This is a genomic window from Variovorax paradoxus B4 (assembly GCF_000463015.1).
Lineage (GTDB): Bacteria > Pseudomonadota > Gammaproteobacteria > Burkholderiales > Burkholderiaceae_C > Variovorax > Variovorax paradoxus_E.
This window is the reverse complement of sequence record NC_022234.1, coordinates 333,728-388,760: the sequence shown is the minus strand read 5'-3', so window position 1 is coordinate 388,760 and position 55,033 is coordinate 333,728. Positions and strand designations below refer to the sequence as shown.

Annotated in this window: 57 protein-coding genes and 1 pseudogene (2 of these 58 cut by a window edge); 36 read left to right on the top strand and 22 right to left on the bottom strand. The window is 69.0% G+C overall.

The window, feature by feature from the left end:
* Together mgtA and VAPA_RS28985 are read left to right on the top strand one after the other, a co-directional pair.
* Positions 1-2,434, top strand: partial view of a magnesium-translocating P-type ATPase gene (gene mgtA / locus VAPA_RS28990; RefSeq protein ID WP_021003775.1) — the 3' portion only. The gene continues 155 nt to the left of window position 1, outside the view; the window shows 2,434 of its 2,589 coding nt (coding positions 156-2,589); the start codon falls outside the window, past its left edge; the stop codon is at positions 2,432-2,434.
* Positions 2,435-2,645: 211 nt separating this feature from the next.
* A complete protein-coding gene (locus VAPA_RS28985) occupies positions 2,646-3,002 on the top strand; it encodes a hypothetical protein (protein WP_021003774.1) in 357 nt (118 codons plus the stop codon).
* A gap of 19 nt (positions 3,003-3,021) precedes the next feature.
* Here the strand turns inward: VAPA_RS28985 and VAPA_RS28980 are convergent, their stop codons facing one another.
* Both VAPA_RS28980 and VAPA_RS28975 read right to left on the bottom strand, forming a co-directional pair.
* Positions 3,022-4,530 (bottom strand): thymidine phosphorylase family protein, encoded by a 1,509-nt coding sequence (locus VAPA_RS28980; RefSeq protein WP_021003773.1) that lies wholly within the window; start codon positions 4,528-4,530, stop codon positions 3,022-3,024.
* Positions 4,531-4,609: 79 nt separating this feature from the next.
* Positions 4,610-5,500 carry an MBL fold metallo-hydrolase gene (locus tag VAPA_RS28975; protein ID WP_021003772.1) on the bottom strand — a complete coding sequence of 297 codons (891 nt, stop codon included), beginning with the start codon at positions 5,498-5,500 and terminating at the stop codon, positions 4,610-4,612.
* A 98-nt stretch (positions 5,501-5,598) separates the two neighbouring features.
* Between VAPA_RS28975 and VAPA_RS28970 the strand changes: the two genes are divergently transcribed.
* The 4 genes from VAPA_RS28970 to VAPA_RS28955 all read left to right on the top strand — a co-directional run bounded on the left by VAPA_RS28970 (position 5,599) and on the right by VAPA_RS28955 (position 8,393).
* Positions 5,599-5,925, top strand: a complete 327-nt coding sequence (locus VAPA_RS28970) for an ArsR/SmtB family transcription factor (RefSeq protein ID WP_021003771.1) — start codon at positions 5,599-5,601, stop codon at positions 5,923-5,925.
* Positions 5,926-6,049: 124 nt separating this feature from the next.
* Entirely contained in the window at positions 6,050-6,307 is a 258-nt protein-coding gene (locus tag VAPA_RS28965; protein ID WP_021003770.1) for a hypothetical protein, read from the top strand.
* A 59-nt stretch (positions 6,308-6,366) separates the two neighbouring features.
* Positions 6,367-7,041: a response regulator gene (locus tag VAPA_RS28960; protein WP_021003769.1), complete on the top strand. Its 675-nt coding sequence runs from the start codon at positions 6,367-6,369 to the stop codon at positions 7,039-7,041.
* On the top strand, positions 7,038-8,393 hold the full coding sequence (locus VAPA_RS28955; RefSeq protein WP_021003768.1) for an ATP-binding protein: 1,356 nt from the start codon (positions 7,038-7,040) through the stop codon (positions 8,391-8,393). The genes VAPA_RS28960 and VAPA_RS28955 overlap by 4 nt, the downstream gene beginning before the upstream one ends.
* Here the strand turns inward: VAPA_RS28955 and VAPA_RS28950 are convergent.
* The 5 genes from VAPA_RS28950 to VAPA_RS28930 form a co-directional block, all read right to left on the bottom strand.
* Positions 8,390-9,631, bottom strand: coding sequence for a pyridoxal phosphate-dependent decarboxylase family protein (locus VAPA_RS28950; protein WP_021003767.1), 1,242 nt, complete (start codon positions 9,629-9,631; stop codon positions 8,390-8,392). The two genes, VAPA_RS28955 and VAPA_RS28950, sit on opposite strands and share 4 nt — an antisense overlap.
* Before the next feature lie 6 nt (positions 9,632-9,637).
* Positions 9,638-10,453 carry an ABC transporter permease gene (locus tag VAPA_RS28945; protein ID WP_021003766.1) on the bottom strand — a complete coding sequence of 272 codons (816 nt, stop codon included), beginning with the start codon at positions 10,451-10,453 and terminating at the stop codon, positions 9,638-9,640.
* Entirely contained in the window at positions 10,450-11,265 is an 816-nt protein-coding gene (locus VAPA_RS28940) for an ABC transporter ATP-binding protein (RefSeq protein WP_021003765.1), read from the bottom strand. The genes VAPA_RS28945 and VAPA_RS28940 overlap by 4 nt, the downstream gene beginning before the upstream one ends.
* A 4-nt stretch (positions 11,266-11,269) precedes the next feature.
* Positions 11,270-12,316, bottom strand: coding sequence for a taurine ABC transporter substrate-binding protein (locus VAPA_RS28935; RefSeq protein WP_021003764.1), 1,047 nt, complete (start codon positions 12,314-12,316; stop codon positions 11,270-11,272).
* A 117-nt stretch (positions 12,317-12,433) separates the two neighbouring features.
* Positions 12,434-13,198 (bottom strand): GntR family transcriptional regulator, encoded by a 765-nt coding sequence (locus tag VAPA_RS28930; protein WP_051255419.1) that lies wholly within the window; start codon positions 13,196-13,198, stop codon positions 12,434-12,436.
* A gap of 88 nt (positions 13,199-13,286) precedes the next feature.
* On the opposite strand from VAPA_RS28930, the gene VAPA_RS35640 reads away from it, so the two are divergent.
* Positions 13,287-13,553, top strand: coding sequence for a helix-turn-helix domain-containing protein (locus VAPA_RS35640; RefSeq protein WP_080666888.1), 267 nt, complete (start codon positions 13,287-13,289; stop codon positions 13,551-13,553).
* A 62-nt stretch (positions 13,554-13,615) separates the two neighbouring features.
* On the opposite strand, the gene VAPA_RS28925 is transcribed toward VAPA_RS35640, so the two are convergent.
* Positions 13,616-14,584 (bottom strand): AraC family transcriptional regulator, encoded by a 969-nt coding sequence (locus VAPA_RS28925; protein WP_041946665.1) that lies wholly within the window; start codon positions 14,582-14,584, stop codon positions 13,616-13,618.
* 148 nt (positions 14,585-14,732) lie between these two features.
* Here VAPA_RS28925 and VAPA_RS28920 point away from each other — a divergent pair, with 148 nt between their 5' ends.
* The 11 genes and pseudogenes from VAPA_RS28920 (at position 14,733) to VAPA_RS28870 (ending at position 26,723) form a co-directional block, all read left to right on the top strand.
* A complete protein-coding gene (locus VAPA_RS28920) occupies positions 14,733-15,581 on the top strand; it encodes a phytanoyl-CoA dioxygenase family protein (protein ID WP_021003760.1) in 849 nt (282 codons plus the stop codon).
* Positions 15,578-17,143 (top strand): AMP-binding protein, encoded by a 1,566-nt coding sequence (locus tag VAPA_RS28915; protein ID WP_021003759.1) that lies wholly within the window; start codon positions 15,578-15,580, stop codon positions 17,141-17,143. The genes VAPA_RS28920 and VAPA_RS28915 overlap by 4 nt, the downstream gene beginning before the upstream one ends.
* Positions 17,140-18,072: a phytanoyl-CoA dioxygenase family protein gene (locus tag VAPA_RS33650; RefSeq protein ID WP_021003758.1), complete on the top strand. Its 933-nt coding sequence runs from the start codon at positions 17,140-17,142 to the stop codon at positions 18,070-18,072. Before VAPA_RS28915 ends, VAPA_RS33650 begins: the two co-directional genes overlap by 4 nt.
* 6 nt (positions 18,073-18,078) lie before the next feature.
* On the top strand, positions 18,079-19,290 hold the full coding sequence (locus VAPA_RS28905; RefSeq protein WP_021003757.1) for a serine hydrolase domain-containing protein: 1,212 nt from the start codon (positions 18,079-18,081) through the stop codon (positions 19,288-19,290).
* Between the two features lie 53 nt (positions 19,291-19,343).
* Complete coding sequence (locus VAPA_RS28900; protein ID WP_021003756.1) at positions 19,344-20,609, top strand: ABC transporter substrate-binding protein; 1,266 nt, start codon at positions 19,344-19,346, stop codon at positions 20,607-20,609.
* 73 nt (positions 20,610-20,682) lie between these two features.
* Positions 20,683-21,564: a branched-chain amino acid ABC transporter permease gene (locus tag VAPA_RS28895; RefSeq protein WP_021003755.1), complete on the top strand. Its 882-nt coding sequence runs from the start codon at positions 20,683-20,685 to the stop codon at positions 21,562-21,564.
* The gene (locus VAPA_RS28890) at positions 21,564-22,565 is read left to right on the top strand and encodes a branched-chain amino acid ABC transporter permease (RefSeq protein ID WP_051255418.1); all 1,002 of its coding nucleotides are present in this window, start codon (positions 21,564-21,566) and stop codon (positions 22,563-22,565) included. The genes VAPA_RS28895 and VAPA_RS28890 overlap by 1 nt, the downstream gene beginning before the upstream one ends.
* Positions 22,562-23,281: an ABC transporter ATP-binding protein gene (locus VAPA_RS28885; RefSeq protein ID WP_021003753.1), complete on the top strand. Its 720-nt coding sequence runs from the start codon at positions 22,562-22,564 to the stop codon at positions 23,279-23,281. Before VAPA_RS28890 ends, VAPA_RS28885 begins: the two co-directional genes overlap by 4 nt.
* The gene (locus VAPA_RS28880; protein WP_230559090.1) at positions 23,278-23,985 is read left to right on the top strand and encodes an ABC transporter ATP-binding protein; all 708 of its coding nucleotides are present in this window, start codon (positions 23,278-23,280) and stop codon (positions 23,983-23,985) included. The genes VAPA_RS28885 and VAPA_RS28880 overlap by 4 nt, the downstream gene beginning before the upstream one ends.
* Positions 23,986-24,094: 109 nt before the next feature.
* The gene (locus VAPA_RS28875; RefSeq protein ID WP_021003751.1) at positions 24,095-25,507 is read left to right on the top strand and encodes an IS701 family transposase; all 1,413 of its coding nucleotides are present in this window, start codon (positions 24,095-24,097) and stop codon (positions 25,505-25,507) included.
* 86 nt (positions 25,508-25,593) lie between these two features.
* Positions 25,594-26,723, top strand: a pseudogene (locus VAPA_RS28870) (transposase).
* A 186-nt stretch (positions 26,724-26,909) separates the two neighbouring features.
* On the opposite strand, the gene VAPA_RS28865 reads toward VAPA_RS28870, so the two are convergent.
* From VAPA_RS28865 to VAPA_RS28845, 5 genes are read right to left on the bottom strand one after another with little or no spacing between them, the layout of a single operon-like run.
* Positions 26,910-27,572 (bottom strand): tetratricopeptide repeat protein, encoded by a 663-nt coding sequence (locus VAPA_RS28865; RefSeq protein WP_041946664.1) that lies wholly within the window; start codon positions 27,570-27,572, stop codon positions 26,910-26,912.
* 53 nt (positions 27,573-27,625) lie between these two features.
* A complete protein-coding gene (locus VAPA_RS28860; protein ID WP_021003749.1) occupies positions 27,626-28,510 on the bottom strand; it encodes an SDR family oxidoreductase in 885 nt (294 codons plus the stop codon).
* On the bottom strand, positions 28,507-29,187 hold the full coding sequence (locus VAPA_RS28855) for a TenA family transcriptional regulator (protein ID WP_021003748.1): 681 nt from the start codon (positions 29,185-29,187) through the stop codon (positions 28,507-28,509). The genes VAPA_RS28860 and VAPA_RS28855 overlap by 4 nt, the downstream gene beginning before the upstream one ends.
* A 20-nt stretch (positions 29,188-29,207) precedes the next feature.
* Entirely contained in the window at positions 29,208-30,656 is a 1,449-nt protein-coding gene (locus VAPA_RS28850) for an AMP-binding protein (protein WP_021003747.1), read from the bottom strand.
* Positions 30,653-31,303 (bottom strand): thermostable hemolysin, encoded by a 651-nt coding sequence (locus VAPA_RS28845; protein ID WP_021003746.1) that lies wholly within the window; start codon positions 31,301-31,303, stop codon positions 30,653-30,655. The genes VAPA_RS28850 and VAPA_RS28845 overlap by 4 nt, the downstream gene beginning before the upstream one ends.
* 208 nt (positions 31,304-31,511) lie before the next feature.
* Here VAPA_RS28845 and VAPA_RS28840 point away from each other — a divergent pair, with 208 nt between their 5' ends.
* Genes VAPA_RS28840 through VAPA_RS28820 form a run of 5 tightly spaced genes read left to right on the top strand, consistent with a single transcriptional unit; the run spans position 31,512 to position 36,590 of the window.
* On the top strand, positions 31,512-32,036 hold the full coding sequence (locus VAPA_RS28840; protein ID WP_021003745.1) for a CBS domain-containing protein: 525 nt from the start codon (positions 31,512-31,514) through the stop codon (positions 32,034-32,036).
* Between the two features lie 26 nt (positions 32,037-32,062).
* Positions 32,063-32,293, top strand: coding sequence for a hypothetical protein (locus tag VAPA_RS28835; RefSeq protein ID WP_041946663.1), 231 nt, complete (start codon positions 32,063-32,065; stop codon positions 32,291-32,293).
* 48 nt (positions 32,294-32,341) lie between these two features.
* Positions 32,342-33,970: a chaperonin GroEL gene (gene groL, locus VAPA_RS28830; protein WP_021003743.1), complete on the top strand. Its 1,629-nt coding sequence runs from the start codon at positions 32,342-32,344 to the stop codon at positions 33,968-33,970.
* Positions 33,971-34,009: 39 nt separating this feature from the next.
* Positions 34,010-36,397: an endopeptidase La gene (gene lon, locus VAPA_RS28825; protein ID WP_021003742.1), complete on the top strand. Its 2,388-nt coding sequence runs from the start codon at positions 34,010-34,012 to the stop codon at positions 36,395-36,397.
* Between the two features lie 7 nt (positions 36,398-36,404).
* On the top strand, positions 36,405-36,590 hold the full coding sequence (locus tag VAPA_RS28820; RefSeq protein ID WP_021003741.1) for a DUF2188 domain-containing protein: 186 nt from the start codon (positions 36,405-36,407) through the stop codon (positions 36,588-36,590).
* 34 nt (positions 36,591-36,624) lie between these two features.
* Here VAPA_RS28820 and VAPA_RS28815 read toward each other — a convergent pair whose 3' ends face one another.
* From VAPA_RS28815 to VAPA_RS28800, 4 genes are all read right to left on the bottom strand, one after another.
* Entirely contained in the window at positions 36,625-36,897 is a 273-nt protein-coding gene (locus VAPA_RS28815; protein ID WP_196232598.1) for an ElaB/YgaM/YqjD family protein, read from the bottom strand.
* 123 nt (positions 36,898-37,020) lie between these two features.
* Entirely contained in the window at positions 37,021-37,449 is a 429-nt protein-coding gene (locus tag VAPA_RS28810; RefSeq protein ID WP_021003739.1) for a BON domain-containing protein, read from the bottom strand.
* Positions 37,446-38,417, bottom strand: coding sequence for a hypothetical protein (locus VAPA_RS28805; RefSeq protein WP_021003738.1), 972 nt, complete (start codon positions 38,415-38,417; stop codon positions 37,446-37,448). The genes VAPA_RS28810 and VAPA_RS28805 overlap by 4 nt, the downstream gene beginning before the upstream one ends.
* 63 nt (positions 38,418-38,480) lie before the next feature.
* Positions 38,481-39,269, bottom strand: coding sequence for a Crp/Fnr family transcriptional regulator (locus tag VAPA_RS28800; protein ID WP_021003737.1), 789 nt, complete (start codon positions 39,267-39,269; stop codon positions 38,481-38,483).
* Positions 39,270-39,483: 214 nt separating this feature from the next.
* On the opposite strand from VAPA_RS28800, the gene VAPA_RS28795 reads away from it, so the two are divergent.
* The 4 genes from VAPA_RS28795 (at position 39,484) to VAPA_RS28780 (ending at position 42,563) form a co-directional block, all read left to right on the top strand.
* Entirely contained in the window at positions 39,484-39,993 is a 510-nt protein-coding gene (locus tag VAPA_RS28795; protein ID WP_021003736.1) for a Rossmann-fold NAD(P)-binding domain-containing protein, read from the top strand.
* Positions 39,994-40,131: 138 nt separating this feature from the next.
* Positions 40,132-40,785: a BON domain-containing protein gene (locus tag VAPA_RS28790; protein ID WP_021003735.1), complete on the top strand. Its 654-nt coding sequence runs from the start codon at positions 40,132-40,134 to the stop codon at positions 40,783-40,785.
* On the top strand, positions 40,731-41,504 hold the full coding sequence (locus VAPA_RS28785; protein ID WP_230682991.1) for a beta-ketoacyl-ACP reductase: 774 nt from the start codon (positions 40,731-40,733) through the stop codon (positions 41,502-41,504). Before VAPA_RS28790 ends, VAPA_RS28785 begins: the two co-directional genes overlap by 55 nt.
* A gap of 69 nt (positions 41,505-41,573) precedes the next feature.
* On the top strand, positions 41,574-42,563 hold the full coding sequence (locus tag VAPA_RS28780) for a zinc-dependent alcohol dehydrogenase family protein (protein ID WP_021003733.1): 990 nt from the start codon (positions 41,574-41,576) through the stop codon (positions 42,561-42,563).
* 38 nt (positions 42,564-42,601) lie between these two features.
* Here VAPA_RS28780 and VAPA_RS28775 read toward each other — a convergent pair whose 3' ends face one another.
* The 4 genes from VAPA_RS28775 to VAPA_RS28760 form a co-directional block, all read right to left on the bottom strand.
* Positions 42,602-43,438, bottom strand: a complete 837-nt coding sequence (locus tag VAPA_RS28775) for a universal stress protein (RefSeq protein WP_021003732.1) — start codon at positions 43,436-43,438, stop codon at positions 42,602-42,604.
* Positions 43,435-43,839 carry a hypothetical protein gene (locus VAPA_RS28770; RefSeq protein ID WP_021003731.1) on the bottom strand — a complete coding sequence of 135 codons (405 nt, stop codon included), beginning with the start codon at positions 43,837-43,839 and terminating at the stop codon, positions 43,435-43,437. Before VAPA_RS28770 ends, VAPA_RS28775 begins: the two co-directional genes overlap by 4 nt.
* 29 nt (positions 43,840-43,868) lie before the next feature.
* Positions 43,869-44,270 carry a hypothetical protein gene (locus VAPA_RS28765; protein WP_021003730.1) on the bottom strand — a complete coding sequence of 134 codons (402 nt, stop codon included), beginning with the start codon at positions 44,268-44,270 and terminating at the stop codon, positions 43,869-43,871.
* A 129-nt stretch (positions 44,271-44,399) separates the two neighbouring features.
* On the bottom strand, positions 44,400-44,822 hold the full coding sequence (locus VAPA_RS28760; RefSeq protein ID WP_021003729.1) for a universal stress protein: 423 nt from the start codon (positions 44,820-44,822) through the stop codon (positions 44,400-44,402).
* 137 nt (positions 44,823-44,959) lie between these two features.
* Between VAPA_RS28760 and VAPA_RS28755 the strand changes: the two genes are divergently transcribed.
* The 4 genes from VAPA_RS28755 to VAPA_RS28740 are packed head-to-tail and all read left to right on the top strand — an operon-like array spanning position 44,960 to position 50,127.
* On the top strand, positions 44,960-45,487 hold the full coding sequence (locus VAPA_RS28755) for a flavodoxin family protein (RefSeq protein WP_021003728.1): 528 nt from the start codon (positions 44,960-44,962) through the stop codon (positions 45,485-45,487).
* Between the two features lie 11 nt (positions 45,488-45,498).
* A complete protein-coding gene (locus VAPA_RS28750) occupies positions 45,499-47,001 on the top strand; it encodes a trypsin-like peptidase domain-containing protein (protein ID WP_230559089.1) in 1,503 nt (500 codons plus the stop codon).
* Positions 46,998-47,372: a TraR/DksA family transcriptional regulator gene (locus tag VAPA_RS28745; protein WP_021003726.1), complete on the top strand. Its 375-nt coding sequence runs from the start codon at positions 46,998-47,000 to the stop codon at positions 47,370-47,372. Before VAPA_RS28750 ends, VAPA_RS28745 begins: the two co-directional genes overlap by 4 nt.
* A gap of 52 nt (positions 47,373-47,424) precedes the next feature.
* A complete protein-coding gene (locus VAPA_RS28740) occupies positions 47,425-50,127 on the top strand; it encodes a bifunctional acetate--CoA ligase family protein/GNAT family N-acetyltransferase (RefSeq protein ID WP_021003725.1) in 2,703 nt (900 codons plus the stop codon).
* 39 nt (positions 50,128-50,166) lie between these two features.
* Here the strand turns inward: VAPA_RS28740 and VAPA_RS28735 are convergent, their stop codons facing one another.
* Entirely contained in the window at positions 50,167-50,658 is a 492-nt protein-coding gene (locus VAPA_RS28735) for a universal stress protein (RefSeq protein WP_021003724.1), read from the bottom strand.
* 168 nt (positions 50,659-50,826) lie between these two features.
* Between VAPA_RS28735 and VAPA_RS28730 the strand changes: the two genes are divergently transcribed.
* From VAPA_RS28730 to VAPA_RS28710, 5 genes are all read left to right on the top strand, one after another.
* Positions 50,827-51,279 carry a universal stress protein gene (locus tag VAPA_RS28730; protein WP_018905980.1) on the top strand — a complete coding sequence of 151 codons (453 nt, stop codon included), beginning with the start codon at positions 50,827-50,829 and terminating at the stop codon, positions 51,277-51,279.
* 41 nt (positions 51,280-51,320) lie between these two features.
* Positions 51,321-51,974: a BON domain-containing protein gene (locus VAPA_RS28725; RefSeq protein WP_021003723.1), complete on the top strand. Its 654-nt coding sequence runs from the start codon at positions 51,321-51,323 to the stop codon at positions 51,972-51,974.
* A 15-nt stretch (positions 51,975-51,989) separates the two neighbouring features.
* The gene (gene adhP / locus VAPA_RS28720) at positions 51,990-53,042 is read left to right on the top strand and encodes an alcohol dehydrogenase AdhP (protein ID WP_021003722.1); all 1,053 of its coding nucleotides are present in this window, start codon (positions 51,990-51,992) and stop codon (positions 53,040-53,042) included.
* A 132-nt stretch (positions 53,043-53,174) separates the two neighbouring features.
* Complete coding sequence (locus VAPA_RS28715; protein WP_021003721.1) at positions 53,175-53,921, top strand: winged helix-turn-helix domain-containing protein; 747 nt, start codon at positions 53,175-53,177, stop codon at positions 53,919-53,921.
* 4 nt (positions 53,922-53,925) lie between these two features.
* A protein-coding gene (locus tag VAPA_RS28710) for a PAS domain S-box protein (protein ID WP_021003720.1) crosses the window boundary here: on the top strand, positions 53,926-55,033 show its 5' portion. The gene runs 998 nt beyond the window's last position; the window shows 1,108 of its 2,106 coding nt (coding positions 1-1,108); the start codon lies at positions 53,926-53,928; the stop codon falls past the right edge of the window.

The following is a 55,033-nucleotide window of genomic DNA, read 5'->3' as shown; positions in this document are numbered from 1 at the left end:
CTCGCTGGCACTGCAGTTCCTCGCCCGCCTGCGCAATCCGCTCGTCCTCGTGCTGCTCGCTGCCAGCACGATCTCGGCGGCCACGGGCGACATCGCCAACGCCGGGATCATCGTGCTGATGGTGCTGCTGAGCGTGACGCTCGACTTCGTGCAGGAGCACCGCGCCAGCAATGCCGCCGAGAAGCTGCGCGCCTCGGTGGCGCTGCGTGCCCGCGTGCTGCGCGACGGCGCCACGCTGGAGATCCCGGTGACCGAGGTGATGCCGGGCGACCTGATGCTGCTGTCGGCGGGCGATCGGGTGCCGGCGGACGGCCTGGTGCTGGAGGCGCGCGACTTCTTCGTCAACCAGAGCCTGCTGACCGGTGAGTCCTACCCCGTGGAGAAGCACCCGGGCACACTGGAGGGCCATGCCACCGAGCTGCAGGACGCCCTCAATGCGGTGTTCATGGGCAGCACGGTGATCAGCGGCAGCGCGCGCGTCGGCGTCATGGCCACCGGCTCGCACACCGCGCTCGGCGAGGTGGCGAGCAGCATCCAGGCCGAGCCGCTGCCCACCGCGTTCGAGATCGGCATGCACCGCTTCGGCATGATGATCATGCGGCTGACCCTGCTGCTGGTGCTGTTCGTGCTGCTGGTCAACGTGATCCTGCATCGGCCGCTGCTCGACTCCTTTCTGTTCGCGGTGGCGCTCGCCGTCGGGCTCACGCCCGAGCTGCTGCCGATGGTGGTGTCGGTCACGCTCTCGCGCGGCGCCATGCGCCTTGCCGGGCGCCGCGTGATCGTCAAGCGCCTGGCCTCGATCCAGAACCTCGGCGCGATGGATGTGCTGTGCACCGACAAGACCGGCACCCTGACCGAAGCGCGCATCGGCCTCGCCCGCTGCGCCGACGCGGACGGCCGCGACAGTGCGCGGGTGCTGATGCTGGCCCACCTCAACAGCACCTTCGAGAGCGGCCTGAAGAGCCCGCTCGACGAGGCGGTGCTGGCGCACCTGATGGACACCGCGGCCTGGAAGAAGATCGACGAGGTGCCCTTCGACTTCGAGCGCCGGCGCGTCTCGGTGCTGCTCGACCGGGGCGATGCGCGCTGGCTGGTGGTGAAAGGCGCGCCGGACGACGTGCTGGCGCTGTGCAACCGCTTCGAGCGCGACGAGGGCCGCTCGCTCGCGCCGCTGGACGCGGACGCCCTGGTGCAGCTGCGCGAGCGCTGCCATGCGCTCGAACGCCAGGGCCTGCGCGTGCTGGGCGTAGCCTGGCGCGACGTGCCCGCGGACCATCCGCATGCCGACGTGCGCGACGAGAGCGCGCTGGTGTTCGCCGGCTTCGCCGCCTTCATCGATCCGCCCAAGGCCGGTGCAGGCGAAGCCATGGCCGCGCTGGCGAAGAGCGGCGTCCACGTGAAGATCGTGAGCGGCGACAGCGAGCTGGTGACCCAGCACCTGTGCACCCTGCTGCGCATTCCGGTGGCGGGCGTGCTGACGGGGCGGGAAATCTCGGCCATGGACGATATCGCGCTGCGCGCCCGCGTGGGCCGCACCACCCTGTTCTGCCGCGTCAACCCGGCGCAGAAGAACCGGATCATCCTGGCGCTCAGGGCGCGCGGCCACGTGGTCGGCTACCTGGGCGACGGCATCAACGACGCCCCCGCGCTGCGCTCGGCCGATGTCGGGCTGACCGTGGACAGCGCGGTCGACGTGGCGCGGGAGGTGGCGGACATCGTCATGCTCGACCACGACCTTGCCGTGCTGCATGAGGGCGTGCTCGAAGGGCGGCGCACCTTCGGCAATGTCATGAAGTACATCATGATGGGCACGAGTTCCAACTTCGGCAACATGCTGAGCATGGCGGGCGCCTCGCTGCTGCTGCCTTTCCTGCCGATGCTGCCGGCGCAGATCCTGCTCAACAACGTGCTCTACGACCTGTCCCAGGCGGCCATCCCGCTCGACCGCGTGGATGCCGCCGACCTGCACCGGCCCCGCACGCTCGACATGAAGTTCATCCAGCGCTACATGTGGCTGTTCGGCGCGATCAGCTCGGCCTTCGACGCACTGACCTTCTGGCTGCTGATCCAGGTGCTGCACGCGGACGCCTCGCTGTTTCGCACCGCCTGGTTCGTCGAGTCGCTGGCCACGCAGGTGCTGGTGATCTTCGTGATCCGCACCCGCGGGCGGCCCTGGGCCAGCCGCCCCGGCGCGGCGCTCTCGCTGGCATCGCTCTTCGTAGTGGCGGCCGCGCTGCTGCTGCCTTTCTCGCCGCTGGCCCCGTTCTTCCATTTCGAGCCGCCGCCCGCGATCTTCTTCGCCTGGCTGGCCGGCATGCTGGTGGCGTACCTGGTGCTCGCCGAGGTGGCCAAGCGCTTCTTCTATGCCCGCCTGGCGGGCAGCGCGCCTTCGAGGACGCGCCGGCATCCGCCCCGCCGCAGGGCCCGGCCCTGACCCGCCTCGGCGCGGCGTGCCGGCCGGCGCTCCCGAATTCCTTGATCTGCCGCAACACCCGCCTGGCTTGCACCGCACAAGATGCTCTCCAGCCTGCAAGGAGAAACGCATGTCCTTCCTGTCGAAAAACATCGGCCCCCTCGGCCGCGCACGGCGTGCTGTCGGCGGCGTCTTCCGGATCACGCTCGGCTGAGCCCCTGAAGCTGCGTCCATGTGCTTGAATCTGCTCAGGGAGTTGTCCCAAACGCCGCTGCCCTGCACCCAGGCCGACCCTGCGCTGATCGACAGGATGCGCCTGCTCGACGCAGCCGGCCTGATCAAGGTCATCATTCCACCGGCGCACGTCGACTGCGACGATGGCCTGCGGCAGGACCCGGCCACCGTCCTCGAGATCACGCCCCGCGGATGGGAAGCCTTGCGCACGAAAGTGATCGAGGACGAAGTGCCGCCGCTCACGCCGCGGCCGGTACGCTCGCGCTTAGACAGCGCTGCGCTGGATCTCGCGCAGCTCGCCGCCTGGTTCAGCAGTTCCAGGCAGCGTCGGGGCCGCCCTGGCACCGACGGTTGACCCTGCCGCCCCCGGTGGCTCAGGGCGCAGCCTCGATGCGAACGACCGGCAGCTGCGAGCGCACGAAGCTCAAGGCGTACTGAAGCTCGCCGAGGCTCTCGGCATGCAATGTGAAGAGCGGCTGGCCGCGATCGACGCGGTCCTGCACGCGCACGTGCATCGAGGCACCCGCCGCCGGATCGCGCGGCGCACCGGCCAGCTTGGCCATGCGCGCCACCAGGCGGGTGTCGATGCCCGACACCACCCCGGCCGCGGGCGCGGTCACGCAGTGCGTGTGGGCGGCTTTCGGCGGCACGCGCAGGCCGCCCTGTGCTTCGCAGATCGCAATGAAGCGGGCGAGCGCGCGCCCGTCCTCCAGGACCGCGCGCGCCAGCGCGTTGCCGGTGCCCGGCGCCGCCTTGCCCGCCAGTTCGAGCAGCAGCCCGGCCAGCAGGAGCGCGCGCTCGCGCAGGTCCGACGGCGCGTCGGCGGTGCGTTCGAGCACCGCCATCACATCCATCGCCTCGAGCGCGGGGCCGACGCCGCGGCCGACCGGCTGGTTGCCGTCGGTGAACACCGTCCGCACGTGCAGGCCCAGCGCCGCGCCCACCGAGACCAGGCTGCGCGAGAGCTGGCTGGCGGCCTCGTCGCTGCGCACCTTGGCCAGCGCGCCGACCGGAATGTCGATCAGCACGCGCTGCGAACCCATCGCAGCCTTCTTGGACAGGATGGACGCCACCATGAGGCCCTCGCTGTCGATGCCGAGCGGCCGCTCCACGCGGATCAGCATGTCGTCCGCGGGACTCACGCGCATGGCGCTTCCCCATGCGATGCAGCCGCCTTCGCGCTCGACCACGCGGCGCATTGCCGCCAGGTCCAGGTCGACCGGCGCGAGCGTTTCCATCACGTCGGCCGTGCCGGCCGCCGAGGTGATGGCGCGCGACGAGGTCTTGGGCATCACCAGGCCGCAGGCCGCAATGATCGGCACCACCAGCAGCGTGGTCCGGTTGCCCGGCAAGCCGCCGATGCAGTGCTTGTCCATCACGGGCGACGTGCCCCAGTCGATGCGCTCCCCGACGTCGACCATGGCGCGGGTCAGCGCCACGGTCTCGTCCAGGTCGAGGCCGCGGCCGGCGCAGACCGTCACGAAGGAGGCCAGGTGGATGTCGGGGAGGCGCCCGCGGCTCACGTCCTCCATCAGCGCGCGCAGCGCAGCGTAGTCCAGCCTGCCGCCATGCACCTTGTTGCGCAGGTGCGCCAGCGAATCGAGGATCGGCGGGTGCCGCACCACCAGCTCTTCGCCCTCGGCGGCGCCCATCAAGGTCCAGGCCGCCTCCGACAGCGCGATCTCGTCATTGCGCAGCCAGTCGCCGCTCACCTGGTGCAGGATCGCGAACAGATGGCGCCCGTTGGCGATCAGCTCGACCTGCGCCTGCGACTGGAAGCCCTCCGCCCGGCAGACATCGCAGTCGCTGCGCATGTAGACCACGGGCTGCTGGTAGGTGTCGATGCCGGCGCGGCGGGCCAGCAGGCGGTTGGGTGACGACATGGGCGCTCCTTGTCCGAATGGAGCTTGGCATGCGCCGGGCGCCCGGGGCTTGATGCCCGTCAAGCCGGCACCCCGGCGCTCACTCGGCGGCGGTGCGGCGGACCGGCAGCGCGTTGAGTGGAATGCGCAGGTAGGACACGCCGTTGCCGTCGGGCGGCGGCAGCCGGCCGGCGCGCACGTTGACCTGGATCGACGGCAGGATGAGCGTCGGGACTTCGAGCGTGGCGTCGCGCGCGCGACGCATGGCCACGAACTCGTCCTCGGTGATGCCGTCGCGCACGTGGATGTTGCGGCTGCGCTGCTCGGCCACGGTGGTCTGCCATTGCGCCGGCCGCGATGGCGGCGGGTAGTCGTGGCAGACGTACATCGGCGTCTCGGGCGGCAGGTCCAGCAGCCGGCGCATCGATGCGTACAGCTGGCGCGCATCGCCTCCGGGGAAGTCGGCCCGCGCGCTGCCGAGGTCCGGCATGAAGAGCGTGTCGCCGACGAACACCGCGCCGCCGATCAGATAGGCCATGTCGGCGGGCGTGTGGCCGGGCACCAGGATGGCGGTGGCTTCGATGGCGCCGATGCCGAAAGTCTCGCCGTCCTTGAACAGGTGGTCGAACTGGCTGCCGTCGGGCAGGAAGCCGCGCTCCAGGTTGAAGAGCTTCTTGAAGGTGCCCTGCACCGTGCGGATGTTCTCGCCGATGGCAATGCGCCCGCCGACCCGCTCCTGGAGGTAGCTGGCCGCCGAGAGGTGATCGGCATGGGCGTGGGTCTCCAGGATCCAGTCGACCTGCAGCCCGTGCTCGGCCACGCAGGCCAGCACCCGGTCCGCAGACGCGGTGCCGGTGTGGCCCGACTTGAAGTCGTAGTCCAGCACCGGATCGATCACGGCGGCGCGCAGGCTGGACGGGTCCCACACGACGTAGGAGACCGTTCCGGTGCGAGGGTCGAAGAAGGCCTGGATGGAGGCTGGGATGTTCATTCGGGTTGGCGGAGTCGATCGATGATCCCGCGCCAAACATTATATGAATTCATATATTAAAATCAAGGCCCGATCGCCGAGCACTGTCCAGGCCAGCCATGAAATCGCCCCACCCCGTCTTCGATCCCGAGATCCTGCGTGGCACCGCCGCGCGGGTGGCCGGCGTGCTGAAGATTCTGGCCAACGAGGATCGAATGCTCCTGCTGTGCCAGCTGTCGCAGGGAGAGATGTGCGTGAGCGAGCTCGAAGCGCAACTCGGCATTCGCCAGCCGACACTGTCCCAGCAGCTGGGCGTGCTGCGCAATGAAGGCGTGGTCGCCACGCGCCGCCAAGGCAAGAACATCTTCTACGCCGTGGCGGATCCGGCGCTGCTCGAGATCCTCGCCCTGCTCTACCGGATCTACTGCCCGAAGGAAAGACGATGACCCCCGTGGTCCGCGGAGCGCGTTCCGCCGGCGTCTTAAGGCAAATCGAATCTGCCGCCGCGATCATGTGAATGTGCGGCCTGCCCACTGGGCGGCTGCGACATGAGCCTACGTGGAGATGCGAATGAACATTGCAGCCGAGTCCGGTGGCGGCGCCGCCCCTGCGCCATCGTGCGCCGACGCGCCAGAGCCGCGCGGCAAGGACGCCCCCGCCGCCGCCAGCGGCAACCGCCTTGCGGATGCCGCGGTCCTGGCCATCATGGGGGTCCTCGCCATCGGAGCCGCCGCACTGGTGTGCGGGGTCTACAACGCCTTCGACGACGAGTGGTTCGGGATGAGCGGGTCTACACTGTCCCGCATCCTGGCTCTGGCCGGCTTCTGAGGCCTTGCGCCTGCACCGCCGCGGCGGTTGCCGCGCTTCCGGCTTCGAGCCGCTTTCACATGCGCTTGCTGATTGTTGAAGATGACCCCCTGCTCGGCGATGCGCTGGCCACCGGCCTGCGCCAGCTCGGCCATGCGGTCGACTGGTTCGGCAACGGCGGCCAGGCCGACGCAGCGCTGTCCGGCGCCTCGTTCGATGCATTGGTGCTGGACCTGGGGCTTCCGGGCGGCGACGGCATGACCTGGCTGCGCCGCTGGCGCGATCGGGGGCTGAAACTGCCGCTGCTCATCCTGACGGCGCGCGACGGCGTCGAGCAGCGCATCGCCGGGCTCGATGCCGGGGCCGACGACTACCTCGTCAAACCCATCACCATCGACGAACTCGCCGCTCGCCTGCGGGCGCTGGTGCGCCGCGCCGCCGGCCGCGCCCAACCGGTCTGGCAGCACGGTGCGCTCGAGTACGACCCCGCCAGGAAACTCGTGCTCTGGAAAGGCGAACCCGTCGATCTGACCGGGCGCGAGCTGGCGGTGCTCGAGGCGCTCCTGGCGCAGCCGCAGCGCGTGCTCTCGAAAGCCCATCTGCAGGAAAAGCTCTATGACTGGAGCGGCACGGAGCCCGAAGGCAATGTCCTCGAGGTCCACATCCATCACCTGCGGCGCAAGATCGACCCGGGCATCGTGCGGACCGTGCGCGGCGTGGGCTACGCGCTCGGGTCCGGCCAGCCATCGCCATGAGTCTGCAGCGTCGCCTTCTGCTTTATCTGCTGGTTTGCGCACCGCTGGTCTGGGGCGTGGCGCTGTACTTCTCCATCAGCCGGGCCCGGCATGAGGTCAACGAGCTGTACGACACCGAACTGATCAGGCTGGCGCGCCAGGTGCAGTCCACGTTGAGCCCCAGCTATCCTGGCGCCACGCCGGTGCTGCCGCCCCCGCCGAGCGAAGGCACCCGGGAGGCCGGGGCGTCGGACGTGCGCGATCTCGCCGTGGCGGCATGGGACGCGAAGGGCCGCCTCATGCTCGCAGACCACGAAGGCGCGGTGCTGTCGCGTCGGCCCGATGCGAGCGGCTTCGTCGACGAGAAGATCGGGGGCAGGATGTGGCGCATCTACTACCTGCAGTCCTTCGACGGCGCCTGGCTGGTGGCCGCCGGCCAGGACGCCTACGAGCGCGATGAACTGGTGTATGGCCTCACGGTCACGCAGGTCGTCCCCTGGGTGCTGGTGCTGCCCTTTCTGCTGGCGGTGATGGCGTGGGCCGTGCGCCGCGCGCTGGCGCCGATGCACCAGCTCACCGCCGAGCTGCGGCGCCGCAAGGCCGACGACCTGCAGGCCGTGCCGGTCGACCGCGCGCCGGCCGAGCTCAAGCCCTTGCTGGGCGCCATGAACGGACTGTTCGACCGCATCGAGCAGCTGCTGGTGCGCGAGCGCCGCTTCACGGCCGACGCCGCGCACGAACTGCGCACGCCGCTGGCCGTGCTGCGCGCCCAGTGGGACGTGGTGCGCCGCGCCGGCAGCGAGGCCGAACGCACCGCGGCCGAAGCCAAGCTCAGCGCCGGCCTTGATCGCATGGGGCGGCTGGTGACGCAGATGCTCTCGCTCTCGCGCGTGGAGTCCGGCGTTGCGCCGGCCCTGACCGCCGAGGTGCAGTGGCCGCAGATCGTCGAGCAGGCCATGAGCGATTGCCTGGCGACGGCCGAGCGCCGCCGCATCGAGCTGGCCTGCGAATGGCCACCGCGCGGATCGCACCCCCTGCCCCTCCTCGGCGACGAGCATCTGCTGACGATGATGCTGCGCAACCTGCTCGACAACGCGGTCCGCTATGCGCCGGAAGGATCGAGCGTGGTGCTGCGCATCGGGCGCGAACACCTGGAGCTCGAGAACGAAGGGGAGCCGCTGTCGGCCGAACAGCTCGCGCGGCTGGGCGAGCGCTTCTACCGGCCCGACGGGCAGCAGGAAGGCGGCAGCGGCCTGGGGGTGTCGATCGTGCGGCGCATTGCCGAACTGCACGGCCTCGAGTTGCAGTTCGGCCCCGGCGCCGGCGGCCGGGGGGTCAAGGTGACGCTGCAGTTCGACGCGGCGCACCGCTAGTACCGCGCGTCCACCTTGCCCGACCCAGCCCTTGCATGCGTCTGCGGCTCCTTGAGCACCGCGGCCATGTCGCTCAGGTACTGCCCTACCACCGGCTCGTGCGTGAGGTTCAGCATGTGGTGAATGCCCGGCGGGTCGTTCACGTAGCCCACGGTCCAGCCGCGAGCGGTCATTCCCTTGCCGATGGCCGCCATGTCGCGCAGCGGTGAACCGAAGGCGAAGATGCACAGTTCCGGGCGCCCCAGCGTCGGCAAGCCAAGCGCGTCCAGTCTCTGCTGCATGGCACGCCGCGTCGCCATCACGCGTTCGGTCACACGCAGGTAGCCGTCCTTGCCCAGGTAGTTCATGACGGCCCATGCGGCGGCGATGGCGCCACCGGCACGCGTGCCGACGAGCGTGTGCGTGAAGTACTGGCCGCGCGGCCAGTTGTCGAAGTGGTAGCCCATGAGCGCGAACGACGCGGGATCGGCAAAGAACAGCGTCGACGCGCCCTTGGCCGTGTAGCCGTACTTGTGCAGGTCTGCCGAAATCGAGGTCACGCCCTCGACCGCGAAATCGAAGTCGGGAATGTCGGCGCCCAGCTCGCGCGCGAACGGCGCGAAGTAGCCACCGACGCAGCCATCGACGTGCATCCAGATGTCGTGCTCGCGCGCCAGTTCGGCGATCTCGGGAATCGCATCGACCACGCCATGCGGAAACGCCGGCGCCGACCCGACGAGCATGGCGGTGTCGGCCGTCAGGGCCGCGCGCATCGCGGCCACGTCGGCGCAAAAGTCCTCGCCCAGCGGCGTGCGCATCGGCTCCAGCCCCAGGAAGTACGCCGCCTTGTCGAAGGCTGGATGCGCACTCTGCGGCATCACGATGCGCGGCTTGCCCATGCCGGGATGGCGCGCCAGCGCGCGGTCCCGGGCGCACTTGACGGCAAGGAAGATGCTCTCGGTTCCGCCCGTCGTCATCGCGCCGCAGGCTTCCGGCCCGCCATGCAGAAGGCCTAGCCCCATGGCCACGACCTCCGCCTCGAACTTGGCAAGGCTGCCGAAGGCGCGTGGCCCCAGGCCGTTCTCCGAGAAGTACATCAGGTAGGCCTGCTTGGCCACCTCGAGCACATCTTCGCCGGCATAGTGGACGAACATCGGCACGCGGCCGCCGCGCCAGTCCACGTCGTTGCTGCTGGCGTCTTTCAGCTGGCGCTGCAGCTCTTCCCAGGCAATGCCGTGGGCGGGGAGTCGTGTGGTCATGGGGGCCTATCCTTCTTTGCCGCCCCAGTGGACGACCTTGTTTTCGAGTGCGCGCGCCAGCAGGTCGAGCGCATAGCCCAGCACGGCCATGATCAGTGCCCCGACGATCACGACGTTGGTAAGCAGGAAATCCGAGGCCGACATCGCCATGTAGGCAATGCCCGCGTTGGTGGCGATCATTTCGGCGCCCACCAGCATCGTCACGCCGATGCCGATGCTCACGCGAATGCTGGTGAAGATGCCCGGCAGGCTGGCCGGGAAAATCACGCGCCGGAAGATCATGGTGCGCGAGGCACCGAGCGCCATCGCGGCCTGCACCCTGCGCCGGCCCACGCCGCGCACCGCCTGCATCGAACTGATCGACAGGATCGGAAACAGCGCGAGCACGATGATCACGATCTTCGCGACCTCGCCGATGCCGAACCAGATGATCAACAGCGGCAGCAGCGCGAGCTTGGGCATCGGCCGCGAGATCTCGATGGGCGGGTCGAGCACCGCCTTGACCGTTTCGTTCATGCCCATCCACAGGCCCAGCGGAACCGCGACCAGCACCGTGAGCACGAACGCCAGCCCGAAGCGGAACAGGCTGATGCCCAGGTGGTGCGCCAGCGTCTTGCCCTGGTAGCCGTTCTGCATCAGCTGCAAAAAGGTCTGCCAGACCGACACCGGCGATGGCAGGAACAGCGGCACAACCAGCGGCTTGTCGCCCATCAGCGGCGTGGTGATGAGGAACCACAGCAACAGCAGCACCGCGAACGAGCCCAGGTTGATCCAGCGCGAGCGGCCCGTGGCGCCCGACGCGTGCTGTGCAGCCGCGCTCATCGCTCGCGCTCCTGGCGCTGCGCTGTCAGCGCCTCTTCGCGCAGCAGGCCGAAGATCTCGGCCTTCAAGCGCGCGAACTCGGGGCTGGCCACGATGGCGGGGTCGGCGCTTTGCGCAAACTCGGGCCGGAACTTCGCCTTGATGCGTCCGGGCCGCGCCGACATCACGACGACCTCGGTGGCCAGGAACAGCGCCTCGTCGATGCTGTGCGTGATCCACAGCACCGTCTTGTGGGTCTCGTGCCAGATGCGCTTGATTTCTTCCTGCAGCAGTTCGCGTGTCTGCGCGTCGAGTGCGGCAAAGGGCTCGTCCATCAGCAGAATCTCGGGGTCGTTGGCCAGCGCGCGCGCGATGCCCACGCGCTGCTGCATGCCGCCCGAGAGTTCGTACGGATAGCGTTTGGCAAAGCCCGTGAGCCCGACCATCTCCAGGTAGTGGGCCGCGATGCGCGCTGCTTCCGACGCAGGCTTGCCAATGGCAAGCGGCCCGAAGGCCACGTTGTCCTGCACGCTCATCCAGATGAACAGCGCGCCCTGCTGAAACACCACGCCGCGCCGCGGATCGGGGCCGCGCACCGGCAGGCCGTCCATCAGCACCTGGCCGCTGGTCGGTTGCTCGAAGCCCGCAAGAATGTTGAGCAGCGTGCTCTTGCCGCAACCCGAGGGGCCGAGCAGGCAGGTGAACTCGCCTTTGGCGATATCGAGCGAGATCGGCTCCAGCGCCTGCACCGCGTCGGGCCCCTGCCCGAAACGCTTGCTCACCTGCTCGAAGCGGACCTTGGGCGAACCGGTCGCGTGGTGTGCCGGCGGCATCGGCTCAGGCCACCATCTTGGCGACGAAGCTCGAATCGACCAGCCCGCCCACGTCCTCGGGCATGACCGTGATCTGGCCCGACTCGAACAGGAACTGCGCCTGCGTCCGCAGTGTCTTGAGCACGCCTGTGTCTTTCTCGCCGGGCTTGCCCATCCAGCGGCTGCTGAGCTGCTCGCTCGCCGGCACGGGGTAGAAGGTGTTCAGCGAGCGCATCACCGTGGCTTCATCGACGTTCAGGAACTTGGTCATGGTGTCGACCACGTCCTTAGGGTCTTGCTTGAAGCCGCGCGCAATCTGCTCGTAGTCCTTCAGGAAGGCCAGCACCAGGTCTGGTGACTTCCGCTTGAACTCGTCGCGCACCAGCAGGCCATCGAAGATCAGCAGGCTCTGGCGGTTCAGATCGCCGGTCTTGAAGATGATCTTGCCGCCGTCATCGGTCAGGCGCGGCAGCACCGGCACCCAGATGTAGCTCGCGTCGATCTCGCGGCGCTGCCAGGCCGAGGCGATCTGGTCGGCGCGCATGTTGATGAGCTGCACGTCGGCAAGCCCCAGGCCCGCGAACTTGAGCGCGGCCACCGCCGCGAAATGCACCGAGGTGTTGAACGGCAGGCCGATCTTCTTGCCCTTCAGGCCCGCGACCGTCGTGATGCCCGAGTTGCCCTGCACCACCAGGCATTCGCTGTCCACGATGTTCTTGTAGACATACACCATCGAGGCCTTCAGGCCGTTCGCATAGCCCACCATCATCGGACTGGAGCCGATGTTGCACATGTCCAGGCTGCCACCGGCCATGGCTGAGATCACTTCGGAGCCGGCGCGCACCGTCACGAAATCGCTGCCGACGCCCTGGCCGAATGTCTTGGGTGCCAGGTTCTTCGCGCGGATGTAGTTCTGCGCATCGATCGCACCGAAGGTGCCGAGCTTCACGGCGCGCGACGACTGCGCGAACACCGGGCCGGCACCGCCCAGCAATGCGCCGCCGGCGGAAGACGCCAGCAGCATGTGGGCAGCGGTCAGATGGAACTCGCGGCGGGAGAGATTCAGCTTCATGGGGCGGCCTTTCCTGAGACGAAAGAAGAACGAAACCCACCGTGCGACGGGTCTGGCCGCAGTTTAGAAGCACTTGAATATATTCAAAATGCTCCAAAACCCACCCATGAGCGGATTTCAGGGCTTGAGCAGGCGAATCAGGAAGCGCGAACCGTGCGCCAGATCGTCGCGCATCGCCTGCCCGAGGGCGTCGCCATCGCGCCGCCGCAGCGCGTCCATGGCCACCAGATGCGTCTCGTGGCCGGTCATGCTTCCGCAATACTGGGGAAACAGCAGGTTGAGCGTAGGCCCGACGCGCAGCCACAGGCTCTCGATGACGCGGATCAGAATGGGCTGGCCCGATGCACGATATATTGAAAGATGAAAGTCGGAGTTTTTCATCAGTGTCTGGTGCGCATCGCCCGCCTGGATCGCAGCCAGGTGCGCCTGCATCACGGCATCGAGTCGCTCGATCTCTTCATTGGAGATGCGCGGCGCCGCCTCCTTGGCCGCGAGGCATTCGAGCTCCATCCGGATCTTCAGGATTTCGCGGTAGGTCTCCACGCCCAGGCGGGGAACGCGGATGGTGCGGCCATTGACCACTTCGAGCCCCTGCTCGACCACCAGCCGCTGCACGGCCTCGCGCACGGGCGTCAGGCTCACGCCAAAGGCCTCAGCCACGCCACGCACCGTGAGCACCTGTTCGGGCAGCAGCGCGCCGGTCATCAACGCGTGGCGCAGCTTCTGGCAGGTGCGGTCGGTCAGGGTGTCGCCGGGGACGCCTTGCAGGTCTTCCAGTGCGAGGCCCGGGAAGTCGTCGTCGAGGGCCACGGTCTTGGCTTTGACGCTGGTCCTGGCCGCAGAAGTCCGGGTGCGCCGGGCGGTGCCGACGGGCGTTGCCACGGCGGTTGCAAGTCGTTTCGACGGGCGGCGAGGTATCGAAGGCGGCTTGGACATGAGGTAGAGGCGTTGGCGCTGTAGAGGCGCTTGAATATACTCTGTACGGGTCGGTTTTCAGTGGCAATCAACACCGCGCCCTCCGCATCGCCGCCGGCGCCTCGGGCGGGAACTGGCCCGGCGCGCCGGCATCTCCCGCCCGTTGCTCTCCCGCATCGAGCACGGCCAGGTTTCACCCTCCGTTGAGACGCTGCCTCGCGTCGCCAACGGACTCGGCGTGCCGATGTCGCGCTTCTTTCCGCTCGAGGCATTGCGCAAGCACGCCGACTACCTGGCGCTGGTCTACGCGCGCTGCGCCTGAGCCCGTGATCCTCGGTCTGCGCCAGGCCCGATGACCTTGCACGCTTCGGCGTGCCGGCGGACTCAGCCGAGCGCTTCGCGCGCCTGGCGCGGCGTCTGTCCGAAGCGTGCGCGATAGGCCCGGTTGAAGGACGAAACTTCGTCGAAGCCCCAATCGGCGGCGATGTCGGCGACCGCGCGCCGCGGCTGCTCCCGGAGCACGCGGCGGCATTCGTCGAGGCGGCACTGCCGCAGGTAACCACTGAAAGTCTGGCCACCCTCGCCGAGGATCTTGAACAGGTAGCTCCGCGAGATGCCCAGTTCGGCGCATGCCGCATCGGGCGTCAGGCTGCGGTCGCTGAGACGGCGTCGCATGAGTCCGAGGATCCGCTCGAGCATCTCGCGCCGGACTCGCTCCGCGCGCGCATCCGGCTCGTCGGGCAGCTGCGCGCGCGACAGCAGCTCGCTGCAATGGCCGACCATCAGCGACTGGACTTGCAGCAGGTCCTGCGAGGGCAGCTCATGCACCAGGCGCATGTAGTTGGCGAGGATGCGACCCGTGCCCCTGTCGCCGGCCAGCACCGGTGAGGCGAGACGGCCGCGACGGCCGAGCCGCGAGCGCAGCAGCGCGTCGTCGATCTCAATGCAGAACATGCTGAAGCTTGATCGGAAGTCGACCTCCCACACCGATGCGCAATCGACCACGTAGATGTCGCCGGGACCGGCGCGCTGCGTCTGGCCGTCCTGCTGCACCACCGCTTCGCCGAAGCCCATCAGGTTCACGAAGAAGGGAGCGACCTGCTGCTTGGCGAGCCCGGCGCTGGACAGCCGGACCGCGTGCGCTTCGGCCGTGATGGTCGAGCTGCGCAGCTCGGGCAGCATCAGGCCCTCGATACTGCCGCGAAAGCCCGGCGCTTCGGCCCGCTCGGGCTCAAGCGGCACGTAGGCATCGCAGATCGCATCGCGCCAGTAAGCGAACTGTTCGCCGGGCGTGACGATCTGGGTGCTGCGGTGATAGGTCGGGTCGCTCATGGGAGGGGTGACGCCGATCATAGCCAGCCACGCCACACCGCGTCATCCCTCCCTCACGCGAGCCGGCCGTGGACGGATTGCACGTTGGCCGTGGACGCTGCGCACTGGTGAGTTGCGCCCCGACGCCCGACCATCGGTGCACAAATACATAACGATGGAGACAACGCCGATGGCGTCATCCGAACAACTGGACGAATGGCTCGCGTCATTCGAGCGCGACGGCTATGTCGTGCTGCCCGAGATCATTGCCAAGCCCCAGGTCATCGCCCTCACCGAGGCCCTGCTGCGGGTGGAGGCCGAGCACAGCTTCGGCTACGCAAAGACCTCCTTCGAGGGGCTCAAGACCGTTCGCATCAACAACCTGCTGGTGCACGACGAGGTGTTCTGGACCGTGCCCCTTCAGCCCGACGTGCTGGCCCTGTCCGAGCGGCTGCTCGACCGCGAGCTGCTGCTGTCGTCGCTGTGCTCGCTGACCCTCGGGCCCGGCCAGGAGGCACAGCCGCTGCATGAGGACACGCAGCAGATCCCACTACCGCGTCCGCGCGCGCCGCTGGCCGTGAACGCCATCTGGGCGTTGAGCGATTTCACCGAGGAGAACGGCGCGACCCACATCGTGCCCGGCAGCCACAAGCAGCCCAGCGCGCCGCCCTACGGGGCCGACATCGACACCGTGCAGGCGACCATGAAGGCCGGCAGCATCATGCTGTTCGACAGCGCGCTGTGGCACAAGGGCGGCGCCAACACCACGTCGATGCGCCGCTACGCGCTCTCGTGCTACTACTGCGCGGGCTGGCTGCGCCAGCAGGAGAACATGCAACTGGGCGTGCCGGTCGAAGTGGCGCGGCGCCTGCCGCAGCGCCTGCAGGAGCTGTGCGGCTACAGCATCTACAAGGGCCAGTACGGCCACATCGACAATCAGGACCCCATCACGCTGCTGGGTGTCGAAAGCGGCCGCCGCACGGTGTGGCAGGCCAGCGATCTCAAGAAGCGGCGCGACGCCGGCTCCGGCGCGAAATGACGCGCCCCCATGACGAAGCCGGCCGCCTGCCGCCGGTGCCGGCGTCGGTCGTCCATCTGCTGCGCGACGCCGCCGCCGAAGCGCCCGAGCGCCCGGCGCTGCGCTTCGAAGGCATCTGCCTGAACTACGGACAGTACGCCGGCATCGTGGGCGCGCTCGCACGGCGTCTGGCAGCACGTGTGCGGGCCGGCGATCGCGTGGCGCTGGTCATGGGCAACTCGCTCGACCTCGCAATCGCGACCTTCGCGGTGCATGCGCTGCGCGCGCAGGCAGTGCCGCTCAATCCGGGTTACAGCGGGCGCGAGCTCGCCCACATGCTGGAGGATGCGGATCCCTGCATGGTGCTCTACGACCAGAGCGTGAAGACCGACTTGCAGGTGCTGCGTCCGGCGCTGGCGCGCGAAGCGCTCTGGTGCACGGGCGATGGCAGCGCCTTTGCCGCGCTCCAGGGCGAGGCCTGCGCGTTGCCGGCCGACCTGCCCGTGCATGAAGACCTGGCCACGCTGCAGTACACCGGCGGCACGACCGGGCTGCCCAAGGGCGTCAACATCCGGCACCGCCAGCTCGCCTTCAACATCGCGCAGCGCGAGGCCTGGCTGCCGACCCGGCGCGGGGCCGAGGTGGTGCTGTGCACCATGCCGCTGTTCCACGTCTCGGCGGTGTCGATGTCGCTGCACCTGTGCCTGTATGCATGCGGCGAACTGGTGATCCATCGCCGCTTCGACGTCAAGGCCGCGCTGCAGGCGATCGCCGAGCATCGGGTCACGCTGATGTCCGCGGCGCCGACGATCTTCTACGACATCCTGAAGCAGACCGACCTGCAGCGCGAGTCGCTGATCAGCCTGCGCGCCTGCTTCTCGGGCGCCGCACCGCTGCCGCGCGAGACCCTGCAGCGCTTCGAGGATGCGACCGGCTGCGCAATCTACGAGGGCTACGGCATGAGCGAGGCCGGCCCCTGCCTGGCGTTCAACCCGATGCACCGCGAGCGCCGGCCGGGCTCGGTGGGCCTGCCGGTGCCGGCCTGCGAACTCGAGGTGGTCGACGTCGAGCACGGTGCGACGCCGCTGCCGCCGGGCCGGGCCGGAGAGATCCGCGTGCGCGGACCGCAGGTGATGGCCGGCTACCGCAATCTGCCCGAGCAGACGGCCCGGACGCTGCGCGACGGCTGGCTCTACACCGGCGACGTGGCGCTGACGGACGACGAGGGCTACGTCTACATCCAGGGCCGCAAGCACGACACCATCAACGTCGCGGGCTTCAAAGTCTACCCGAGCGAAGTCGAGCAGGTGCTGCTGTCGCAGCCGGAGGTCGGCGAAGCGGCCGCTTTCGGCGCGACCGACGAGCGCATGGGCCAGGTGGTGCATGCCTGGGTGACGCCGGCGCCCGGCCGCCAGCCCGATGTGCGGCGCCTGCTCGATCACTGCGCCGCGCAACTCGCGGCCTACAAGGTACCGCGGCGCATCGGCATCGTCGAGCGGCTGCCACGCACCAGCGTCGGCAAGCTGGCGCGCAACACCCTCGAACCCGTCGCGACCTCCGCCCCTCCCCCAAGGACACCATGAAGACAGAACTGAACCTGCAGGCCCTGCAAACCCAACTCGCCGAGGAAGGCTATGCCGTGATCGAGAACGTTCTCGACGCCGGGCAGCTCGCGCAGGCGCGCGAGCGCGTGGCCGAGGTGATGGCCCGCGAGCTGGCGCATCCGCTGGCGCTGGACGACGCGCAGCACGAGGACGACGCCGAGATCCTCGCCTACTACAAGAAGCACTACACGGTGAGCGATGCCGAGGCGCAGCGCATGGTGGCGCGCATCCACCAGTACCGGCGCGACAACGCCGACACCCATTGGCCGGTGCCAATCCACAAGGTGTCGAAGAATTTCCTGCACCTGCCGACCCTGTTCGACAACGACCGGTCGCAGCGGGTGTGGAACCTGCTCGACAAGGCGCCCGACCTGATCCCACTGATCGAGCATCCGGTGGTGCTGCCGATGGTGCGCCACGTCATGGGGCAGGACTGCAACCTGCACGACTTCCAGTCCACCAGCATCGGGCCGCATACCGGCGGCGGCGCCTGGCACGTCGATGCGCCGCTCGGCCAGATCGCCGAGCCGCTGCCCGACTTTCCGCTCACGCTGCAGAACGTCTGGATGCTCGACGACTTCACCGCCGACAACGGTGCCACCCGCGTGATGCCACGCAGCCACAAGCTGCGCAAGTCGCCGCCCTGGGGCAGCGATCCGCTGGAAGGCGAAGTGACCCTCACCGCGCCGGCGGGCTCGGTGGCGATCTGGCTGTCGAACACCTGGCACCGGTCCGGGCCGAACGACACCGACGGCCAGCGCCGCGCGATCCTGTGTAACTACAACGTCTCGTGGCTGCGCCTGTTCGCCGACTTCACGAGCACGCTGCCGGCCGAGGTGGTGCCGACGCTGTCGAACGACGCGCGCTACCTGCTCGGCTTCGGCGCCCGCGCGCCGCTGACGCGCTGATCCGCGATGTCGGGATCACTCCTCACGCTGCGCAGTGCCGGCCACTGTTCGCCCGCCTTCGAAGCGGTGCGCGCGGCCTTCGAACACAACCTGGTCCACGGCGGCGAGCTGGGCGCCTCGCTCGCGGTCGAGATCGATGGCGAGTGCGTCGTCGACCTCTGGGGCGGCTGGGCCGATGTCGAAGGCGGTAAACCCTGGCAGCGCGACACGCTGAGCGTGGTGTTCTCGAACACCAAGCCGGCGACCGCGCTGTGCATCCACCTGCTGGCCGAGGCCGGCGAGCTCGACGTCGACCTGCCCGTCGCCCGCTACTGGCCAGCCTTCGCCGCGGCCGGCAAGGACGCGATCACGCCGCGCATGCTGCTCGACCACAGCGCGGGCCTGCCGGCGCTGCGCGAGCGCCTGCCCGACGGCGCGGCCTTCGACTGGGACTTCATGGTCGAACGCCTCGAACGCGAAGCGCCGTTCTGGGCACCGGGCACGCGCGTGGGCTACCACGCGCTGACCTACGGCTGGCTGCTCGGCGAGTTGGTGCGGCGCATCGGCGGCTGTTCGCTCGGCGAGTTCTTCCGCCGGAAAGTGGCACAGCCGCTGGGGCTGGATTTCTGGATCGGCTTGCCCAACAGCGAGGAATCGCGAGTCGCTACCATTGTGCCGCCCGCGGCGACTTCGGTGCCACGCAACGCGTTCGAACGCGCGCTGCTCGAGGAGCCGCAAAGCCCCACTGCGCTGTACATGAAGAACACCGGCGGCTGGCGTCCGAGCGGCTTCAACAGCCGCGCCGGCCATGCGGCCGAGCTCGGCGCGGCCGGCGGCATCACAAACGCACGCAGCCTGGCGCGCCTGTACGGCACGCTCGCGTGCGGCGGCCTGCGCGGCGGCTTCCGGCTGCTCCGGGAAGACACGCTGGCCAAGGCCACGGCCGTGTCCTCGGCCACGCACGACGACGCCTGCCTGCGCGTGCCGACGCGCTTCGCGGCCGGCTTCATGCGCCAGATGGACAACCGGGCGCGCGGGCTGGACAGCGCCTGCTTCGGCCGCGACGCCTTCGGCCATGTCGGCGCGGGCGGCTCGCTGGCCTTTGCGTCGCCGTCGCGCCGCCTCGGTTTCGGCTACACGATGAACCGGATGGGGCCGGGCGTGCTGCTCAACGAACGCGCGGACCGGCTGGTGCAGGCGGTCTATGAAGCCGTGGACGGCGCGTCGCACGCCCTTTGAGATCTCGACTGCCATCCAGCACTTTCCTTTTCACAACAGGAGACAGACAACCCATGAACAACCACCGCCGCCTCCAACTGAAAGCCGGCCTCGTCGGCGCGATGGCCGCCAGCGCACTGCTCGGCGCGAGCCTGGCCAAGGCCGCCGAGCCGGTCAAGATCGGCTATCTCATCCCGCTGTCCGGCAGCGCCGCGGCATCGATCGGCAAGGACATGTCGCGCGCCACGCACCTGGCCGTCAAGCACATCAACGAGGGCGGCGGCATCAAATCGATGGGCGGTGCCCCGCTCGAACTGTTGGAGGTGGACACACGCGGCGATGCCAAGGTGGCGATCACCGAGGCCGAGCGCCTGATCACGCGCGAGAAGACGCCCGTGCTGCTGGGCGCCTTCCAGAGTGGCGTGACCTTCCCGGCCACGGCGGTCGCCGAGAAGTACCGCACGCCCTGGGTGGTCGACCTCGCGGCCAAGGCCGACATCACCGAGCGTGGCTTCAAGTACGTGTTCCGCCCGACCCAGGTGCCGGCCTCGTCCAATGCCGAGAGCATGGCCGACTTCATCTCGTTCGCCGGCAAGACCACGGGCAAGCCGGCCAAGACGGTGGCGATGGTCTACGAGAACACCGACTGGGGCCAGGACATGGCCAACACGCTACGCGCCAAGTTCAAGGCGGACCGCATCGAGGTCGTGCTCGACGAAGGCTATCCGCCGAACTCGCCCGACCTGCGTCCGCTGGTGCTCAAGATCAAGGGCAAGAAGCCGGACGTGGTCACGGTCACGGCCTACTCGGCCGACGCCGTGCAACTGCACAAGTTGCTGGCGCAGATGCAGGTGGGCGCGATGGCCTACGTCGGCAGCGCGGGCGGACAGATCGACAGCAACTTCATTCCGCTGGTTGGCAAGGGCATCACGAGCCAGGTGTTCACGACTAATGGCTGGGCCGGCTACGAGTCGTCGATCACGACGCCTTTCGCCAAGAAGTTCTGGGACGAGTTCGTGGCGGCGAACAAGGTCGAGCCCAACGAGCTCTCGGTGAGCGCCTACGTCGCGGTGTGGGTGATCAAGGATGCGCTGGAACGCGCCGGCAAGGCCGACCCGGAGGCCATTCGCAATGCGCTGGCCAAGACCCGCATCGAAGGCACCGACCTCACGAAGCTGGTCGGCTACAACATCGTCATCGACGAGAAGGGCCAGAACCCGAAGAAGCGGTACGTGATGCAGCAGATCACGCCGGACGGCGAGTACCGCACCATCTGGCCGGAGAACCTGGCGTCCAAGAGCTACCGCATGGTGTGGCCGGCTGACACGCCCAAGCCCTGAGCGTCGCGCGTCCCGTGGCCGGTCGCCCTGCGAGGGGCGACCGGCTTTCATTTCTCCCGCAAGGAGCATTTTCTTGTCGAGCACCTATCTACAGGCCCTGCTGAGCGGTATCGCCAGCGGGGCCATCTACGGCCTCATCGCGCTGGGCCTGAGCCTGCAGTTCGGCGTGATGAAGATCATCAACTTCGCGCACGGCTCCTTCCTGATGATGGCGATGTACGTGTCGTACGCACTGGCGACACAGGCCGGCCTGCACCCGCTGCTGACGGCGCCGCTGACGGCGGCGGTGCTGTTCGTGGTCGGCTACGCCTGCCAGCGCTGGCTGATCGACGCGATCTACCGCAAGGAGATCTCGCGCGAGCCCATCGGCGTGCTGATCTTCACCACCGGCCTGTGGATCTTCATGGACTACGGTTTCCTCGCGCTGGTCGGCCCGGACAGCCGCTCGGTCGACAGCCCCTGGGCCAACGAGGTGCTGGTCATGGGCGACCTGATCTTCACCTACCCGCAACTGGCCGGCCTGCTGTTCGCCGCGCTGATCACGGCCGGGCTGGTCGCCTTCCTGCGCTACACGCGCACCGGCCGCGCCATCCGCGCCACGGGGCAGGACCGCGAGGCGGCCGGCGTGCTGGGCATCGACAGCGCGCGCGTCTACCAACTGTCCTTCGCCATCGGCCTGGGCATCCTGGGCGTGGCCGGCGCGCTGCTGCTGCCGCTCTATCCGGCTAACCCCTTCGTCGGCGACACCTTCGGCATGCGAGCCTTCGTCATCGTGGTGCTCGGCGGCATCGGCTCGGTGGCCGGCGCCTTCTGGGGCGGCATCATCGTCGGCGTACTCGAGTCGGTCGGCAGCCAGCTGATCCCGGTGACCTACGCCGAAGCCCTGATCTTCCTGTTGTTCCTCGCGGTGATGTACTTCCGACCGAGCGGACTGTTCGGCGTGGAGAACGAATGATGGCAACCCGCACCCTGCCTGCCGGCGCCAGGATGGCGCTGATCGCCGCCGTGGCCGTTGCGCCGCTCCTGAGCGATAGTCAGTACCTGCTGTCGATCGCCGTCGTCACGCTGCTGTACGCCTACCTGGCGCTGTCGTGGAACATCCTGGGCGGCATCGCCGGCCAGCTCTCGCTCGGCCACTCGGCCTACTTCGGCCTTGGCGCCTACACCTCGACCTGGCTGTTCGTGCACCTCGGCCTCAGCCCCTGGCTGAGCATGTGGGCCGGGGCCGCCGTCGCGGTCGTCGCCGCGGTGGTGGTGGGGCTGTCGTGCATGCAGCTGCGCGGCGCCTACTTCGCGCTGGCGACCATCGCCACGGCGATGGTGCTCAAGACGCTGGTCGAGAACGCCGACGGCCTGCTGGGCGGGCCGCGCGGCATGGAGGTGACCCTGCTGCGCGACGCGCCGCTGTACTTCCAGCACACGCGCAAGGAGTTCTACTACGTGGTCGCGCTGGCCTTCACGGCCGCGGCCTGGCTCATCAACCGCCAGATCCTGCGCAGCCGCTTCGGCTACTACCTTGCGGCGGTGCGCAACGACCAGGAAGCGGCGCTAGCCCTCGGCGTGCCCATCTTGCGCTACAAGATGCTGGCCGCGATGCTGAGCGCCGGGCTCACCGCGCTGGGTGGCACCTTCTACGCCCAGTTCGTGCTATACATCAGCCCCGACAAGGTGTTTGGCTCCAACCTCGGCGTGGTCATCGCGGTGGTCTGCATCATCGGCGGGCGCGGCACGCTGTGGGGGCCGGTGATCGGCGCGCTGCTGCTGCTGCCGGGTGAGGAGCTCTCGCGCACCGTCTCGGGCGGCCTGGTGGGCGTCGACATGATGCTGTACGGCCTACTGCTGATGCTCGTGATCCGCTGGGAGCCGCGCGGCCTGATGGCGATCTTCGATCGCTGGCGCGAGCGCAGGCGCGTGGCCCGGGCCACAGAGCTCGCTGCGGCGGAGGGCGCACCATGAAGCTGCTCGAATTCCGCGGCGTCGGCAAGAGCTTCGGCGGCCTGCGTGCCTCCGACGACGTCAGCTTCTCGGTCGGCGAGGGCGAGATCGTCGGCCTGATCGGCCCGAACGGCGCCGGCAAGACCACCCTGTTCGCGATGGCCTCCGGCTTCCTGCCGCCCACCGACGGCGAGATCTGGTTCGACGGCCGCCGAGTCGATGGCCTGGGTGCCGCGCAGATCTGCGCCGCCGGGCTGGTGCGCACCTTCCAGATCGTCAAGCCCTTCGGCGAGATGACGGTGCTGGAGAACGCCATGATCGGCGCCTTCCTGCGCCATCCGCGGCGCGAGGATGCCGAAGAGGCCGCCATGAAGGTGCTGCGCCGCGTCGGCCTCGGCGGGCGCGAGCACCAGGTCGCCCGCACGCTCACGCTGTCGGGTCGCAAGCGCCTGGAGGTCGCGAAGGCGCTTGCCACCCAGCCGCGGCTGCTGCTGCTCGACGAAGTGATGGCCGGCCTCACCACGGTGGAAACCGCGGAGATGGTGGCGCTGGTGCTGGACCTGCGCCGCACCGACATCAGCGTGCTCATCATCGAGCACAACATGAAGGCGGTCATGCAGCTGTCGGACCGCATCGTGGTCGTGCATCACGGCCGCAAGATTTCGGAGGGCGAGCCGAACGCGGTGGCGAACGACCCTGAAGTGGTGAACGCGTATCTCGGGGAGGCCCACGCATGATGCTGGAAGTCAAGGGACTCGACGCCGGTTATGGCGATGTCCAGGTACTGCGCGGCGTCGACATGAACGTCGCCGAAGGCGAGATCGTCAGCATCGTCGGCGCCAACGGCGCCGGCAAGACCACGCTGATCCGGACCGTGATGGGCACGCTGCCGGCCTTCGCCGGCGAGGTGCGCTTCTGCGGCGAACGCATCAGCGGCCGGGCATCGCACCAGATCGCACGCCTGGGCATGGCCCAGGTCATGGAAGGCCGCCGGCTCTTCGGCCACATGGAGGTCGAGGACAACCTGCGCGTCGGCGGCGACCTGCTGCGCGATGCGCGCCGCAGCCGCGACAACCTCGAGTGGATTTACTCGCTCTTCCCACGCTTGCGCGAGCGGCGGCGCCAACTGGCGCGCTCGTTCAGCGGCGGCGAGCAGCAGATGCTGGCAATTGGCAGGGCCCTGATGACCTCGCCCAAGCTGCTGCTGCTCGACGAGCCGTCGATCGGACTGGCGCCGATCATGGTCAAGGACATCTTCGGGAAGCTGCCGCAGATCAATGCCCGCGGCATTACGATCCTGCTGGTTGAACAGGACGTGCACCGTTCGCTCAGCCTGGCGCAGCGCGGCTACGTGCTGGAACACGGCGAGATAGTGATGTCGGGCCTGGGCGGCGAGCTGCTGGCCGACGAGGGGCTGCGGCGGGCCTACCTGGGACTTTGAGGCGGGGCATGAGGGTGACCGCTGTGAACGCCACCTAGTCTTACTGTGTTAGTAATTTGAACAGAATCAAGGCATTATGCGAACTTCTTCGAGCAAGAGGTGAGCCTTGATGAAGGAACTGCGTGAGTTTGAGCGCTACCTGGCGCATTTGGGCGAGGGTCTGGGCCATGCAGACAGGCAGGCTGGGCTGCGCGGGTATTGCACCGGCCTGATGGCGCCGCTCAAGCGCAAGAGCGTGGAGCCGATGGCGGCGCACCTGGCACCTGCGGCCACGCGCTCGCGCCACCAGTCGCTGCACCACTTCGTGGCCGATTCGGCCTGGTCTGACGAACAAATGCTGCTGCGCGTGGCGCAGTGGGTCGTGCCGGCGATGGACTTCAGCGACGGCGGCTGGTGGATCGTCGACGACACCGGCTTTCCCAAGCAAGGCCGGCATTCGGTGGGTGTGGCGCGCCAGTACTGCGGCATGCTGGGCAAGCAGGACAACTGCCAGGTGGCGGTGAGCGTGACGCTGGCATGCCAGGCGGGCAGCCTGCCGGTAGCCTGGCGGCTGTACCTGCCTCAGGAATGGGCCGTCGACAGGGAGCGGCGCGAGAAGGCGGGCGTTCCGCAAGACTTGGCGTTCGCCACCAAGCCGGCGATTGCGCTGGCGCAGATCGAGCGGCTGATGGCGCAAGGCGCCCCCAGGCACTGCGTGCTGGCCGATGCCGGCTACGGCATGGAGACGGCGTTTCGGGAACGCCTGAGCGAGTTGGGCCTGCCCTACGTGGTGGGCGTGACGGGCCAGGTGACGGTGTGGCCGCCCGGGCATGCGCCGCTGCCGCCCGAGCCGTACAGCGGACGTGGCAACGTGCCTACCCGGCAGCGCTTGGGGAATGCCAGGCACCAGCGCCCGCTATCGGTCAAGGAGTTGGCCTTCGAGCTGGATCCTTCTCAATGGCAGACCCTCGAGTGGCGCGAGGGCACCAACTTCGCCTTGCGATCTCGCTTCGCCCGCGTTCGCGTACATGCAGCCCATCGCGATCATCAGCGCTCGCAGCAGCGCGTCCAGGAGTGGCTGCTCATCGAGTGGCCCGAAGGCCACAAGGAGCCGATGAAGTACTGGCTGTCCACGCTGGCTGAGGATCTGCCGCTTGAGCGCATGGTGCTGGAGGCCAAGATGCGCTGGCGCATTGAGCGCGACTACCAGGACCTCAAGCAGGAATTGGGGCTGGGCCACTACGAAGGCCGGGGCTGGCGGGGGTTCCATCACCACGCCAGCCTGAGCATCGCCGCTTACGGTTTCTTGATGGCGCGGCAACTGCGGCATCCCGAGGGAGCTGGTAAAAAAAACTCCGCACGAAGCAAAGAATCTGCCCTACCCACGCATTACAAGCCTCGCGGCAGCCCAGCGCACGCAGCGCCACGTCCCATCGTCCATCACGACTTTGCGGCTGCTTATCGCCGCAGCCTTGCTCAAGACGCTGCCCCGATGTCCGTGCTGCCTGCGCGCAAACGCAAGGCTACGCTTATGACACAGTAAGACCAGGAGGCCGTCGGGCTTTGCAGTCCTCCGGAGGATGACGCCATCCGAGACAATCGCGGCAGTCCAAACAAGAAGCCGAGCCGATGAACCGATTCATCCCCGTTGACCGAGACACTGCGTACCTATTGCCGCCGTCGGTGGATGAGTGGTTGCCCAGTGATCACCTGGCGCGCTTCGTGGTCGAAGTCATCGAGCAGCTCGATCTGAGCGATCTGGCCCGGCAATGCGCGGGCCGAGGCTCTGCGGCGCACCACCCGGCGGTGCTGCTGGGTTTGCTGATCTACGGCTACGCCAACGGCGTGCGCTCCAGCCGCAAGATCGAGTGCGCGACCTACGACTCGGTGGCATTTCGCTACGTGGCAGCCAACACCCATCCTGACCATGACACGCTGGCGACATTCCGTCGCCGCTTCCTGAAGGAGGTGCAGGCGCTGTTCGTGCAGGTGCTGGTACTGGCGCGCGAGATGAAGCTGCTCAAGCTCGGCCACATCGCGCTTGACGGCACCAAGATCGGCGCCAACGCCAGCAAGCACAAGGCCTTGTCGTGGGCGCATGCCAACAAGATCCAGGCGCAGTTGCGCCGGGAGGTGCAAACTCTGCTGGCGCTGGCCGAGAGCAGCGACCGCGCCGCAGTGCCCGATGGCATGGACGTGCCGGCGGAGATCGCCCGGCGTGAAGACCGCTTGAGTGCGATTGCGCAGGCCAAGGCCCAGATCGAGCCACCGAGACGATGATGGTGATCACCGCGCACGTCACGCAGGCGCGTGCAACGACAAGCGAGAAGTTGTGCCCACGCTGGAGCAGATCCAATCGCAGCCTGCGGTGCTGGGCGAGGCGAGGTCGCTGATCACGGACAACGGCTTCTTCAGTCAGGCCAACGTGATCGCCTGCAACGACGCTGGGGTCCAGCCGCTGCTGGCGCTCAAGAGAGAGTCGCATCACACGCCGCTCACGCAGCGCTTCGCACCCGGTGCACCGCACCCCCCAGACGACGGACCCGGTGATGCAGATGGCGCACCGTCTGGGCACGCAGGCCGGGCGGGCGCTGTACGGCCTGCGCAAGCAGACGTTGGAGCCGGTGTTCGGCATCGTCAAGCGGGCGATGGGCTGGCGCCAGATGAGCATGCGCGGGCTGGCCAAGGCCCAGGGCGAATGGAGCTTGGTGAGCATGGCCTGGAACATCAAGCGCATGCACGTGCTGGGTGCGGCGTGAGGGGCAAAGTGCGCCTCGATCACGCCCATACCGAGTCCCCGGGGCGGCCCCATGCGCCCTCACGGCGCCTGGTCACCCGTTCACAGCGCTCGATCCGAGCGGCGCCGTCCCCAAAAAGCGGCGCACCGATCATTCGGGTTCGCTCAGGCTCAAGTCCGACGGCCTCCTAACCGCTGAGGGGCCGTCCTACCTGGCCTTGGCCTTCTCCAGCAGCAGGCGCGCTTCGTCGCGGCGCCCGCTGTCGGCCACCTGCCGGCCCGGCCGCGGCGGCGCCTGCAGTGCCCGCTCGAGATACGCAACGGCCTGGTCGGGCTGCCGAACCTCGACCAGGTACTCGCCGTAGAAGAAGTTCGGATCGATCCCCTTCGGGTTGAGCGACAGTGCCTTCTGGAGCAGTTCCTTTGCCTTGGCCTTGTCGCCGAAACCCACCGGCCACCCGGGAACCTTGTAGTAGAGAACGCCCAGACTGTTGTAGGCCGAGCCGTCGAGCGCATTGCCGTCGATCGCGATCGCGGCTTCGTACAGTGCCTTGGCCTGCTTCACCAGCCCCAGCGCGCCGAGGCCGCCCTTCTCGCCCGCCCACGAACTGACGATGATGCCCTCCCAGACCAGGGGCTCCGCGCGGCCCGGGTAGGTTTCGCTCACCTTGCGGGCCTTGGCGGCCAGGGCCTCGAAGCGCTTCTCGCGTTCGGCCGCGGGCGTCTGGTAGCGGATCGCTTCCCAGTCGTGCTGCAGTTCGACCACGGCATCGTCGACGCCGGCCGCGAAGGCCGCGCGCGGAAGCGCCGCTCCCAGCGCGGCGGCAGCGGCGATGCCGATCAGCCACCGGCGTTGCACCGTGGCCGGCATGGGCGAAGAAGAGAATCGTGAAGCGGTCGGTGTCATGGATGGTCCTTTGTGGGTCAGTGCACGCTGTGCAGCAGCGAGTGGGAATCGGATTCGGCGGACGCGCCCAGGGTGTCCGGGCATTCGAGGAAAGGCTGCGCCGGCGGCGCGAGCGGCGGCAGGGCGCGGCGGTGCTTGTCGAACGCGCCGTCCAGCAACTCTGGCGCGAGCCCGTTGAGCCGGACGGCCAGCTTCTCGGGAAAGCCCAGGAAGCACTCGGCGTCCTCGTTCTCGATGAGCCGCAGCAGCGCCGCCGCGGGGATGTCGGGCCGGTCCGTCGCCGTGCCCGTGGCCTCGTTGTAGTTTTCCACCTCGGCGCTGTTGAACTCGGTGCGCGTGGTGCGCGGGCCGAGGTATTGCACGCGCACCTGCGTATCGCCGAGTTCGCGGCGCAGCGACTCCGCGAATCCGCGAAGCCCGAACTTGCTGGCGCAGTACACGCTGAAGCCCGGCAGGCCGAGGCGCCCCAGCACCGAGCCCACGCAGACGATCTGCGCCCGCGGCAGGCTGCGCAGATGGGGAAGCAACGCCTGGGTCAGCAGCATCGGTACCAGCAGGTTGAGGTGCAGCACCTGCGCCATGTCGTTGGCGGCCAGCGATTCGACCCGGCCGAAGCCCGATACGCCCGCGTTGTGAACCAGCACGTTGCTGCCCCAGCCGGACGCCACCTCGGCAATGCCCGCCAGGCTGGCGACGCGCGTCAGGTCGGCGGCGTACCACTCCACCCGAGGCCGGGGCACGCCGCAGTCGCGCACCAGGGCGCGCGCCTGCGCCGCCAGCCGCGCCGGAGATCGCCCGACCAGCATCACCGACGCGCCGGCGTTCACCAGGCGCGTGGCCGCGGCCTGGCCGATGCCGCCGCTCGCGCCGGTCAGCAGCACCCGGGCTTCGGCGGCCTTCATGCGCGCACTCCGGCTGCGGCGTTCGCCTGCGGCAGCGGCAGGCTGCGGAACACGTCGCCGTACAGGCGGTAGAAGGCGCGCGCGGCATGGACGATGTCCGCCTGGTCCTGCGGGTCCTCGACCTGGTTCATCAGCAGCTCAAAATGCGCGGTGTGCTCCCGGTCCAGCATGCCGTGCGAGCGCAGGTAGGTGAACGCGGCATCGGGCAGCTCCAGGGGCTTCTGGATCTGGTCGGCGGCCATCAGCGCCAGCGACACGCTGGTGCCCTCGAGCACGTGCACCATCCCGAAGAAGCCGAGCGGATTGCGCCGCGCGATGGTGTCGTAGGCGTAGGCCACCATGACCTCGGTGGCATGGCCGGGCAGTCCGTTGCGCACGGCCTGCGCATCGCCGCCAGCGGCGCGGATGTCGTCGAGGATCCATTCGTCATGGCCGCGCTCTTCCTCCACGTATTCGTCGAGGGGTCCGCGCAGCCACGCATTGCGTTCCGGCAAGGCCGCCTTGCAGGCCTGCAGCAGGGGCACGGTGTGGCGCACGTGGTGGTAGGCCTCGCGCAGAAAGGCCAGGTAGCTCGGCAGCGAGACCTCGCCGCGCAGGCAGCCCTGGATGATGGGCGTGCCGAGCAGGCTCGCCCGGGTGTCGGTGGTCTGTTCGACCAGGCGGTCATGGAAACTCATGGGGACTCCAGTGGATTCGGTCAGGGTGCGGCGGCGATGTCGAGGGCATCGGCGTGCAGTTGCAGGATGGCGGCGCGTTGCGCACGGCCGTTGGCCGTGGCCATGCCGGATGCGGCATCGAAGTTCGCCCGGCCCCGGACCCAGCGCCGGATCCGGGCATAGTCGGGCAGCGTGGCATTGGCGGCGTCGACGGCGGCCTGCAGCTGCGCATCGGGCGCGTCGGCCCGCACCGGCCAGAGCACGGCGCTCAGCGCCGGCTGGGCGTCGCCGAACACCACGGCCTGGGCAACGGCGTGCTCGCCGCGCAGGGCCGTCTCGACCCATTCGGGCGACACGTTGCGGCCGAAGGCGGTGATCAGAAGATGCTTCTTGCGGCCGCTGATGTGAAGGTAGCCGTCGGCGTCGATCCGGCCCAGGTCGCCCGTGGGCCACCACTGCGGCGGTGCGGCGGCGTCGCCGAGGTAGCCGAGGAACAGGCTACCGGCCACCTCCACTTCGCCGTCCGCCGCGATGCGCAGCCGCGCATGCGGCAGCGCGCGGCCGGCCGTGCCGGGGCGGTCGTGCCCGGGCAGGTTGAGCGTCTGCACGGAAGCGCCTTCGGACAGGCCATAGCCTTCGAAGGCCGGAATGCCGAGCGCGCGCGCGTCGTGGAGCAGCTTGGCGCCCACCGCCGCCCCGCCCACGGCCACCAGCTTCAGCGAGTCAGGCGCACGCTGGCCGCTTTGCAGCAGGTAGCCGGACCAGGCGCGCAGCATCTGCGGCAGCAGGATGATGCTGTGCGGCTGCTGCGCCACCGTGCAGGCATGGAAGCGGGCCGCGTCGAAGCCCGAGGAGCCGTTCAGGCCCAGCTGCTGCAGGGGCAGCGTGACGCAGGTGGCGCCGCGCAGCAGCGGCGCCATCACGCCCGCGATGTTTTCCAGCAGCACCGCGAACGGCAGCGCGCAGAGGTGGCGGCGGATGTCGAGTGGCGCCATCGCCTCGACGAGGCCCTCGGCCACCCGGCGCATGGCATCGGCATCGAGGCACACGCCCTTGGGCGCGCCGGTGGTGCCGGAAGTGAAGGTGATCTTGGCCGTGCCCACGGGCATCGGCGGGGCCGCCGCCGCAAGGCGCACGATCGACAGCGGCTGGCCTGCGACCGCAAGGCCCGAGGCAGTGCCTGCCGGCCAGCGCGCGGCGAGAGGCGGCAGGGTCAGCACGGTGTCCACGCCAGCAGCGCGCAGCGCATGGTCGATCTGTCCGGGGGCGAAGAACACCGGCAGCGGCACATGCACCACCTTCGCCCGCGCTGCAGCCAGGTCGGCCACCACCCAGGCGGGCGAGTTGTCCATCAGGGTGGCGACGACGCGGCTGCCTTCTGCCCGCAGCCGTCCGGCGAGCCGGTTCGCCTCGTCTTCCAGTTCGGCGAACGCGAGTCGGCGCTCGCCGTCGTCCAGCGCCACGCCGGACGCCTCGGTGCGCGGGCTCACTGCTGCGCTCCCGAAGCCGTGGACCGGCGCGCCATGTGGCGGCGCAACGCAAGCCTCAGGTGGGAGGCCAGCACCACGGGCTGGTGGTCGTAGTAGCTTCCCCAGCGCACGGCCTCGGCACCCAGCGCGGACGCGTTGGCCGCACCGAGCGTCAGCGGAACCACGCCCAGGCGCACGAGCATCTTGCGCAGCTCCTGGGTCACCGTGCCGACGATCCACTCGAAGCCTTCGGCCGCCAGATGCGGCGCCAGCCACTGGATCAGCTGCCGTCCCTCGCCGGCGCGGCTTGCCGCGAGATGCCCGACCTCGACGATGTTCTCGCGGGCCGGGCGCCCGGGCGCGCATCCGGCGAGCAGCACCTCGACGGGCGACGAAAGGTAGTGCTCGAGAAACAGCGCACCGTGCGCAGCGTTGCGGTAGCCGGCCGCGGCGACGAGTTCGCCGTTCCTGCGCAGGCTCACCAGCCGCGGCGCAAAGTGCGTCACCTGCGCGCCGTAGCGGTGCGCGTAGATGCCGCGGATGAAGTCCTCGACCGCGGCGCGGCGCGGATCGTGGTGCTCGTGCACCGTGAATTCGGCCGGGGGCGTGACGGGAACGCCGGCTGGCGGCTCGACCATGCGGGTGCGCGACGACAGGGACATGAACATGCACTTTCCTCAGGAAACCCGCCGCCGGCAGCGGTCCGGGCATGGGGTGCATGGTCGCTGCCGCCGATTAACGCCAGCTTAAGGAAGCCGCCGCAGGGCATTCGCCCCGGCACCGGCCGCATCCTTGATCCAGCGCAACGCGCCGTGGGCCGCGCTCTCCAGAATGGGCAACGCGCTTCCCAAGAATCCATTTCCGAAAGTAGGTCCCATGAACATCTCATCCATCTGCACGCGGCGCCTGGTGGCCGTGGACGGCGGCAGCACGCTTTTCCAGGCGGCCGCCATGATGCGCGAGCAGCACGTCGGCGCCCTGGTCATCACCCACTCGGTGGGTGCGGGCGCCTGCGTGACCGGCATCGTCACGGATCGCGACCTCGTGATCGAAGTCCTGGCCCAGGGCCTGGACCCTGCGGGCATGAAGGTCGGCGAACTCGCGAGCGAAACGATCGTGAGCGTTTCCGAGAGCGCGGACCTCGCCGATGCCATGGCCGTCATGGAAGCGCATGGCGTGCGGCGCGTGCTGGTGACCGATGCCGAAGAGCGCGTCGTCGGCATCGTCGCGCTGGACGACCTGATGGACGCCTGCGCGGAAGAAATCGCCGGCCTGTCCAGGGTGATCCGCAGCGGTCTACAGCGCGAAACCTCGCAGGTCGACGACACGCCGCCGATGCCGCCGCTGCCGCTGCGGGTTCCCTCGGTCGGCACGGCCGGCTGGAACACGGTGGTCGGCTAGGCCGGCCACCCCGTCAAGGCATGGCCATGAAGATCACGGTACGCCTGTCCGGCAAGGCATCGTGCGAGCTGCAGGTCGGCACGACCCACCATCCGCACCCGGGCCCGCTGCCCAAGGTGGGAGAGACCCTCGTGATCCCCGACGATGCGGACGTGCCGCAGGAGGCCAAGGGCCGGCTCAGGGTGCGCAGGATCGTGTGGCACTACAGCCCTGCATCGGCCACGCTGTGGCCCGAGATCGTCTGCAGGCCCGCCTGATCGTCGAACCCGCGCGGCCTGCGCGCCGCACCACTGGAGATGCGCTCGATGACTGCCAAGCAATTGCTCTTTCGTGAAGAGGCCCGCGACAAGATCCGCCGCGGCGTGGATGCCCTGGCCGAGGCGGTGAAGGTCACGCTGGGCCCGCGCGGGCGCACCGTGATCATCGACAGCGAGTACGGCCCGCCGCAGATCGTCAACTCCGGCGTGGTCGTCGCCCGGGCGGTCGAGCTGGAGGACCGGTTCGAGAACATGGGCGCGCAGCTGCTGCGCGAAGTGGCGGCCCGCACCAGCGAGATGGCGGGCGACGGCACCACCACCGCCACCGTACTGGCCCACGCGATGATCCAGGAAGGGCTGAAATACCTGGCTGCGGGCATGAACCCCATGGACCTCAAGCGCGGCATCGATCTCGCGGTCGCGGCGGTGGTGGACGAGCTGAAGGCGCTCTCGCAACCCTGCACGAGTTCGCAGGAGATCGCGCACGTGGCCGCAATCTCGGCCAACAACGACCGCTCGATCGGCGACCTCATCGCCCGCGCGATGGACAAGGCGGGCCGCGAGGGCGCGGTCTCCATCGAGGACGGCTCGGGGCTCGTCAGCGAGCTGGAGATCGTCGAGGGGATGCAGTTCGACCGCGGCTTCCTGTCGCCCTACTTCATCAACAACGCCGAGAAGCAGACCGTGCTGCTGGAGAACGCCCTGGTGGTGCTGTGCGACCAGCGGCTGTCGACGATCAACGACCTCGTCCCGCTGTTGGAAGCCGCGGCGAAGTCGGGCGACCCGCTGCTCGTGATCGCCGAGGACGTGGATGCGGATGCCCTGGCCACGCTGGTGATCAACAGCATGCGCGGCGTCGTGAAGACCTGCGCGGTCAAGGCGCCGGGCTTCGGCGACCGGCGCAAGCTGCTGCTGCAGGACATGGGCATCCTGACCGGCGGGCAGGTGATCTCGACCGAGCTGGGCCTGAGTCTGGCGAAGGCCACGCTCGACCACCTGGGCCGTGCACGCCGCGTCGTCATCGACAAGGACAGCACCACGCTGATCGGCGGCGCGGGCGAACCGCAGGCCATCCGCGACCGGATCGCCGCAATCCGCCAGGAGCGGGAGGCGCAGACCAGCGAATACGAGCGCACGCAGCTGGACCAGCGCATCGCGAAGCTCTCGGGCGGCGTGGCGGTGATCAAGGTGGGCGCCGCGACCGAGACCGAGTTGAAGGAGCGCAAGCTCCGGGTCGAGGACGCGCTGCACGCCACGCGGGCGGCCGTGGAGGAAGGCATCGTCCCGGGCGGCGGCGTGGCGCTGCTGCGGGCACGCAGGAGCCTCGGACAGCTTGCCTCGCCCACCATCGACCACGGGTCGGGGATCAAGATCGTCCAGCGCGCGCTGGAGGAGCCCCTGCGCCGCATCGTCGGCAACGCGGCCGACGAGCCCTCCATCGTGCTGGCCAGGGTCGACGAGGCGGCCCAGTCGAGCTACGGCTACAACGCGGCGACCCGCGAGTACGGCGACATGCTGGAGATGGGCGTCATCGATCCCGCCAAGGTGACGCGCCTGGCCCTGCAGAACGCCGCATCGATCGCCAGCCTGATCCTGACCACCGACTGCATGATCGCCATCGCCGCGAAGAAGGAAGCGCCCGATGCGCAGCGCGGCGCCGGCGGCGATCTCTATTGAATTGAAATCCGCCCCCCCCCGCGCCTCTCGGAGAACCCCATGGCCACTGCCCCCGCCCCGCCCCCCGCCGCTGCCGCCGCGCTGCCCGAGACGGTGGCGCTGATCGCGATGCGCAACCTCGTGCTGTTCCCGCATGTCGTGACGGCAGTGAGCGTGGGACGCGAGAAATCGGTTGCCGCGCTCCAGCATGCGATTGCCCAGGACGTGCCGATCGGCATCGTCCTGCAGAAGGAGCCGGGCGAAGACGATCCGTCGGTCGCGAGCCTGTGCACCGTGGGAACCCTCGCGAGAATCGTGCAGCACCTGGACTCCGGCGAAGGCCAGTACCACGCCGTCTGCCAGGGCCTGAAGCGGTTCCGCATCGTGGCGCCCGTGGAAGGCCAGCCCTATCTCGCCGCGACGATCGAGATCGTCGAGGAGGCCGCCGACGTGTCCGCGGAATCCGAGGCGCTGGCGCTGCAGCTTCGCGAGCGCGCGACCGAACTGCTGTCGCTGCTGCCCAGCGTGCCGGCGGAGCTGGTGCATGCGCTGCAGACCACGCGGGAGCCGTCCGCCCTGGCCGACATCACGGCCAGCGTGATCGACGCCGACGTGAACGAGAAGCAGGCCTTGCTCGACATGCTGTCGCCCTCGGAACGCATCGGCCAGCTCCTGAAGCTGCTCTCGCACCGCCTGGAGGTGCTTCGGCTGTCGCGGGAAATAGGCGAGCGGACCAAGGAGCAGCTCGACGACCAGCAGCGCAAGTTCCTGCTGCGCCAGCAGCTGAAGACGATCCAGGCCGCGCTGGGCGAAACAGGCGCCGACGACGAGGAGTTCACGCGGATCGAAGCGGCGATTGCCGCGGCCGGCATGCCTGCGGAGACCGAGGCGCACACCCGCAAGGAACTCGGCCGCCTGCGCGGAATGCCCGACGCGTCGGGCGAATACTCGATGCTGCGCAACTACCTCGACTGGATGGTGGAGCTTCCGTGGACCATCGAGCCCGAGGCGCCGCTCGACCTCGCGGCGGCGCGCCGGTCGCTCGAGGCCGACCATTTCGGGCTCGAGCGCGTGAAGCAGCGCATCGTCGAGTTTCTCGCGGTGAGAAAGCTCAACCCCACCGGCCGCGCGCCCATCCTGTGCTTCGTGGGACCGCCGGGCGTCGGCAAGACCTCTCTCGGCCAGAGCATCGCGCGCGCGATCCAGCGGCCCTTCGCGCGCGTGTCGCTCGGGGGTGTGCACGACGAGGCCGAGATCCGGGGACACCGGCGCACCTACATCGGCGCGATGCCCGGCAACATCGTGCAGGGACTGCGGCGCGCCGGCGCCCGGGATTGCGTGATGATGCTCGACGAAATCGACAAGATCGGCGCGAGCGCCCACGGCGATCCATCGGCCGCGCTGCTCGAAGTGCTCGACCCCGAGCAGAACAACAGCTTCCGCGACAACTACCTGGGCGTGCAATTCGACCTGAGCCGGGTGGTGTTCATTGCCACCGCGAACGTGATCGACAACGTTCCGGCGCCGATGCGCGACCGCATGGAGGTGATCGAACTGCCGGGCTACACGCAGGAAGAAAAGATACAGATCGCGCAGACCTACCTGATCCAGCGCCAGCGCGAATCCAACGGCCTGAAGGCAGGGCAATGCGAGATCTCGGCCGACGCGCTGCGCTCCATCGTTTCGGACTACACCCGCGAGGCGGGGGTGCGCCAGCTCGAGCGCGAGCTCGGGCGCGTCATGCGCCACGCGGCGGTGAAGATCGCCGAGGGCTCGACGGCCGATATCCGCATCGAGGCCTCCGACCTGGACGCCATCCTGGGCCCGGCGCCCTACGAACACGAGGCCGCGCTGACGGGCAACGGCCATGTGACGGGCGTGGCCACGGGGCTGGCCTGGACGCCCGCGGGTGGCGAGATCCTCTTCATCGAGGCCACGCGCGTGCCGGGCCATGGCAAGCTGAACCTCACGGGCCACCTGGGCGACGTGATGAAGGAGAGCGCGCAGGCCGCGCTGACGCTGATGAAGGCGCGCGCGGTCTCGCTGGGCGTGTCGCCCGCGGGCTTCGCCGACGTCGACATCCATCTGCACATCCCTGCCGGCGCGATTCCCAAGGACGGTCCGAGCGCCGGCGTTGCGCTGTTCATCGCGCTGGCCTCGCTGTACACCGACAGGCCGGTGCGCCACGACGTAGCCATGACCGGCGAGATCAGCCTGCGCGGCCTGGTGCTGCCGGTCGGCGGCATCAAGGAGAAGGTGCTCGCGGCGCAGCGCGCCGGTGTGCGCACCGTGCTGCTGCCGTCGCGCAACCTGAAGGATCTGCGCGATGTGCCTGAGAGCGTTCGCGCGACGCTTCGCATCGTCGGGCTGGACACGGTGGACGACGCGATACGCCATGGATTGACTCCCGCCGAAGAGGTGCCGCGCACCGGCACGGCGGGCGGCTGAGTCGCGCATGCCCTGGACCGACGAGCGCTATCCCGCGGCCATGCGCCGGCTGCCTCCGCGCGTGCGGCAAAAGGCCGTGGAGATCGCCAACGCGCTGCTCGCCGAGGGCAGCGACGATGGCAAGGCGATCCGCATCGGCATTGCCAAGGCGAAGGAATGGGCGCGCCGCCAGTTGCCGGGCGGCGCCCGGTAGGCGGCAGCGGCCCGGCGATCCGGAGAGGTGCGCGTCAGCGCCTGGCCGCCAGGGCACCGACGATGATCGCGGCCACCGCGACGATGCCGATCGCGCTGTACGGATGGCGGTGGATGGCCCGGTCGGTGCGGCGCACCGCCGATCTCGCGGCGCGCACGGTTTCGTCCTGCAGCGCATCGGCTTGCGAGCATGCGCGCTTGAAGTTCGAGATCAGCTTGTCGCCGGCCTCGGCGAACCGCGCCTCGCCGATCGTCTCGTCCAGGGCCCGCTCGAGCGCTTGCGTGGCGGCGTGAATTGTCGCGTTCATGGCATCGTCCTTTTTCGTGATGTTGGCGTGCATCGGGCACGCATCGCCCATGCTAGGCAGGTCCGCATCCGCCGGATTGACGCAGGTCAAGGGAACCCGACAACCGCAGCGCGCCGATGCCGGTCAGCCCGCCACCTCGAGTTCGTTCACCACGCTCGATATGCCGGGGGCCGACCGCGCCGCCCCCTCGGCGGCCTCCCGGGCGGCCCGGGAACGCACCGTGCCGCGCAGGATGGCGCTGCTGCCGCTGATGAGCACCTCGATGCGCCCGGATTCATCCCGGGCCTGGCGCTCGAGCGCTTCGCGAATGGGCGTTCCGATGTCGGCGGGGATCAGGTGCGCGCTCAGCGCGATGCTGCTGCGGACCGCCACGACGCCGGCGAGCGGCTCCACCGCACGCACGGCGGCGTTGCGCTGATACGCCCAGTCGAGATGGCCCGTCAGCGTCACCACGCCGTCCTTCACCGCCACCCCGACATTCGCGGCGTGGACGGCAGGCTCCCATTCCAGCGCGCGGATGACGTCATTCTTCAGCCGTGCATCCGACTTCATGATTCACCCTGGAGACCAGCGGGTGGCGGCGAAGGCGGCGGTGAAACGCGCCAGGTCGCCGGCGCCGAGGCTGTCGATGCCGGCGGCGCGTGCGCGCCCGGCCCCCCGAAGCGGCTGCACAGCGCATGGGCGCCGTGGGGATGCGCCAGCGGCGCACGCACGCTGACGACGTAGCCTTCGCCGCCTGGTCTCAGCACGGCGTGCGCGAGGTCCGGCGCCTCGCCGGCCAGGTGGTTGGCGAAGCAGCCGAGCACGCGCCGGCTCCATGGCGCGTCGGGCAGCATGTGCACGCTGCCCGCCGGGCCCTGCCAGAGCACGGTCGCCCTCGCCGCCTGGCGCAGATCGCTGCGCCGCATGGCATCGATGTCCTCGACGATGGATTCGTGCGCCATCATGTCGCGCGGGTCTGCGTAGCGCGCCATGAGCGGGTACAGCAGGCGGGGCGGGATGCAGACGTCACGTTCGTCGTCGCCATAGGCGTTGTAGTTGATCAGTTCACCCAGGCGCCGCAGTCCCGCGCGGTCGCCCGGCTCGAAGCCGTCGCCGAAGTCCAGCCGGTCGGCGGCGGCGGCCATGTTGTCGCCATAGGCGCCGACGAGCGCCCAGGCGCGGTGCGCACCGCCCAGATGGGCGTCGACCAGCAGGCTGGTGCAGACATCGCTCGCCTCGTCGACATGGGATTCCAGGCAGGGATGGGAGGGAAGTCCTCCGCTCGCGTGATGATCGAAGTAGCGCACGTGCACGCCCTGGTCGAGCAGCCGCAGCAGGTCGGCGCGATTGCGCTGCATGGACAGGTCGAACACGTTGACCTGGTCGCCCGCCTGGGCGTCGACGACGCGGGCGAGCAACGCGAGCTCGCGCTTCAGTCCCGTCACGAGTTCCGCCGGCCGGGTGTCCTCAAGACGCCACTGGACGACGGCGCAGAGGCCGTCGGCATCACCGTTGCAGACGTCGAAGCATCGAGTCATGGTGCATTGTTCCCGCTTCGCGGGGCCGCCGTCGACCCCGGCGGGTCCGCGGCCTCGCGCGGCTCACTGCAGCATGGCGGGCGCCGGCGCCAGGCAGCGCTGCACGAAGGCCGACAAGGCACCCACGTCGGGGATCTGCACCTCGCGGCGGCCCTTTTCGACGAACTCGATCACCTTGTCGCGCGCCAGCCGGGACAGCGCCCGGCTCACGCTCTCGAGCGTCATGCCCAGGTAGTTGCCGATTTCGGCGCGCGTCATGCGCAGCGTGATCTGGTCGGTGCGCATGCCGCGCTCGGCCAGCGACTCGGCCCAGTAGCGCAGGAAGTCCGCCACCCGCGCATCGGCCGGCAGCGTGCACACCGACATCAGCGAATCCCGGTCGTGGGCGATCTCGCGGCTCATGGCGGTGTGGAACACCTGCAGCAAGCCAGGCTCCGCAAGGCAGGCGGCCAGCAGCGCCTCGTAGGAGACGACCCAGACCTCGCCGGTGTCCATGGCCACGGCGTCGCAGGAATAGTGGTTGGCGGCGATGCCGTCGAAGCCGAGCCAGTCGCCGCGGAACTTCAGTCCCACCACCTGCTCGCGTCCGTCCGCGGACAGGTTCACGATCTTGAAGAAGCCCGAGTTCAGGATGTAGAGATTGCCGAAGCGCTCGCCGGCCTGGTAGATCACGTCGCCGGCGTGCACCACGCGGCGCTGCGGGGCCAGGCGCTCCTTCAGCAGCTTCTGCGTCTCCACCATCTTCTGGCTGGCCCGCTCGTGGACCGCCACGCCTGCCTGCGGCAATGCGTGAGCGGCGAGGAATCCGTTCATCGCCGGTGCGGCGGCTTGGGTCTGGGATGGGTTGAACATGAGGAACTCCTGGGTGTGGGTGGGTCGCGGGTCGATGGAGGGATGCTAGGAAGCGGCCGGCAACACAGTGACAACGGCCGGAATCGGTGGGTAACGCTCGGTGAACGGTTTGTGTCCGGCGTGTATCAATGCCGGCGCGACCGGCCTTGATCTGCATCAAGGCCGGCACGCCCTCCGGCGGCTAGCCTTGCGCGCTCACATTTCCAGGGGGCTCATGCTCTTTCCCTTCGAGAACCACAATTTCTCGGCCTTCCACGCGCTGTCGCCCCAGGACGAGACGGCCCTGGTGAGCCGCGCGCGCCTGCTGCAGGCGGCATCATTGAGGGGCGCCCTTTCGCCGCAGCTCAAGGGGAAGAAGCTCGGAATCCTCTGCGACGAAGGCAGCGACGGCAGCGAGAGCCGGCTGCTGTTCCAGCGCGCGGCCGAAGAACTGGGCGCGCATGTGGCAACCATCCGCCCCGCGCTGTCGAGCCTCGGCAGCCCCGGCGAAGTCGAGCACACCGCGCGCGTGCTCGGCCGCTTCTACGACGCGCTCGAGTGCCAGGGCATGGCGCCCGAAATCGTGCGGCAGATCGCCCGTCATGCGGAGATTCCCGTCTACGACGGCCTTGCCTGCGCGAGCCACTCCACCGCCCGGCTCGCCGACCTGCTCGACGAGCGGACCTCCCCGGCGGACAACAGGCGCTTCGTGCTGCAGGCGCTGCTGTCGGGCAGCGTCGCCTGACGTGCGCCGCGCGCGGGAGCAGCGCGCGAATTGATCCAGCGCAATGCCGCGGCGCGCAGCGTTCCTACAGTGGATGCACGGTCGCCGACGGATCTTCGCGGGACTGTTCAACCTCCATTCACTGCAAGGAAACTCCCCATGAAAACCGATGCCCAATTGCGAGATGACATCCAGGCGGAACTGGCCTGGGATCCATCGTTCAAGGCTTCCGATGTCGGCGTGATCGTCAAGGACGGCGTGGTCACCCTGACCGGCCACCTGGCCAGCTTTGCCGAGAAGTACGCCGTCGAACGCGCGGTGCAGCGCGTGCACGGCGTGAAGGCCGTGGCCGTCGAGATCACGGTCAAGCTTCCGTTCGACCACGAGCGCACCGATGCCGACGTCGCACAGGCCGCCGAGCGCGCACTCGAATGGAATGTGCTGGTGCCGGACGGCAAGATCCACCCGATGGTGGAAAAGGGCTGGCTCACGCTCAACGGCGAGGTCGAGTGGGACTACCAGCGCCGCGCCGCGGAAAGCGCCGTGCGCACCCTGATGGGCGTGCGAGGCGTGTCCAACCTGGTCACAGTCACGCCCAAGGTCAAGCCCGCCGACGTCGAGAAGAAGATCCACGATGCGCTCGCGCGCCAGGCCGAACGCGAGGCCAAGCACCTGGCGATCACGGTGACCGGCTCGCAGGTCACGCTGCGCGGCAAGGTCCATTCCTGGGCCGAGCGCAATGCGGTGCAGGGTGCGGCATGGGCGGCGCCGGGCGTTTCGGTGGTCGTGAACGATCTCGCGGTGGACAATTGACACGCGTCGCGCTGGTCACCGGCGGAACCTCCGGCATCGGCGCGGCCACGGCCGAGGCGCTGCAGTCTGCCGGCTATCGCGTGGCGGTCAACTACGGCAGCCGCTCCCAGGTTGCCGAGGCATTCACCGCGCGTACCGGCATTGCCGCCTTTGCCTGGAACGTGGCCGATGCGCCCGCCTGCACGGCGGGCGTGGCGCGCGTCGAGGCGGCGCTCGGCCCGGTGGAGGTGCTCGTCAACAATGCGGGCATCACGCGCGATGCGATGCTGCACAAGATGAGCTTCGAGCAATGGAAAGAGGTGCTCGACGTCAACCTCGGCGGCTGCTTCAACATGTGCCGCGCCATCATCGGCGGCATGCGCGAGCGGCGCTTCGGGCGCATCGTGAACATCGGGTCGGTCAATGGCCTGTCCGGGCAGCTGGGTCAGACCAACTACGCAGCGACCAAGGCCGGACTGATCGGCTTCACGAAGTCGCTGGCGCTCGAAGGCGCCTCGCGCAACATCACGGCCAATGTGGTGGCCCCGGGCTACACCGACACCGCCATGGTCGAGGCGGTCGATTCCGAGGTGATGGCGCGCATCCTGGCGAGCATCCCGGCCGGCCGCCTGGCCACGCCGGCCGAGATCGCACGCAGCGTCGTGTTCCTTGCCTCCGACGACGCGGGGTTCATCACCGGCACCACGTTGTCGATCAACGGTGGCAAGTACATGGCCTGAGCCACGCAGCGGATGCGGCTCATCCCTTCTGCAAAGGCGGGCTTCCACATGACTCACGAGCCTGAATCCATGCGCGCCATGGTACTGAGCGCGGCGATGCTGCCGCTCGAATTGCAGCGGCGCTGCATCCCGGTCCCCGGCGCGGGCGAACTGCGCCTGCGCGTGCTGGCCTGCGCGGTCTGCCGCACCGACCTGCACGTCGCCGACGGCGACCTGCCGCTGCCCGTGCTGCCGATCGTGCCCGGGCACGAGATCGTCGGCGTCGTGGAGGCGCTCGGCCCTGGCGTGGAGGGCTACCGCATCGGCGATCGCGTGGGCGTACCGTGGCTGGGCCACAGCTGCGGCGGCTGCGACTTCTGCCTCGCGGGCCGCGAGAACCTGTGCGACACGCCGCGCTTCACCGGCTACCACCGCGATGGCGGCTTCGCGAGCCACGTGATCGCCGAGGCCGCGTTCTGCCTGCCGCTGACCCTGCCCGAAGCGGATGCCGCACGCATCGCCCCCCTGCTCTGCGCCGGTCTGATCGGCTGGCGCAGCCTGAAGGCGGCCGGTGAAGGCGCACACCGGCTGGGACTCTTCGGCTTTGGCGCCGCGGCGCACCTGGTGGCGCAGGCGGCTGTGATCCAGGGCCGCGACGTCTATGCATTCACCCGGCCCGGCGACCACGAGGCGCAAGCTTTCGCGCGCAGCCTCGGTGCCAGGTGGGCAGGTGGCTCGAACGAGTGCCCGCCCCAGCCGCTGGACGCAGCCATCATCTTTGCGCCTGCCGGCGAGCTGGTGCCGGCGGCGTTGCGAGCCGTACGCAAGGGTGGCCGGGTGGTATGCGGCGGCATCCACATGAGCGACATCCCGGCCTTCCCCTATCGGTTGCTCTGGGAAGAGCGCAGCGTGGCGTCGGTGGCAAACCTGACCCGCGCCGACGCCCGCGAGTTCCTGGCTTTCGCACAGGCGCATCCGCTGCAGGTGCACGTCAAGACCTACGCACTGAGGCAGGCCAATGAGGCACTGGCCGACCTGCGCGCCGGCCGGATCGAGGGGGCCGCGGTTCTGGTGCCCTGAACGGGCGCCGCGAGCGCCCTCGCCCGGAGCCCGTGGTTTCAGTGCGCCATCAGCACCGGCACACAGGCGCGAGCCAGCACATCGCGCGTGACGCCGCCAAGAATGCGCTCGCGCGACCTGGCGTGGCCATAGCCACCCATCACGATCAGATCGGCTCCGGCCATCGAAGCGCATCCGAGCAAGGTGGCAGCGAAATCCGCGCAGCCTGCGCGTTGTTCCACAACGGCTTCGATGTCGTGCCGCCGGAGCCAGCTCGCGGCTTCACAGCCGCACCGTGCGGCCGCGGCATCCCGGGCGTGTTCCATCGACACGAGCGTGACCTGCGAAGCCCGACGCAGCAGCGGCAGCGCACCGCGCACAGAAAATGCCGCCTCCCGGCCCCCGTCCCAGGCGACCAGCACCTTGTCTCCAACCGCATCGAAGCGGCCCGTGCGAGGCAGGATGAGTACGGATACCCCGGCATGCAGCATCACTTCTTCCGGCAGGCGGCGCGCCGCATCCTCCACGGCCGCCGAGCCGTCGGCCTGGCCGACGATGAGCAAGTCGCCGGCGCGGCCTTGTGCAACGATGGCGTCCACCGGTTCGCCGTCCACCAGGCGCACGTCGAAGGACGGCGGGCCCAGCCCGCGGACCCGGTCGAGGAAGATATGCGCGACGGTTTCGGCACGCCTGCGCAGGTGAAGCGATGGCGAGACCATGACCGCCAGCCCCTCTGCCGCATACCGTGGCGGCATGACCGCTTCCTTCCGCACGCTCGTGGGCACGATCCCCCGCAGGTGGCTGCCATGGCGCTTCGCCAACCGGGCAGCCAGCAGGGCACGGGCCTCGCAGCGCTCCGTATGGTCGAGATGGACCGCGATGGTCGAGAGCGTCATGCCTTGGCCCGGGAAAGTCCGGCGCCGCCTTTGCGGGGACGCCGGCCCGCGCGCGCATTCAGCGCTGCGTTCAGCGTGCGCACCGCGTCCTGCACCACGGCATTGCGCGACGGCGCAGCGTCCGCCGCGCGGTGCTTCGGGGTGATCGCAACCCCGCGATGATCCGGTGCTTCGGACGTGCGCCAGAACGCATTGGCCGCCGCCATGGCCAGCGCCTGCCAGTCGCCCGCGCGCGAGACGGCATCCGAATCGGTGCGGCGTTGCGCGCTGCGGTCCTCCAGCATGTGCGCGCCAAGCGACAGGCACTGTGCGCCGCAGGTCTCGAGCATGGCGAGCGTGTGCAGGCCAACGCTCCACTGCGCCTTGCAGAGCGCCAGCGGAAAGGTGAAGTCGTTGTGCATGATCGGCCAGGCGAAGTCAGTGCGCCGGCCTACCGCGCAGGCGGTTGGAGGCCTTCGCGGTCCTGCATCATCTGCATGGTCATGTCCCTCATGGCCATGCAGCGCTTCATCATTTCGTCGGATGGGGCGCCGGCTTGCGGGGCCGGCGCAGCGCCCATCTGGCACATCATCGACATCCCGCCCTGCATGGCCTTCATGTGTTCGGCCATCAGCGCCTGGCGTTCCTGGGGAGTCTTGGCGGCCATCATCTTCCGGTGCATCTCGCGCATCTGCGCCATCTGCTGGTCCGACTTCATCGCCGCGGGCGCGGACGCTGCAGACGGATGGTGCAGCAAATGATCCTTGTCCTTCTTGCCGTCCGCCGAGGGCAGCGCGGTGCAACCCGCCAGGAATACCAGTGCGACCGGACCCAGTGTGCGAATAATGTTCATGGCGAATCCTTGAAGAGTTGACAAGAGATCATCGGTTCGGCGCCGGCTCGTCGGATTGACGCAGATCAAGCCCGTCTTCGGGGTCCATCGCATCCACCGTGCCACGAGCCCGGTCCTGACGACCGGTGTTCAGCGCACCAGCAGCACGGGCACCGTGCAGCGGGCCAGCACCTTCATCGCCACCGAACCCAGCACGAGGTTCGTCAGCGCACCGTGCCCGCGCGATCCCATGATCACGAGGTCGAACTTTCCGCGCTCCGCAAAATTGGCGATCTCGTCCGCGGGATGGCCGACCTTGTGGGCGAACGCCGCCTCGATGCCATGCAGCGCGAGCGCGGCGCGCACCGGCTCCAGGACGACGCGTGCCTCGTCGTCGTAGTAGGTGTGCACGAGGTCCGGCCCCGCGAAGGCCGCTGCGCGATGGGGCACCGGAAGCACCGCATAGAAGACCGTGAACGCATGGCCCGCGTTCGACCACTCCTTGTGCGCAGCCAGGTAGTCGAGCATGCGGGCCGTGTATTCGCTGCCATCCACGGCAAGAAGAATTTTCATGATGTTCCTTTGTTGGCTCTTTGGAGATGAGCGGATGTTCGCCGCCGGCCTGCAGATGCGCCTTGCTCCAGATCAAGGCAGCCGCGCTGCGCGCGGCCTACATTGATTGCTCCATGAATACACACCAAGGGTGAGCCATGAACAAGATCCTCGTGGTCGTCTACTCCTACACGGGAACCTCCCGCAAGGTGGCGCAGCTGCTGTGCAGCCAGCAGGGCTGGCCCATGGCCGAGATCGCCGAAACCCGGCCGCGCGCCGGCGCCTTCGGCAGCTTTCGCTGCCTGCTCGATTCGGTCTTTCGCCGGCGCCCGGCGATCCGCTACGACGGTCCGAAGACGAAGGACTTCGATGCCGTGGTGCTGGTGTCGCCGATCTGGGGACAGCGCCTTGCCGGGCCCATGCGCAGCTTCGTCGGCACGCGGCGCAATCACCTGCCCGACGTGGCCGTGATATCGGTCATGGGAGGACGCGGCGCACCCAATGCCGTGGCGGAGATCAGCCGACTGATCGGGCGCGCTCCCATGCTCGACACGACGTTCACCACGCACGAAGTCGACAACGGCAGTTTCGCCACCCGGCTGCAGGCGTTCGGCACGGCGGTGCGCAGCGCCGAGGGCGCGCAGTCGGCGGTCCGGCCCGCCGTCCTGTCGCCCCAGGCGGTTTGACCGGGTCTCCCGTGCAATCGATCCAGCGCTTCATCCTCGCCCCGGTGTGCGGCTGCCTGCTCGCGGTGCTCGCGGCATGCGCCACCGCACCCGCCCCGGTCGCTGCGCCGGCGTCCTCCGGCGCCGCCCGGTCCGGCGGCGCGCCTTCGGCGCCGGCCTTTTCCTCTCTTGTTGCAAGCCGCAGCGCCTCGGTCGTCGACATCAGCACGCTGCGCATCGGGCGCGACGAGAATCTGGAAGACATCGAGCTGGAGATCGCGCCCGAGCGCGACTTTGCCGACCGCCTCGCCTGGCCGCTGCCGGCCAGCGTGCGCATCAGCCAGATCCGCGACCTCGCCTCCGGCGTGATCGTCAGCAGCGACGGATTGATCCTCACCAGTGCGCACGTGGTCGCGAACATCGACGAGGCCCAGGTCCGTCTCGACGACGGCCGGCGCTTCATGGCACGCGTGGTCGGCGCCGACAGGCACACCGACGTCGGCCTGCTGAAGATCGACGCCACCGGCCTGTCCGCCGCCGTCATCGGAGACTCCTCGCGGCTCGCACCGGGCGACTGGGTGGCGGCCATCAGCGCGCCGTTCGGATTCCACGGCAGCGTCACGGCGGGGGTGGTCAGCGCGGTCGACCGTCTCGTGGGCGGCGCCGGCGACGTCCCCTTCATCCAGACCGACGTCGCCATCAACCCGGGCAGTTCCGGCAGTCCGCTCTTCGACAGCCGCGGCGAGGTCGTCGGCATGAATTCGATGATCTACAGCGGCAGCGGCGGCTACATGGGCCTGTCGTTCGCGGTGCCCATCAACCTGGCCATGCGGATCACGACGCAGCTGCGCGCGCGCGGCAGCGTCCGGCGCGCCCACCTGGGCGCGGAGTTCCAGGAGATGACGCCCGAGCTGGCCCAGTCCTTCGCGCTGCCGGCGGCTGCCGGTGCGCTCGTGGTCCGCGTCGATGCGGACAGCCCGGCGCATGCTGCCGGCCTCGTGCAGGGAGACATCGTGACGGCCTTCGACGGCCTTCCGGTCTCGCGCCTGACCGAGCTGCTGCGCCAGATCGAGGACCGTGTCCCGGGCGACCGCAGCCGCATGGAGGTCTGGCGGCACGGCGCGCAGCGCACCGTCTGGATCACGCCCTCGGAGCAGCGGGCGACCCGGACCTCCCTGCTGCCTGCCGCCGCGCCTGAATGGAACGATGGCCTGGGCCTGAGCCTGGGCGAGGTGTCCGCGGCGCAGAAGGCGCAGCTGCGCATCGACAGCGGCCTGCTGGTGCGCGACGCCACCGGGCTCGCACGCAGCGAAGGCATTCGCGCCGGCGATTTCATCGTGGCCCTCAACGACATGCGCCTCGACCGCGTCGATCAGTTCAGGCAAATCCTGTCGCGCATGCCGGCCGGCCGGCCGATCGCGCTGCTGGTGCTGCGCGACCGGCGGCTCGCGTATGTCGCGGTGCGTATGCCGGAACAACGGGCCACCACGGCAACACCTTTTCTTCGAACGCCGATTTCAACGAGAACGCAATGAAACATCTGAACGCAACCGACCGCGACATGCTGGCCCGGCAACTCGAACTCATGAAGAGCCAGGTACTGAAGGAGCTGCGTGAAAGCGCTCCAGGCGTCCATTCAGGCTCGACCGACGATGCGCACGACGTACGAAGCCACGCCGACGAGGCCGAGACCGAGCGGCAGGACGATGTGCGCTTCGCGGAAATCGAGGTCGACCGCCTGCGATTGAGCGCGATCGAGCAGGCGCAGCAACGCATCGCCGAAGGCCGCTACGGCCTCTGCATCGATTGCGGCGAGGACATCCCGCGCGACCGCCTGCTGGCGCAGCCCACGGCCATTCGCTGCGCCGCCTGCCAGGCGCTGGCGGAGGCAGGCCACCGCCGCTGACCCCCGACGGCCTCGCCGAGCCGGGCAAAGGCCGAACCATCCGGAGATCCCATTGAGCATCCGCCATCTCGATCGCCTGCTGTCGCCGGCCTCCGTTGCCGTATTCGGCGCTTCGGCCCGGCCCGGCAGCGTCGGCGCCACGGTGTGGCGCAACCTGCGCGCCGGCGCTTTTTCCGGACCGGTCTACGGGGTGAATCCGAAGCACGCCACGCTGGACGGCGTGCCGGTGTACGCCCGGGCCTCGCAGCTGCCCGCCGCGCCGGACCTCGCCCTGATCTGCACGCCGCCGCACACGGTGGCGGCGCTGATCGGAGAACTCGGCGCGCTCGGCACCCGCGCCGTGGTCATCGTGACCGCGGGCCTGAGCGCCGAACAGAAGCAGGCGGCGCTCGATGCCGCGCGTGCGAACACGGTTCGGCTGCTGGGGCCCAACTGCATCGGGCTGCTGAACCCGCACATCGGCCTCAATGCCAGCTTTGCCCATTGCGATGCCCTGGCCGGAGACATCGCCTTCGTGTCGCAGTCGGGCGCGCTCGCGACCGCGGTGCTCGACTGGACGCGCAGCCGCGGCGTCGGGCTGTCGCACCTGGTTTCCCTGGGCGACCATTGCGACGTCGACTTCGGCGACCTGCTCGACCACCTGGCCAACGACGCTCGGACGCGGTCGATCCTGCTGTATGTGGAAGCCATCGAGTCGCCGCGCAAGTTCATGTCGGCCGCGCGGGCGGCTGCACGCAACAAGCCCGTCATCGTGGTGAAGGCCGGACGCGCCGGCAACGGCGTGAAGGCCGCCGCGTCGCACACCGGCGCGCTGGCAGGCTCGGACACGGTGTACGACGCCGCCATCCGGCGCGCCGGGATGCTGCGCGTGGACACCTTGCAGGAACTGTTCCTCGCCGCCGAAACGCTGGCGCGCTTCCGCACCAACCGCAGCACCGAGCTCACCGTCATGACCAACGGCGGCGGCGCCGGCGTCATGGCGGCCGACGCGGCCGCGCGCGCCGGCATCGCCCTGGCCGAACCCGGCGTGGCGCTGCTGGCACGGCTCGATGCCGTGCTGCCGGCGAACTGGTCGCATGCCAATCCGATCGACATCATCGGCGACGCGCCGGTGGAGCGCTATGCCGAAACCCTTTCGGCCCTGCTGGCAGAGCCCGACACGGGTGCGGTGCTCTTCGTCCACGCGCCCACGGCCATCGTGCGCAGCGAAGACATCGCACGCGCCTGCCTGCCGCTGGTGCGCAGCCACGCCTCCCGCGTGATGAGCGCATGGCTCGGCGACGCGGCCGTCGCGCAGGCGCGCAAGCTCTTCGAGGACGCCGGGGTGGCCGACTACGCCACGCCGGAAGAGGCGGTGCATGCCTTTGCGATGCTGCAGACCTACAGGCGCAACCAGGAGGTGCTGACCGAGACGCCCGATGCCAGCCGCAATCCCTTGCCTGATGCAGCCACAGCGCTCGGCCTGCTGGAAAGCGCCCTGGCCGAAGGCCGCGAATGGCTGCACGAGCACGAAGCCAAGGCATTGCTGAAGGCCTACGGCATCGACACCGTTCCCACCATCGCGGTGGCCGATTCGGCCGACGCCGCGGTTGCGGCCGCGCGCGAGCTCGGCTATCCGGTGGCGCTGAAGATCCTGTCGCGCGACATCACGCACAAGTCGGACGTGGGCGGCGTGCGGCTGGCACTGGCCGACGACGCGGCGCTGCGGGACGCGGTCGGGACGATGCGCAACGCCGTCGCCGCCGCGCGGCCCGGCGCGCGCATCGACGGCTTCACGGTGCAGCCGACCGTGCATCGGCCCCATGCGCAGGAAGTCATCGTCGGCGCCAGCATCGACAGCGTCTTCGGCCCGGTGATCCTGTGCGGACAGGGCGGCACCGCGGTGGAAGTCGTCGCCGACAGCGCCATTGCGCTGCCGCCGCTCAACCGGGCCCTGGCGGGCGAGCTGCTATCGCGCACCCGCGTCTCGCGCCTGCTGGCCGGCTACCGCGACCATCCGCCGGCAAGGCTCGATGCGCTGCACGACGTGCTGGTGGCGGTGTCGCAGATGCTGGCCGACCTGCCGCAGTTGGCCGAGCTCGACATCAACCCGCTGTGGGTCGACGAGCACGGCGCCCTGGCACTCGATGCGCGCATTCGGCTTTCGAAAACGCCAGTGGGCGGCGCCGAGCGCTTTGCCATCCTGCCCTACCCCACGCAATGGGTTCGCACGCAGCAATGGAATGGCCGCTCGATCGTGGTGCGGCCCATCCGCCCCGAAGATGAAGCGCAGCACCGGCGCTTCATCGAATCGCTCGACCCGCAGGACATCCGCATGCGCGTCTTCCACAGCCGCAATGAACTGCCGCGCAGCGAACTTGCACGGCTGACGCAGATCGACTACGACCGCGAGATGGCCTTCATCGCCGAAACCCGGGACGCGAACGGCGCAGCCGAGACACTGGGCGTGGCACGCACCGTGAGCGACCCCGATAACGTGGAGGCCGAGTTCGCGATCATCGTGCGCTCCGACCTCAAGGGCCAGGGGCTCGGCACGCTGCTTTTCGACCGGCTCATCGAGCACGCCCGGCATCGCGGCATCGAGCGGCTGGTCGGCCTGGTGCTGCGCGAGAACACCCGCATGCTGGAGCTGTCGCGCGCGATGGGCTTCGAGGCCGATCCCGCCGAGCCCGCGGACTCGGGGCAGCGGCGCATGGTGCGGAACCTGGCCGATGAGAAGCCGCCGCCTGGGCGCCTGGCCGACCGCGGGCGCTGAGGCATCACGGCCGCCCCGCCGTGGGGATGGGGTCCCCGCTCAGGTGGTGGTGATGTCGACGCGCGCCTGGACGCCGGCCTCTTCCTCACCCGACGGGGCCCGCACGAGCAGCACCGGAACCGGCGCCAGGCGCAGGATCTGCTCGGCGCCGCTGCCCAGCAGCACCCGCCCGACGCCGCGGCGCCCGTGGGTGCCGATCACGATCAGATCGGCGTTCCAGGCATTGGCCTGTTCGGCCACAAGATCGCACAGGCGGCCCGCCAGCGAGGTGAACAGCAGGGTCTCGGTACGGATGCCGGCGCGTTCCGCGCGCTCCCTGCCCTGCTGAAGGATCTGCTCGCCGGCCTCCTCCATCAGCGGCAGCAGGTCGGGGGAGGAGAGGCTTTCGAAGCCCGTCACGTATTTCAGTTCGTCCACGACGTGGATGAGCCGCAGGACGGAGCCCATGAGCCCGGCCAGGCGGATCGCCTCGTCCAGGCCCCGCAGGGAGGTGGGGCTGCCGTCGATGGGAACAAGAATGCGGTGATACATGCTGAATCCATCATGAAGTGGAGTGTGGCTTCCAGTCTCCGCACAGTTTCCTGTCGCTGGCTTGACGTGGCGCAAGTCCGCACCCGCGGCCCGGCCGAAAAATCGAAGCGTTCGCCGATCGGCCGGTGGCGAACTCCCCTTCAGCCCGGCCCAAAGGAAGACAGCGCCATGTACCACCGCATTCTTGTTCCCATCGACGGCAGCCCCACTGCGGAACGCGGGTTGCGCGAGGCCATCCGCCTGGCGGCCGAGCAAAAAGGAAAACTGCGCCTGCTGCACGTCATCGACGACTTTCCGATGCTGATGGAAATGTCCACCATCTCCAGCTTCGATGCCAGCCTGCAGAAGCTGCGGGAGTACGGGGAATCCGTGCTCGCGGCCGGCAAGGCCGCCGCAGCGCAGTCGGAAGTCGAGGTCGACACCATCCTGCGCGAGGTCACGCGCGGACGGATTGCCGACGTCGTGATCGAAGAGGCCAAGAACGCCGCATGCGACCTGGTCGTGATGGGCACCCATGGCCGGCGCGGTTTCAGCCGCCTCGCGCTCGGAAGCGACGCCGATCTCGTCGTGCGCGGCAGTCCGGTGCCCGTGCTGCTGGTGCGACAGGAACCGGGCGCCTGACCGGCCCGGCGCAGCGATACCAGCCAAGGAACAGGAATCCAATGAAATCCGACACACAGCTCAAAGCAGATATCCAGGCCGAACTCGAATGGGATCCGGCCGTCACTTCGGCGAATGTGGGTGTCATCGTCAACCACGGCGTGGTCACGCTGACGGGCCATCTCGGCAGCTATGCGGAAAAGCTCGCGGTGGAACAGGCCGTGCAGCGCGTCAGCGGCGTGAAGGCGCTGGCCGTCGAAACCTCGGTGAAGCTGGCCGCCGGCCTCGAACGCACCGATGCCGACATCGCACAGGCCGTCGGGCACGCGCTCGAATGGAACGTGCAGGTGCCCCGCAACGCGGTCCAGCCGATGGTCGAGGGCGGATGGGTCACGCTGACCGGTGAAGTCGAGTGGGACTACCAGCGCCAGGCCGCGGAATCGACGGTTCGCAACCTGTTGGGCGTCACCGGCATCACGAACCTGGTGAAGATCAGGCTGCAGGTGTGCTCCGCGGATGTGGAACGGCAGGTGCAGGACGCGCTCATCCGCGCGTTCCATGGCGAGCCGCGGCAGGTTGCGGTCGACGTGCACGGCTCGCAGGTCGTGCTGCGCGGCAAGGTGCGCTCCTGGGCGGAGTTCGAAGCCGTCCGCGGCGCCGCCTGGTCCGCGCCGGGGGTGGTTTCGGTGGTCAACGAACTGGCTGTCGAGGCCTGAGGAACGGAAAGCGCCATGCAAACCATGAAGGCTGCCGTCGTCCGGGAATTCGGCCGCCCCCTGCAGATCGAGGAAGTCGCCATTCCGGAGGTCACGCCCGGCCAGGTGCTGGTGAAAGTGGTCGCATCGGGCGTATGCCACACCGACCTGCACGCCGCGGATGGCGACTGGCCGGTGAAGCCTTCGCTGCCCTTCATTCCGGGCCACGAGGGCGTCGGCTTCGTCGCGGCCATCGGCGCCGGCGTCAAGGACGTGAAGGAAGGCGACCGCGTGGGCGTGCCCTGGCTCCACACGGCCTGCGGGCACTGCGAACACTGCATCACCGGCTGGGAAACGTTGTGCGACCAGCAGCAGATGACCGGCTACACCGTCAACGGCGGCTACGCCGAGTACGTGCTGGCCGACCCCGGCTATATCGGGCGGCTGCCCGCCAACGTGGGCTTCACCGAGATTGCTCCGGTGCTGTGTGCCGGCGTCACGGTCTACAAGGGCCTGAAAATGCTCGACTGCAAGCCGGGCGACTGGGTGGTGATCTCGGGCGTCGGGGGCCTCGGGCATCTTGCCGTGCAGTATGCCAAGGCCATGGGATTCCACGTGGTGGGCGTCGACATCCACGACGGCCAGCTCAAGCTGGCGAAGGCGCTCGGCGCGGACATGGTCATCAATGCCGCCACCCAGGATCCCGTGGCGGAACTGCAGCGCACCTTGCGCGGCGCGCACGGCGTGCTGGTCACGGCGGTGTCGCGCAGCGCCTTCGGCCAGGCGCTGGGCATGCTGCACAAGCGCGGCACGATGGCCCTGGTGGGCCTGCCGCCCGGCGACTTTCCGCTGCCGATCTTCGACATGGTGCTCAACGCCAAGACGGTGCGAGGCTCGATCGTCGGTACGCGCAAGGACCTGCAGGAGGCGCTGGAATTCGCCGGCGAAGGCAAGGTGCGAACCGTGTGCACCGAGGACAGCCTGGACAACATCAACACGGTACTGGACCGCATGCGGCAGGGCCGGATCGAGGGCCGCGTCGTGATGCGCATAGCGGATGGCGAACAAGGAGCCCCGGCGAATCCGTGAACGCGCTGCCGGACACTGGGCACGCTGGCCCCGGGCGAGCGAAAATGGCGTGCCGCGCACCAGATGTGCGTGCTACGCTTGTACAGTCCTTAACAATGCTGTGACATTCGGCCTCGAATCCACGCTTTCCGAATGAAATCCGCCTCTCACATCGCGGTCCTCGACGACGAGGTCGAGATCACGCTGCTGCTGGCCAATTACCTTCAAAGCCATGGTTTTCGCGTGACCCAGCTGCACGACGGCCCATCGCTGATGACGCTGATGGACAGCGATCCGGCCGATCTCGTGCTGCTCGACCTCGGGCTGCCCGGCGAGGACGGCTTCTCCATTGCCCGCCGCATGCGCGAAAACTGGCGCTGCGGCCTGGTCATCGTCACTGGCCGCGGCGATGCGGTGGACAAGGTCGTCGGCCTGGAAGTGGGCGCGGACGACTACGTGACGAAACCATTCGACCTGCGCGAGCTCGTGGCGCGGGTCAAGGCCGTGCTCAGGCGCCTGACGCCCGACGATGCACCGGCGGCCGTGCCCGCATCGGCCCAGCCGGCCAGCCTCGCCTCTGCCGACCGGCTGCGCTTCGCCGGCTGGCAGCTCGACCTCGCGGCACGCAGCCTCACGAACCCGCGGGGCCACAGCGTGGCGCTCACCGGCGGCGAATTCGACCTGCTGAGCGCGTTGGCGCGGCACCCCGGGCGCGTGCTGTCGCGCGACTTCCTGCTCGAGCAGACGCGCGGACGCGAAGCCGCACCCTTCGACCGCACCATCGACGTGCAGGTCGGCCGGCTGCGCAAGAAGATCGAGGCCGACCCGGACGACCCGCAGATCGTCAAGTCGGTGCGGGGCGCAGGCTACATCCTGGTTCCACCCGTCGCGCAAGGCTGAGGTCATGAACCCGCCCTCTTCCCCGATCGCCCCCCCCTTGCCGGGACTGCCTTCGGGCGTTGAAGAGAGCAGCGTCTTCCGTTCGCTCTTCATTTCCTACCCGGACTCGCTGCTGCTGGTCGACCAGGCCGGCCGCATCGTGCTGGCCAACCCCTCGGCAGCCAACCTGCTGGGCTACACGGTCCACGAACTGGTGGGACTGAACGTCGACGCGCTGGTGCCCGACAGCATCCGCCCGCGCCACGCTTCCTACCGCGAGGCCTACGGCCGGGCGCCACGCCCCAGGCCCATGGGCACGCAGATGGAGCTGGTCGCCAAGCGCAAGGACGGCAGCGAGGTGATGGTCGAGATCGCGCTCAGCCCGCTGCAAAGCCAGGGCCTGCCCTTCGTCGTTGCCGCCATCCGCGACATCGGCGCCTATCCCCGCGTGAAGCAGGCGCTGCAGCGTGCGCGCTACAGCGACCACCTCGCGCAGCTGGGCCGGCTGGCCGTGGACACCCGCGACCTGCAGGTGGTGCTCGACCACGTGCCCGCCATGGCCGCGGAAGCGCTGGAGGTCGAAGTGGCCATGGTGCTGCTGCTGGAGAACAGCCGCCTCGAATTCCGCGTGGCCAGCGGCGTGGGCCTGGTGCCCGGAGAGGAAATCGGCGCGCGCATTCCCAGCCATGCAAACACGCCGCCCGGCTTCGTGTTTGCCGAGGGACAGCCGGTGGTGGTGCCCGACTACCGCGAAGAGCGGCGCTTCGCGGTGCCGCAGGCGTACCTGGACGCCGGACTGGTCAGCGCGCTGGCCGTGCCCTTCTACGACCGGGGCCGGTTCATCGGCGTGCTGACCGTGCGATCGCGCGAGGCCAAGCGCTTCGGCGACGAAGAGTTGCGGTTCCTCGAATCGCTCTCCAACCTGCTGGCCACCAGCCTGCAGCGGGTGCAGACCGAAGAGGCGCTCAGCCACGCCCAGCGGCTCGAAAGCGTCGGCCAGCTCACGGGCGGCATCGCGCACGACTTCAACAACCTGCTCACCGTCATCCAAGGCAACCTGCAGGTGCTCGAAGAGCTGCCCGCCATTGCGCAGGACGGCTACGCCCAGCAGCTGGTGGGGGCCGCGGCGCGGG

Bases quoted from the DNA above. Each gene is read 5' to 3' on its own strand.
- VAPA_RS28915 (WP_021003759.1), top strand. From the start codon at position 15,578: ATGACGCGCCCCCATGACGAAGCCGGCCGCCTGCCGCCGGTGCCGGCG.
- VAPA_RS28985 (WP_021003774.1), top strand. From the start codon at position 2,646: ATGTGCTTGAATCTGCTCAGGGAGTTGTCCCAAACGCCGCTGCCCTGC.
- VAPA_RS28970 (WP_021003771.1), top strand. From the start codon at position 5,599: ATGAAATCGCCCCACCCCGTCTTCGATCCCGAGATCCTGCGTGGCACC.
- VAPA_RS28855 (WP_021003748.1), bottom strand. From the start codon at position 29,187: ATGAGTTTCCATGACCGCCTGGTCGAACAGACCACCGACACCCGGGCG.
- VAPA_RS28810 (WP_021003739.1), bottom strand. From the start codon at position 37,449: ATGAAGTCGGATGCACGGCTGAAGAATGACGTCATCCGCGCGCTGGAA.
- VAPA_RS28840 (WP_021003745.1), top strand. From the start codon at position 31,512: ATGAACATCTCATCCATCTGCACGCGGCGCCTGGTGGCCGTGGACGGC.
- VAPA_RS28875 (WP_021003751.1), top strand. From the start codon at position 24,095: ATGAAGGAACTGCGTGAGTTTGAGCGCTACCTGGCGCATTTGGGCGAG.
- VAPA_RS28805 (WP_021003738.1), bottom strand. From the start codon at position 38,417: ATGACTCGATGCTTCGACGTCTGCAACGGTGATGCCGACGGCCTCTGC.
- VAPA_RS28735 (WP_021003724.1), bottom strand. From the start codon at position 50,658: ATGTATCACCGCATTCTTGTTCCCATCGACGGCAGCCCCACCTCCCTG.
- VAPA_RS28980 (WP_021003773.1), bottom strand. From the start codon at position 4,530: ATGTCGTCACCCAACCGCCTGCTGGCCCGCCGCGCCGGCATCGACACC.
- VAPA_RS28965 (WP_021003770.1), top strand. From the start codon at position 6,050: ATGAACATTGCAGCCGAGTCCGGTGGCGGCGCCGCCCCTGCGCCATCG.
- VAPA_RS28790 (WP_021003735.1), top strand. From the start codon at position 40,132: ATGAAAACCGATGCCCAATTGCGAGATGACATCCAGGCGGAACTGGCC.
- VAPA_RS33650 (WP_021003758.1), top strand. From the start codon at position 17,140: ATGAAGACAGAACTGAACCTGCAGGCCCTGCAAACCCAACTCGCCGAG.
- VAPA_RS28890 (WP_051255418.1), top strand. From the start codon at position 21,564: ATGGCAACCCGCACCCTGCCTGCCGGCGCCAGGATGGCGCTGATCGCC.
- VAPA_RS28925 (WP_041946665.1), bottom strand. From the start codon at position 14,584: ATGATCGGCGTCACCCCTCCCATGAGCGACCCGACCTATCACCGCAGC.
- VAPA_RS28905 (WP_021003757.1), top strand. From the start codon at position 18,079: ATGTCGGGATCACTCCTCACGCTGCGCAGTGCCGGCCACTGTTCGCCC.
- VAPA_RS28725 (WP_021003723.1), top strand. From the start codon at position 51,321: ATGAAATCCGACACACAGCTCAAAGCAGATATCCAGGCCGAACTCGAA.
- VAPA_RS28760 (WP_021003729.1), bottom strand. From the start codon at position 44,822: ATGAAAATTCTTCTTGCCGTGGATGGCAGCGAATACACGGCCCGCATG.
- VAPA_RS28715 (WP_021003721.1), top strand. From the start codon at position 53,175: ATGAAATCCGCCTCTCACATCGCGGTCCTCGACGACGAGGTCGAGATC.
- VAPA_RS28745 (WP_021003726.1), top strand. From the start codon at position 46,998: ATGAAACATCTGAACGCAACCGACCGCGACATGCTGGCCCGGCAACTC.
- VAPA_RS28885 (WP_021003753.1), top strand. From the start codon at position 22,562: ATGAAGCTGCTCGAATTCCGCGGCGTCGGCAAGAGCTTCGGCGGCCTG.
- VAPA_RS28860 (WP_021003749.1), bottom strand. From the start codon at position 28,510: ATGAAGGCCGCCGAAGCCCGGGTGCTGCTGACCGGCGCGAGCGGCGGC.
- VAPA_RS28945 (WP_021003766.1), bottom strand. From the start codon at position 10,453: ATGAGCGCGGCTGCACAGCACGCGTCGGGCGCCACGGGCCGCTCGCGC.
- VAPA_RS28770 (WP_021003731.1), bottom strand. From the start codon at position 43,839: ATGCACAACGACTTCACCTTTCCGCTGGCGCTCTGCAAGGCGCAGTGG.
- VAPA_RS28975 (WP_021003772.1), bottom strand. From the start codon at position 5,500: ATGAACATCCCAGCCTCCATCCAGGCCTTCTTCGACCCTCGCACCGGA.
- groL (WP_021003743.1), top strand. From the start codon at position 32,342: ATGACTGCCAAGCAATTGCTCTTTCGTGAAGAGGCCCGCGACAAGATC.
- VAPA_RS28755 (WP_021003728.1), top strand. From the start codon at position 44,960: ATGAACAAGATCCTCGTGGTCGTCTACTCCTACACGGGAACCTCCCGC.
- VAPA_RS28730 (WP_018905980.1), top strand. From the start codon at position 50,827: ATGTACCACCGCATTCTTGTTCCCATCGACGGCAGCCCCACTGCGGAA.
- VAPA_RS28775 (WP_021003732.1), bottom strand. From the start codon at position 43,438: ATGACGCTCTCGACCATCGCGGTCCATCTCGACCATACGGAGCGCTGC.
- VAPA_RS28935 (WP_021003764.1), bottom strand. From the start codon at position 12,316: ATGAAGCTGAATCTCTCCCGCCGCGAGTTCCATCTGACCGCTGCCCAC.
- VAPA_RS28900 (WP_021003756.1), top strand. From the start codon at position 19,344: ATGAACAACCACCGCCGCCTCCAACTGAAAGCCGGCCTCGTCGGCGCG.
- VAPA_RS28880 (WP_230559090.1), top strand. From the start codon at position 23,278: ATGATGCTGGAAGTCAAGGGACTCGACGCCGGTTATGGCGATGTCCAG.
- VAPA_RS28765 (WP_021003730.1), bottom strand. From the start codon at position 44,270: ATGAACATTATTCGCACACTGGGTCCGGTCGCACTGGTATTCCTGGCG.
- VAPA_RS28940 (WP_021003765.1), bottom strand. From the start codon at position 11,265: ATGCCGCCGGCACACCACGCGACCGGTTCGCCCAAGGTCCGCTTCGAG.
- VAPA_RS28955 (WP_021003768.1), top strand. From the start codon at position 7,038: ATGAGTCTGCAGCGTCGCCTTCTGCTTTATCTGCTGGTTTGCGCACCG.
- VAPA_RS28820 (WP_021003741.1), top strand. From the start codon at position 36,405: ATGCCCTGGACCGACGAGCGCTATCCCGCGGCCATGCGCCGGCTGCCT.
- VAPA_RS28960 (WP_021003769.1), top strand. From the start codon at position 6,367: ATGCGCTTGCTGATTGTTGAAGATGACCCCCTGCTCGGCGATGCGCTG.
- VAPA_RS28800 (WP_021003737.1), bottom strand. From the start codon at position 39,269: ATGTTCAACCCATCCCAGACCCAAGCCGCCGCACCGGCGATGAACGGA.
- VAPA_RS28950 (WP_021003767.1), bottom strand. From the start codon at position 9,631: ATGACCACACGACTCCCCGCCCACGGCATTGCCTGGGAAGAGCTGCAG.
- VAPA_RS28845 (WP_021003746.1), bottom strand. From the start codon at position 31,303: ATGTTCATGTCCCTGTCGTCGCGCACCCGCATGGTCGAGCCGCCAGCC.
- VAPA_RS28780 (WP_021003733.1), top strand. From the start codon at position 41,574: ATGCGCGCCATGGTACTGAGCGCGGCGATGCTGCCGCTCGAATTGCAG.
- VAPA_RS28815 (WP_196232598.1), bottom strand. From the start codon at position 36,897: ATGAACGCGACAATTCACGCCGCCACGCAAGCGCTCGAGCGGGCCCTG.
- VAPA_RS28835 (WP_041946663.1), top strand. From the start codon at position 32,063: ATGAAGATCACGGTACGCCTGTCCGGCAAGGCATCGTGCGAGCTGCAG.
- VAPA_RS28795 (WP_021003736.1), top strand. From the start codon at position 39,484: ATGCTCTTTCCCTTCGAGAACCACAATTTCTCGGCCTTCCACGCGCTG.
- VAPA_RS28920 (WP_021003760.1), top strand. From the start codon at position 14,733: ATGGCGTCATCCGAACAACTGGACGAATGGCTCGCGTCATTCGAGCGC.
- VAPA_RS28785 (WP_230682991.1), top strand. From the start codon at position 40,731: ATGGGCGGCGCCGGGCGTTTCGGTGGTCGTGAACGATCTCGCGGTGGA.
- VAPA_RS28865 (WP_041946664.1), bottom strand. From the start codon at position 27,572: ATGCCGGCCACGGTGCAACGCCGGTGGCTGATCGGCATCGCCGCTGCC.
- adhP (WP_021003722.1), top strand. From the start codon at position 51,990: ATGCAAACCATGAAGGCTGCCGTCGTCCGGGAATTCGGCCGCCCCCTG.
- lon (WP_021003742.1), top strand. From the start codon at position 34,010: ATGGCCACTGCCCCCGCCCCGCCCCCCGCCGCTGCCGCCGCGCTGCCC.